Source organism: Mesorhizobium sp. M0045, assembly GCF_040323385.1.
In the GTDB taxonomy this organism is placed as follows: domain Bacteria; phylum Pseudomonadota; class Alphaproteobacteria; order Rhizobiales; family Rhizobiaceae; genus Mesorhizobium.
Genome location: NZ_JAMYUY010000015.1, coordinates 54,765 through 110,919, shown reverse-complemented (window position 1 = coordinate 110,919; position 56,155 = coordinate 54,765). Strand labels below are relative to the sequence as shown.

Sequence of the window (56,155 nt, the reverse complement as noted above, 5' to 3'; positions counted from 1 at the left end):
AATCCAGGCGGTGCACCAGCGCATCGCCGCGGTTGGAACCGTGCGCGGCCTGTATTCAGGCTGCATTTTCAAACTGGACGGCTTTCCGCGCGAGGACCAGAACCAAGAGTATCTGGTGGTGAGCGCCGAATACAGACTGTTCGACCCCGGCTACAGAGCCCATGCGGATGTCGAGAGCGAGAACTTCAAGGTGATCCTTGGCGTGGCACCCACGGCATTGCCCTATCGTCCGCCACGGGTCACGACACGGCCGATCATGCGCGGCCCTCAGACGGCGACTGTGGTCGGTCCGTCCGGCGAGGAGATATTCACCGACAAATATGCGCGCGTGAAGGTCCAGTTCCATTGGGACCGGCTGGGCAAGAAGGACCAGAACAGTTCGTGCTTCGTGCGGGTTTCGCAGACCTGGGCCGGCAGCGGCTGGGGTTTTATCCAGATTCCGCGTATCGGCCAGGAGGTCATCGTCGACTTCATCGAAGGCGATCCTGACCTGCCGATCATAACCGGCAGGGTCTACAACGCCGCGCAGATGCCGCCTTATGGACTGCCCGGCAACGCCACGCAATCAGGCTGGAAATCCGATTCGTCGAAAGGTGGTGGCGGCTACAACGAACTGATGTTCGAGGACAAGGCAGGCTCCGAACTGGTCAACTTCCAGGCGCAGAAGGACCATCACCTTCTGATTAAGCACGACCGCAACAAGTTGGTGCAGCACGATCAGTCCGACCGCATCGACCACGACGCCAAGCACTCTGTCGGGCACAATCTCGACGAGGACGTAGGTAACAACAAAACAGTCAAGGTCGGCGTCGACCAGGCAACTAATATCGGGTCGAACGACACCGAGACGGTTGGGGTGAATCGGTCCCTGACAGTCGGATCGAACGAGACGATCCACATCGGCGCGAACTCTACGGAAAACATCGACGCCAACCATTCGCAGACCGTAGCGATTGTCCAGACGATCACGGTTGGGGCGGCGCGCGTCGATACGGTCGGTGCCTCCGAGACACGAAGCGTCGGCGGACCGCAAACGAATACGATCGGTGCGACACGATCGGTTACTGTAGGCGCGGCGCAGAGCCACACGATTGGCTCGGCAGACAAATGGCAGATCGGCGCCGCGCAGACGGTTGACGTCGCCGCCGACCAGAGCTTTACTGTTGGCGGCGCCCATTCCTCGCAGGTCGGCAAGGCGCGGCTGGCCAAGATTGGAGCGGACGAGGGGATCGAGGTCGGCGGGGCCTACTCGCTAAAAGTCGCCAAGGCGAGCAGTGTCATTGTCGGCGAAGACGGCGTGATGAAGTTCGGCAAGAAGCTTTACGTCGAGGCGGCTGACGAGATCACGCTGAAATGCGGCGATGCCAGCATCATCCTCAAAAAGGACGGCACTATTAGCGTCAAGGGCAAGGACATTAGGCTCGACGGCAGCGGCGACATCGACGTGAAGGCCGACGGCAAGACCAAAATCAAAGGCAGCAGTGTTCACAACAATTGAGGGCCGAGCGATGGACGTTGTGGAGCGTGTTGATGGGGTGATAATTGGGTTGCTGATCGGCTTCGATGATGGCTCGCCGCTCGTCGTTTTCGTCGGCAATCCCAGCGACACGGCGCTCAAGGCCCGCAGCCTCGCCGCTCTCGACGCTTCCGCTGTCGGCTCGGAAGTGGCGCTGCTGTTCGAAGCGGGTGACCCCGCCCGGCCGCTTGTGGTCGGACGGATAGTTGATCCGCGTCCCAATCCGCATCCCGTCGAAGTGTTGCGCGACGGTGAGACGGTGATATTGAATGCTCGCGATCGCATTGAGTTCAGATGTGGCTTGGCGTCCATCATTTTGGAGAAGAACGGGCGCGTCTCCATTCGCGGCACACAGCTCAACAGCCACGCGACCGGTACGAACCGTATACGAGGGGCGGCCGTTCACCTGAATTAGGTCAAGCCGATGCAGCGCCTTGCGACGATCCCCGCCATCGTTGACCAGCACGCGGAGGACGCCGCTTTCCTCTGGTCACGGCGGCGCCGCGAGATCGATGGACCGCTACTGGGCGAAATCGACATCGGCCGCATCGACCAGCGGCTGGACGCCAATCTTGAAGGCCTCTTCGCGTCGGGCGAGGCTGCGTGGGCGGCGGCGAAGGCGCGTTTTTCCGATTATTCTGAAGCCCCAGAGCTCTTTGTCATGGCGTGCCTGGCGCTCCATTGGGGACTGGAAAAGCCGCTTGCCGCAGTGATCGAGGCCGCCGCCGCACTCGGCGAAACCGGCATCAAGGGTATATCAGGCGCCATCGCCCGGACACCGCGCGAGAAACTCCGTCCTTTTGTCGCCAAGTGGGTCGATTCCAGGGAAACGATGCTAAAATGCATCGGGCTTTCGGCGCTCTGGCACCATCGCGCCGATGCCGGCCCGAGCCTCGGCGATTTAGTCGCAAATAGCCAGGCTGAGATCCGTATACGAGCATTGCGGTTGGCTGGCGCGTTGCGCCGCCGCGATCTGCTCCCGGCGGTAGCTGAGCGTCTCGCCGCCGATCAGCTGCCGGAACGGTTGGCGGCCTCGATCGCCGCTTGTCTCCTCGGCGCGGACCGTATGGCCCTGCCTGTTCTTGATGAATTGCTTGCCTCGCGTAGTGTTCCCCAAGGTGAGGTGATCGAAATCCGGCTACTCGCCTCGGCGGGAACTCCCGCAAAGGCCTGGCTTCAGAAATGTCTAAACGAACCTTCGTTGCGACTACCGGCTCTAGCCACCATAGGAATGCTTGGCGACAGATCAATCGTCCCCTGGCTGATCGAACGCATGCGCGAGCCCCAATCCGCTTATGCCGCGGGCCTCGCTTGGCGCGATCTGTTCGAGGTCGATTTCAATGATACCGACGTCTTCACAGTCGATACCTCGCCGCTTGGAAAGCCATTCGCCAAGATCGAGGACTCGCCGCTTCCAATGGCCGAACGCGCGAGTGCATGGTGGGACGATGGGCGGGGACCGGGCAAACACGTCGCATTCCGCTCCATGCGTCGGCTGCGGCTCGCGGCCATCCGAGCCTCTTTGGACAACCGTGACCTCCCATTGGCCGACTGGCGGCGCACGCAGCGCTTCCCCGCCTGGATGTAATTCAGCTGGACTTTACCTGGCTGACCAGCGCCGTGGCGCGCAATCCGGCTTCGGACGCAACTTCGCACATAGCTACCGGACCGGGCGCGTAGCCGGCGGTGAAACTGTCGGACGCCACGAGTAGCGCCAGCGCCCCACCGGCCGCTCCCACCTCGCCGACGGTCATCGCCGGATAGGCAATCGGCAAGATCTCACGCCGTGTACGATAGAAGCGAGATCTTGCTATGTTTGCTTCCCACCCGCTATAGCGCTCCCCATTGCCATTGCTGACGACAAAGACGATGTCAGGTTCTTGCGGACCACTGTCGGTCCCATTCAAGGCACCCTGAAGCGCACCAAGCAGCGCCTTGCCCTGGCTGTATCGCTCCGTCAGAACACTATCGGCTTCCTGAGCAAAGCCGGCGCCGTGGATGGCGGCGAGACACGATGACTTCGAATCTGGTCTCGATTGCAAGCAAACAAAGGCTGCCGCCTCTCCGGGAACAAGCCCTTGAGAATTGTCAGAGCCCTTCAGCCGTCCCGCCTCGGCGAGCCGAGCGATATCCTTGTCGTTGACCAGACTGTCGACGCCGCCGAGCAAGACGCGCTCGACGCCCGGATGGGCAAGTATCTCCGGCATTTTCTGAAGCACGCCAATGCTTGCGGCGGCGCCGCCATCGAGCGCCCGCGATGCCTCATGGAATGGTCCGCCGCATGAGCGCACGACGGCATTCAGGAAGCCAGAAGGGTATTCTTCTTCGAAGGCCGCATGGTTCCTGAACTGCTCCGGTAGCACCAGGATCAGCACGGTCGTTCGCGGATCCGCCGCCGTCGATGCGAGCGCGTCCATGATGGCGCGCGCCGCCATGTTGACCAGCCAGTCCCAATCGGTGGTTTTCAGTGACCAGTGAGTGGGAATGCGCGAGACGATCTGCGATGCACCCATAGGCTCGGCCAGCAGGTACTCTTCATAGGCGGAGAGCCCGGCGCGGATCGCGGCGAGCGTTTGCCGCCGGTTCAGGCCGGCGGGCGTCACCGCGCCACCGCCGACGATATACAATTGCCGATTCATGGGAGCCACGCCGGGCGTTCGCTAATGGTTCCGTCAGTCCCGCGCAGCGCAAAATAGTCCTTACCCTTTCGTTTCGCCGCAATCAGCGCCGGCGTGACGTGCCCGAAGACAAGTTCGCGCAGCGCAGGCCGGTTGCGCCGCGTCGTCATAGCCACCCGCGCCTTCAGCGTGACCCTAAATATGTCGGGCTCGATGATGATCGTATCCACTTTGAAAACTTGGTCTTCGACGCGGTCATCGAAGATCAGGCGGATGGGCGCGACCACGCTTGGGAGCTTGAATTTCCACCGGCCGCCGGGAGTGAGTCCTATCAGAGTGACCTGATCGCCGCCGTTGAGATCGGGAAGTTGCTGGTCCGCCGGCGCCGCGAGATTGTAGCGCGGATCGCAATCCTTCGGTGGCAAGGGCCACTGGGAGTCGATCCAGGCCTGATCATAGGTCCCTGCCAACGGCAGGCGCGGCTGCCACCCGCGCCCGAGCGCCCCGAAACCGGCCGGCCGCGGCTTGTCCGAGGGACTCATGAATGGCTCGGCCGGGTAGGTTATGTTTGGCGCCTGCGTCTTGACTGCTGGATCAGCCGAGCGGGCAAGGGCGAAACCCACTCCCAGCGGATTGTGAGGATGGGTCTTCAGATCGGCGGTGGTGCCGCCGTAGGCGCGTTCATAGACGATAGGCATCCGTGTGAATGGATGTGGCGCGCTATAGCTGCCGGCATCGTACATGCGGTCGCCGACGATACTGAGTACCTTTTGCAATGGCCCGAACTTCAGTCCGGCTTGCATTTCTCGAACCGGCTTCCCGTTCGGCGCGTATGCGGTGCCGTTGACGATAACGTCCACGCCGGGCTTGCGCATAGCGATGTCAGCCTCGTAGCGCGTCGATGAAAGAGCAGGATCGCCGAAAAAGACGTCGCTGAGCGTCACCGGCAATTGTTCCTGGGCCGGTTCCAGGGCTGTCGTTTCCTCCGCGCCTTGGAAGCTCGCCGAAAAAATGCCCAGGAAAACCTCCTGACCTTCCGCATCAGGCAGTGTGTAAGACCCTACAGCGAAAGGGGTACGATTCTCCAACCAGACCGCAAAGCTCATCGGTCAGCACCAGGTTCTGTTCTCATCCATGCCGATCGGCCAGTACGGCATACAGGCGATCAGGCGCACCAATTCCTTCTTCCTAGCGTCGATCAACCATTGCAGAAGCAGGGTTTCGGGATAGATGACCTCTCCAGAGCTCTTGTTGGCGTCGCAGCAATCGAGCCAGTAATTGCGTACAATCCACACCACGTGGCCATGCGCGGCAGCGCCGGCGGCGCGCTTGTTGAACGCCTTGCGGATAGCCTCGTCGCGGTTCAATCCTTGCTGTTGTTGTGCTTTGACCGTGTCTGCCCACCAGGGCGCCGCGATCTCGTAGGCCATTTGGATGTCTTCCAAGTACCCGTCGAAAAGATCCTGATGCCGCCCCGAACTCTGGGCGAGCTTGCGCGCCGCGATTTTCGCATCCCGGGGCTCGATGTAGCCGGGCTGGCGCAGCAGGCGGCGAATGCCGCGGTCGGTTTCAAAATAGGTGATAAGCGCCATCAGGTGATCTCTTCGTCCTGGTCAAGCCCGATCGGCACAAAAACGAAGCCGTTGACCACTTCGGTCAGATCGGGGGCCTTGCTGGGGATGTCGTCGATCAGCAAGTCTATATGGCCGACATAGCGGGGGCTGTCGCCGAGGTCGTCGACACCCCACTTTTCCTCAGGCGACTTCTCGGCTTCCTCCACGAATTCGTGCTCGTTCTTTCGGTTCAGATTCTCCACCTCGAAATAGTGCGTGCGAAAGATATGCAGAAAGCGCGGGTGCCCGGAAATTCCAGTCGGCCAGATTAGTGAGATGGCATCAAAGCTTTCGACTGCAACGATGCCGCTCCACCAAGCATTGATTTCGGGCAGGAGCGCGCGCAGTTCGGCGATGTAGCGCTGCTGGATATCGTCGTAGCTCTTGGCGATCGCGATCATGGCGCACCTAGCTTTGTCGCATAGGCTTCCGCCTGGCTTCCCTGACTGCGAAAATGCGCTTCGCAGTGCGGCTTGACCCTGCTTGCCCGTTCGAAATACTTCTTGAAATCCGCAAGTTTCATATTGCATCCGCCAAGCGCCCAGGCCACGCACAGCGGCGGCTGATGGTCATGGGTCATATGGCCTTTACCGCGCGCCATATCCTTCCCATGGACAGGATCCTCGTATCGTACAATCGCCCCACCGCTCGGTCGCGTCGTGCGCCAGTGAGCGCGCTTTACCCGCGCGTCGTCCCGCTTGCATTCCCAGCATGGTTTGTTGCGGACCGCCTTCTTCTGGGCCGGGGAAGGATCCTTATCTGGTCTGTGGACCTTCGCGTCGTAAGGCTTGCTCGGACAGGGGCCGGGTGTGATACCCTTGCGTCTCAGCAGCGCCTTGAAGGTATTGATCGCTGTCTGGTCGATGCAATTGGGTATATCGCTTGCCGTATTCTGAGCCATCATGTCGCCGTGCCGATCGACCCCCTTGCCCTCCGCCTTGACCGTGAACGACCACAATTTGAAAACGCCCTTGCCTTTGATCTTGTGGGTGATGACGCCTGCACCGAGACCTTGGGTCGCCGGCTCGTTGCCGGTGCTGGTCGAAATCTCCGAAGAATTCTCGATCGCCGTCGGCTCGCCGTCGATTTTGACGCTTTTGGTACCCTTCGACAGGTCGGAAGAGGACAGCATATTGACATAGGGCACCGGAACCGGGCCCGCCGGCGGCGACGGCGGCGACAGACAGACATCGCCCGGCGCGATCCCCTTGCCATTGCTGCCCTTGTGGAAGAAGCCCATGTTCTCGGCGAAGACGGTAATGGCCATAATCAGCTTTCCTCGGCCGGCAGAGGCACGGTACGCATAACCGGCAGGGCGTTGTCGGCCAGATCATGAATGTCTTTGAAATGGCATTCGTGCACGTTCCAGCCGTCGCACCAGAAGACGATCTTGGGCTCCGCGTGGTTGGCCGGCGTCGGCTGAACCGCGTTGATCCGCTCGGTAACCATGGCACTCGTCCAGTAGTGCGCCACCGCGTCACCTGCGATCTCGGACACAGCATCGAACCATTCGTCTTCCATGCGGGGCGGGCGTCCGACGGCGGCGACTACGAATGGATATCTGCGCCCGACGCGATCCTCGCTCATCCGCCACGCGCCTGCGCAAGGCTGATCGCAGAAGATGCCAGCCGGCACCGTGAAGCGCCAGACATGCGGGTCAAGTTCGCCCTCGTCTGGTCGCGCTAGCAACTCCATCGACATCCAGCGGTCCCAGCGGTCGATGAAGGTCCGCGGCAAGTTCCACGCGACAAAGTCGCCCGTCGTCGGGATCTTGCCGAAAAATCCAGTGCTCATATCTGCGGCGGACATGAAAATTTCTTGAACATCTGCAGGTTATAGGGATTTTCGACGCTGGCGGCCTTGAGTTGGAAATCGGCGTACATGCCGTTCGTCCCCAGGCGCAGGCTGTAGACATCCGACAGCGCGGTGCCGGTGAAGCGACCGCTGCGCAACATTCTCAGCCACGCCCAGCTACCGGTCTCGTTGAGCAAGATTTCGGGCGAGCCATCGATCGGCTGGAAGGCAAGCGAGATGACCCCTGTGCCGTCCTTGCCGGGCCATGTCATCGGCTGCGGCCTCGTTGCATTGTTATAGTAGACGAGGTTCTGGCCATCGAGGTTGAGTGTCACGCGCGCGACATTGGGCGACAGGTCCTTCGGTTCGAGCGTGAAACTCATCAGCGGGCCTGTACCGCCCGGAAAGAGGTCATCGCGGATCCTCCTTGCCTGTTCGAACGCGGCCAGTGCCGACGGATCGAGGCCGAAATCGGCGCGCCATTTCCATGGCTGCGCCGACGTGTCAACATAGCTGATCAGATGGTCGTTGATGAAGGTATCGATCAGCCCGGCCGGTCCGAACAGACGGGCGAAGTCGCGGACATTGACGTCCACGGCGCTGTCAGGGCTGAAAGGATAGCGATTGTTGAGTGCTGCCTGGCAGAAGGGCAGGATGTCGGCTCGCCAGATCGCGTTGAGCTCCGAGGTGACCGCCTTCTGCGTCAGCCCGCTGGTATCGCCGGCAATGCCGCCCAACCAATCGTCGATCGGGTCGGGCAGGATCTGCGCCTGCCTGGCAACCGCTCCAGTCAGTTCTGCTAGGCCGCCCTGCTTCTTGATGGCGTCCTGGGGATCGGGATTGGCCGTTACCGTCTGCAGCACGTTGGACAATGCGGTCAACGCGACAATGGCGGCGTCGAGCGCCGGCGGCTGGCCCTCGACCTCGGCGATGGCACCCTTGAGCGGCTTGAAATGCTCGGCCACCAGACTGCCGGTAAGATCCACTTCGTCGGCGGAGCCCGCACGCGGCAAAAGCTTTGCTCCGGTTTTTACAATCTTGCCAAGCTTGCCGAGCTTGCCCAGAAGTTTTGAGCCGCCTGCCGCCGCAGCCTTGTCGTTCGCCGGCGCTTCATCGGAACGCGTAAGCTCAGTCTCTTGGACCACCGCCGTAACTAGGCGTTTGAGCGCGGAATCGGCGCTCGATAGATCCTTGAGATTCTCGCTGGCGACGTTGAGGTCGGTCAATGGCGCCAGCCTCATATCGCGCAGGAAGCTGTCCCATTGCGCGATGTAGTCATCGTAATAGAGCTTCAGAATATCCTCGGACAGCGCCGAGACCGAGGTTTCGGAATTTTCCGAGCAGCCGCCAGCAAACACCGCCCGGTCGAGTGCTGCCTGTGCGGCGACATCCTCGACCCGGTCGAGAATGGCGTCATGGAAGCCGGCATAGGTGAACGCTCCCGAAATGCCGATCCGAAGCGTCTTGTCGGAACGCCGCGCAAACACCTTGGCGCCGTTTGGGCCGGCGAAGTTTGCAGGGATCCATTCCTTGAGCGCAGTCACCGCCGGGTCGGCCAGCAATTGCTTATAGGCACGCGCCGGCAACGAAATCGTACAGACGGTTTTCAGTGCCTCGGCAACCAGGGCCTGGTCCGGGGCGATATAGCTGGCGTCGACCGCCATGCGACGGATCGCGGCAAGCTGGTGCTCTTCCGCATCAGCTGTCGGAAAGGGGGCCGCGGCCGCGAATTCGGGCAGACTGTTTACCCACCAGTTCTGGGCGAAATCCGGATTCATCTGGGAGAGGCCGGTCATCATGCGATAGGTCTTCAGCGCGCCAAGCATGAAGTCCGGATCGCGGATCTGCCGCCACATCGTTGCCTCGAGCAGCGCCACCATGTGCGGCTCAAGAATATTGCGCAAAGCGTGATCGTATGTGTCGGTCTGTGCTCGCACCAGCTCCGCCGAGGCCGATGGTCCGAGCAGATCCTGCGCGGCGCTAGGCGGCGTTGTCCGGGCATTGGCGACCTCATCCATGGCGCCGAGAGCGCCGTCGAGGGCAGGCTGTTCTACCGATGCCGGGTTTGCCGCGGCCGAGGTCAGTGGCGTTTGCAGCGCCTCGAACTGGCTTGCCTGGGCCGTGATCGCCTTGCGGTTGTCGTAATAGGACCAGGTGAACAGCCCGCTGACCAGCAGGGCGGCTGCGGCACATGCTGCAGCCGCGCCACGCCAGATCCAGGCGCGGCGGCGTTGCGCCAGCGGATCGAACGTGCCGAGGCCGGCTTCCTTGAAGATGACTTCTGTAAGCAGGTTCTTCAGGAAGAAGCTGCGTTTTTCGATACGCGGCGCGGCCAACGCCCGGCGCGGCGGAAGGCCGAAGGAGGCAGACAGCGCCGCGGTCAGCCGATCGATGGGCGCCCCTTCCTGGGTCGCCGATGTCAGATAAAGGCCACGCAGCCAGGCGGCCTCCTCATACCGGCTTTCCCCGAACATCGCCTCGACCAGTACCTGGATCGGCTCGGACAGGCTGGCGAGTTGGGCGGGAAACCTGAAGATTTCGGCGCGGCCAGCAAGCTTGTCCTCATCCTCCAGCCGGGGCACCAGCCGCCGCTCGAGCTCGCTTGCTAACGTCGCGATTTCCCGCGAGATCGTCTTTGCATCGACATGCGCATCGAGGGCGAACGTCGTCCCCCAGACCTGCTCGCGCGCAGCCGTCGACAAACCGCCGAAGAAAGCCTCGAACCCCTTGATCAGGTCGGCTTTGGTCAGCATCAGATAGACCGGAAGGCGGATTTCGAGGCGATCGTTGAGCTCGGCCAGCCGACGCCGGATCTTGCGGCCATGCGCCTTGATGGCGTCGTCGCCCTCCGAGAGCACATCGATCGAAAGCGCTACGATCACACCGTTGAGCGCGCGACGGCCCCTGTGCTTCTTCAAAAGGTCGAGGAAGCCCAGCCACTCTACCGCGTCGACGTCGGGTTGGCTCTCCTGTTGGACATAGCGGCCCGCAGTGTCGATCAGAACGGCGCTCTCCGAAAAGAACCAGTCGCAATTGCGCGTGCCGCCGACCCCTTGCAGGTCGTCCGTCAGGTCGATCGGAAAATTCAGCCCCGACTGCCGCAAGGCTGTGGTCTTGCCGGTGGCCGCCGGGCCGACGATCACGTACCAGGGCATCTCGCGCAGGAACTTGCGACCGCCCAGTTTGCGACGCTTCAACTCGGCCATGACCTCGGCGAACTTGGCTCCGACGGCAGCGACATTCTCCTCGCCGGGGCTGAGTGGCTTCTCCACTGCCGGCGCGGCGATTTCGGCGACGAACATCCGGTTGGCACGGATCGCCCGACGCTGGGCAACGATCAGCCAGATCAGCCAGAAGATGACCAGCAGCGCGATGATGACGATGCGCACATTGTCCGAGGCGAAAGGGTCGTAGGGTCCGACCCTGACGATCGGCCCGAATACCCAGATCATCAACGAAAGCAGCGTGATGCCAATCAGTGTCCACAGCCAGCGCGATGTCAGGACCGCCCAGAAGAAGCGCAGGATGAACATCTCACAGCCTCTTTTCGACCAGCACCTCAACGCGCCGGTTCAGGGCCCGGCCCTCGCGCGTGCCGTCGTCGGCCACTGGATCCGTGGCTGCCCGGCCCTCGGAATGGACGCGTTCCGGTGGCACTCCGTTTTGTACCAGCATGTCGGCAATGGTCTGGGCGCGAGCCTCTGACAGCCTTTGGTTGGTCGACAGCGGATTGGTTCTTTGCAGAGGAACGCCGTCCGTATGTCCGACCACAGTGATGTTGCCGATCAGATCACGATTGGCGAGGATCACCTTGGCGATCGAGCCGATCAGCGGCTCGAATCCTTCCGTCAGTGTTGGCCGCGACGACTGGAACAGTTCGGGGTTGGATGCCTGGATGACCAGCTTGGCCAGCGAAACGCTCTCCGTGCCGCTGAGAGCCGATCTGAGATTGCCCGGCGCCCCGGCCTCAAATTCGGGCAGCAGTGCGAAATCCACAGTCTCCGGCGGGGGGGCATCGACTGTTGGCGATATGCGGCTGATGTCGCCACGGGTCGGCGGCGGCAGGGCGCGGACCAGTGCTGAAAGCTCCACCGCCTGGCTGCTTAGCCCCATCGAGAGCCCCACATAGGTCGCGGTAGCGATGACCGCCGCGGCCAGGGCCATTACCCAGATCGGAACGATGAAGCGCTGCGGCTCGTCGGATGCGATGACGCCTTTCCAGTTTGGCGACAGCGGCGCATTCTCGGCATCGGCATCGCGCAGGAAACGGGCCGCAGCCACGCGAACGGCATTGAGCGAGCGATCGCCCGACCGGCCGGGCACGCGATACTTGCCGCGAAAACCAAGTGCCAGGCAGTCATACTGGAGTTCCAGCAATTCGCGATCTCGGTTTGGATGGCGCTCCAGTTCGTCGAGCCTTGTAAAGAACTGCGTGCCGGCGTCGACATCGCCGCGCAACATGACCACAAGCGGCTGACGCGGCCACGCGCTGGCCCCGCCCCAGGGCGTGTTCAGAGCCAGATCGTCGAGCAAGGCGGCCACCACCCACGCTGCCTGATCGGCCCGTTCCATCGACGACCCCGCCGCCATGGCAGTGTCGCGTGCCCGAACCAGTTCTTCGAGCAGCCGAGTGCGTAACAGTTCCGGATTTTCCGGTGCCAGCGCGCTTTCAAGCTCAGGCGCAAACTCGAGCAGGGCCGCGAAGGCGTTGACAAGGCCGTTCGGGTGCGTGCGCGAGCGTTTTACCGGCCCACCCGGCAGGGACGCCGCCATCGGCCGCGGCATCGGCGTACCGGTCAGCCTGATGCGAGTGCGTTCGCGATCCTCCGACAGTCCGAAAGGATCATCCCGGCTCATGGTTTCACCTGTTCACCGAATAGCAGTCCACCTGCGGTTCACTCGGCAGTACACCCGAAACGCCAATGACGAAGCCTGGGGCACCGAGCAGCGATGCCCAGTGCTCGCTTTTCTGGTCGAGCTCAAGGCACAGCCGATCGCCGTCATAAGGAATTTCGCGGGGTTGCGAATGAAGCGGTTTCAGCGGGATGCCGGGCAGGCGGGACTTCCACAGGCCCTCGAACTCATCAGCCGAGCCCACAGTCGCCTGGTTGACGAATATCTTGCGTAGCGCGTCCTCCGATAGTTCCGAACCGACCCGGATGACGATCCGGCTGGCCACCAGCAGTTTCGGATTGTCGATGCGGATTTTCCAAACATTGGTCGAATGGCGCATGACAGGCAGCGCGCGCGATTTCGGCTCGATGTAGCGCAGGCTTAGGATCAGTGAGCGCAATGCATCCGCCAGCGCCGAAAACGGCGGGCCGGGCGCCATGTGATCGTAAGCCGGCAGCTCGCCCAGTCGCCGCGCGCTCGAGCCGTAGGTCGCCATCGAACCGGCTAGCCCGGCCAGTTCCAGGTAGAGTTCGGCCGGATGGAAAACATCCTGCGCCAGCATATGGGCCAGCCGCGGACGCGCCGCGTTGGCGAGGTTGAGCATCAACAGGTCTTCGACGCTGCGCCCTGGCCCGCCCATGACCATCTTGCCATGCGCCTCGGCGATCTGGTCAAGGCCTGTGACGACTTCCAGAAGCAATTGCCGGTACCAGGCCACTGCACCAGTAACCAGGGCCGGTGGCAGGAATGTCTCGTCCAGCGAAACGCCGCCATCAGCGCGAACCCCCTTGATGTCGGCTATCGGCAGGGCGGTATAGCCGCCGACCGATTTGCCAGGTGCAAGCAACAGCGATTGCGGTCGGGCGATTTCGATTTCTTCGGGGTCTGAACCGCCCTGGACGGAATCGCGCACTGAAACGATCCGTCCATGATAGCGCGCACCGCTGGGTGGCGCATGCGCGGGATCGAAGCCAACGCCGCCGGCCGGCTCAAGCGGCAGAGCGATCAGCACTGGTCCGGCGCCTGTATCCGGGGTGACCGGCAGCGGACGCGGCCCGTCCATCAGATCCGGAATGGAGAAGGGGGTTCCGTCAGGGAAAATGCCTCGTGCAGACAGGATCGAGATCTGGCCGGCATCGAGCAATGCCTTATCCAGGGTCAGTTGCTGAAAGCCGAACGTGTGCAGCTGGCCGGCCTGCAACGCGCCGCGCACAGTCGCCTCGAAGAAACGGTCCTGCTGCTGGAAATGCTGGGTCCGCAGAAAAAGGCCTTCGGACCACAGCACCCTGTTTGCATCGCTCATCCGGCTACTCTCTGCATCGAGCTCCCCTTGCCTTGGCCGTCAGGCTGAAATGCCGCCGCTGCCGAGTGTGACATTGATCGCAAAGTTTGATCCGGGCGAAACCGATTTGGTCGTCCGCCAGTTTCGCCCGCCAGGCTCACGGATAAGTGCAACGAAGCCCAGGGCCGTCGCATCCGGTTCAACCGTAATGGTCTTGGTCGCGGTTTTTCCAGGCGCGACGGCAATCTGGTCGGATCCGATGAGATCACCTGCCAGTGCCGAGCCGGCATCCCCCTGCAAGGCAAAGTAGTCGGCGGAATTGAACTTACCGGTGCTGCGCAGCCGCATGGCCAGCACCGTCACTGGCCTGTCGCCGCCGCCCGGTCCAGGGTTCATGCCGGCCGCCCCTGACAGCTTGACCGTGATGACCGACGGTTTTGGCGGCCCGGCGCTTTGACAGGCCGTAAGCAGCCCGGTCGCACCCAAGGCAACGATAAATTCGCGTCGATCGATCATGTGTTACTCCTCCTCATATGCATCCCGAAAATCGGCGCCGATTTCGCCGAGAAAGCTTTTTTCCGCGCTCTCGGCGATTTCACGGTGGCGTTTCTGGTAAAGCTCCCACAGCTTGGCGCCGCGCCCGCCCGACAACAGAGTGCCGATCGCGGAACTCGATTTCAGCTCTTCTTCGATGGCTGCCGGCTCAAAACGGTCGACCATCCGCCGCAGAGCGGCCTGCACGCCGCGCCAGGCGCGCACATGATGTTGTGCGAGGTCGCGAACCGCATCCGCGATAGCCGCTTCGCCGGCCAGAAATCCGGGGCTGCGTTCGGCGATAAGCGTCACTATCGCGTCGTCGACCGTCGGCAGAAACTTGAGTGGATTGACCTCGGAGGCTCCGACCATTGTCTGCGCAACGCGAGCATTTCCCTTTTCTTCGGCACGCTTGCGCAGCAGCTGCATCAGTCCTTCCATCATAAGCCGGTATTCGCGGCCGAACTTTTCCATCTCGGCGACGGCGTCGCGCCCGGGAAAATCGGCTTCCGCGACGCCCATGCCGCGCAGGAATGCGGTGCGAAGCGCCATGTCGGCGAGCTGCCTCGCAGGCGGCGGGCGGGCGGGGCTGGGGCCTGCCGGCATTGGGGGAGGGGCATCTGCCGCCCGCATGGGCACGTCCCAGGGATTGGCCGCTTGCTTTGGTTGGGCGTCACGCTCGCGCTGACCGTTTGAGCCCGCATCGCTTCCCCGGCTGGGCGCCGCGGCTGGCCCAAAACCGAAGTCGTCGTTGAATTCCGGCAGCTTTGCCGTAGCCGGCTCCGTCGCGCCGTTGGGGAACGATCCCGAGTCGAGGCCGGATGGGTCTGTCTGGTTGGGCGTGCCGGCCGCTTCTGCGGTGCCTTTGGAAACAGGCGTTGAGATTGGATCGAGGCTGAACGGGTCATCGAAAGCAGGCGAGCTGCGCTGTCCGGAATTGGCGCGCTCGAACGCACCCGTGATCGGCTGCTCGAACGGGTTCGGCAGCCCGGCTGGACGTTGCCGGTGGGGCTCTTCTTCCACGGTGGCTGAAAAGAAATCGTCCCGGCCGATGCTGACCGGCGCCCGAGACGCCGGCCGCGAGCGCTCCGGAACTGGCGCTGCTGCTGCTGCTTGAGTGCTCGACGTCTGCAGATCGACATACACGACGTAATCGCCCAGTCTCAGCCGCATGCCATTGCGAAGACGCGTCGACTTGCCGGCGCCGAGCGGGCTGTCGGAGTCGTCTATGAACAAACCGCTGCTCGACGTATCGGTGACGAAATATCCGTCGCGCCCACCGGTGATCCTGCAATGGGCGCGTGAAACGAACATGTCGGGATCGTCGATCTTCCAGCCGGCGTCCGCGCTGCGGCCGATCACCAGTTCCCCCTCGTCAAGCCGGGCCTGCCGTACCGCCTGGGTGCGTGGCCCTTGCTCCAGCGTCAGCAGCAGACTCATGCCGCGACCTCCGCCCCTTCCTGCCGCCAGCCGACTAATGTCCGCAGCCGCAAGTCTTCAGCATCGCCCCTTTCAGCGGGCCGCGCAAGCCACGCGGTCCGGGCGAGTTGCACGGTTCCAATACGCGGCGGCGGAACGGCATCGCGCGCCAGCACGATGCGCACATCGACGTCGAGCGATTCGCCGACCATGTCGCTAACGGCCTGCTTGAACAATCTGAGGCGCTGACCGCCCGGCAGGAACGCCTTGAAGTCCTCATAGCCCAGCGGGCCGACACGGAGCTCGATCCTGCTTTGACGATTGAAGACGCGCGGACCGATCGTTGCTCCGCGACCGAGCGCTGCGTAGGCTTTGCCAAGGCGGGTCTGGAGCGCCGCTGGTATGGTCATCCAGGCAGCGATGAACTCCCTGATGTGGACCGGCACCTTGAACGCCTCCGACAGGAACAGCGTCAGCCGCTCGGGGCCGTCGACCTGATAGGCAAGCGAAGCGGCCTGACGCAGCTTCACGGCGTCCAGTTCGGGGCTGTGGGTGCCGGGAAGCCCTATCCCCGCCATGGCTTCGAGCATGGCGCGAACGCGCCCACCAACTGGGCGCTCGGCCTGAACCGCCGGATGCGCATCCGCCCACGCCCTGTAATACAGCGCGATCATGCGGTTCTGAAGAATGTTGACGAAGTCCATGAAGGTCGTGTCGCTGGTCTGCTGCGCATCGGCACCGGTGAACCAGCGTTGCGACAGGCGATCGAGCACCCAGCGCGTCAAATGCAGGGGCATCGGACCTTCAGGTCCCATCAGACCAATGTTTGCGACCGTGACCCTAGCGGGCGCTTTGTCAGTCGCTTCGCGAAATTCTGCCAAGTCCTTGGCCGAAAAGCTGAGCCGGACGTGCTGCCCGAGCCGCGAGGGTTCGCGCTCCGGCGGGCCGGAATAGCCGAACAGCCCGCCTCTTCGTTCGAGTCGGCGCAACAGCTCGAAGAAGTCGAACGCATCTGACAGCTCTTCGGACCGGTGCACGCCAGGCTTGTCTAGATCAGGTAGCGATTGCCGGGCGTCATCGGCCATGGCACATCCTCCTGCTTCTGCAGCAGCCATGTGCGGGTTCGCACAAAGCCGTTTATTCCGGCATGACGGGCAAACAGCCGTGCCAGCAGGGCCGAAAGCAGCAAGGTGCTTTGCCCCGCCAGGACCGATTGATCGACATGCAATGTCACCTCCGTGCCTCGTCCGAAGCACATCGGCCCATCGATCTGCAGCCGCTCGATGACCGACCGGGAGTCGATGCGCACGATCGAGTGCACATTGCGGGCGAGGCTCGGGTCTCCCCTGTCGGCGTAAAGCTCAAGCAGCGCATGCAGCGGCTCCACGCCGCGACCTTCCTTTGCCAGGCTTAGAAAGTTGAGCGCGAGCTGCGCTACAAGCCGCCAGGCGAGATTGTCGGCTCGCGATTCACCCGCCGCGCCCGCCGGCAGCGCTGCGGGGATGGCTGGGCGAGGCGGGCGCAATGCGCCGAGAAGCCGGATCGTTTCGACCGGATCGCCGGCTTCCAGCGTCAAAGTAGGGTTGTCGTCAAGGATCGGCAGATCGCGGTTGGTGCAGAGCGCCACGATGTCGACGCGCTTCAGCGGCCGGTTCGGTGGACTTTCCGCTGGGCGTGAAATCGCCAGGAAAACGTCGTCCCCCGTGTATGAAGTGCGGGTGAGGCCGTCGCGCCGTTCCTCCTCCGTCGGGCGGCGTGGGCGCCGTTCGGTGGAATAAACCCAGCCGCTGCCGCGGTTCTGTCCCAGGCTGAAGAGCTCCGGGATTGTGGCGTCGCTGCCCTCGCTGTCGGCGTCCTCGACGCGGATAACCCGATAGATTTCGAAGTCCCGCGCTCGCGTGCGGTCGGCATGCAGCACCTGCCGCGTTTTGCGCGGATCGAGCTCGACGACGTTGCACTCGCGTTCGAACAGATTGATGATCGGCGTTGCGAAAAGTTCAAAATCGGCCGCCATCAGATCGGCAAGTTCAGGCGCCGGACGCCTGAAGATGAAGATGATCTCGAGCTCGGCTGTGCATCTGCGCACGATGGGCTGCAACTCCGAAACCCGAGCATAGTGAAAGCGCTCCGGCATCATGAAATGTTCGCGCAGAAGACGATATCCTTCGAAGGTCGGACGTGTACGAGGCATCAACGCCTCGTCGTCGCTGATGCCGACCATTTCGGGTGCCGGCAACACCGATATTGGGTTGGTCTTGCCTCCCGGTCGTGCACCAACGGCTGAGCAGGCGCCGAAAATCGCATCGAAAAGCAGTGGTGCCTTGGTGCGCGCGGCAAAGTAGAGATCAAGGCGGTCGAGCGACAGTTCGTCGAGCTTGCCTTTTCCAGTGCGAGCGAGCGTGATGCGAAGCGCCGCCTGGCCATCCACACCGCCGATCCGCGTGATGCCGGCTGCCGCCAAGGCGCTGCGATCCTGAAAGTACCCGACCGAGGTGATGGCTATCGGCCACAGCGTGATGTCCTGGGCGGTGGTGAACGTGCAACGCGTCGACAGGCCAGGCTGGAGGCTGGAAACCAGCCGCGTATTGCGCTTGACGACATGACCCCCAATCATTGTCTGGACCTGCTGTCCAGGTTTGAGCACCACCATGGCCGTTGCCGGGGCCGGCGTGACAAGATCGGGATAGAGAACATCAAGAACGGCTCGCGAGAAGCGCGAGCGTTCCGCATCAACTTTGAGCCGGGTCCGTGCGGCCAAGAAAGCAACACCGTCAAGCAGCCGCTCGACATAGGGGTCCGGACAGGGGACCGTATCGAGTGAAAGGTTGCGCGCCACCGCCGGATGCATGTCGGCAAATTCTGCCGCCAGCGCACGGATATGGGTCAGTTCCTCCTCGTAATATTCTACGAAGACCCGATCCATCTCAGGCTTCCCTAAATTCGGTCCGAGCCAAGCCGTTATCGAGATTGATGGTGGTGCGCAGGCGCATGCGTTCGGGTGTCGGCGTCATGATCAACACCGCATCTATCTCGATCTTCAGGCCCACGGTTTTGTCGCCAAGGGTTACCGTAACCTTTGTTGCGCTGTCCTTGAGCCGCGGCTCGAAGGTGGCAAGCACCGAGCGGATCTCGCGCGCCAGGGCCTCGCGATCGAAGTCGCGGGAGGAACGGCCCGAGAAGGAAGGCACGCCGTAATTGACGACGCTGCGACGCACCTCCGGAAAATCTGCGAGCGACGGCGGGTTGTCCGCTGCCTGGTCGCTTTCAAGATCGGAAAGCAGCGGTACGGCCTCGAACCGTTCGGTGTTGAACAAAGCCTCGACATCGCGCCGCACAGCCTCCTTGAGCACACGAACCGACACCACCACGCTGCGGCTTTCGAGTTCGGCGCGGTGCTGGCTCTGAAAGGCCAGGCGATGCAGACGCCGCTTCTGGTCGGCGGTCAACTCCGCGTCGGCGTCGATGAGCCGCGCACTGGCCGCAACCAGGTTGTCCAGCCGCTCCGCGCCAAGCTCGTCCTGCAGCGCCTGGCGCAGCCCGTCTATCTCGGAGGTCACGCCCGGCAGATCGTTTACGAGGCGGTCCCATAGAGAGGGCTGGACCGCTTCGCGCTTTGCTCGCGAGCTGCCGCTACCCAGCGACTTGTCCGCGCCGGGCCGCCGGGCCTCACTTGCCGACATAGACATCCATTTCGATTTCGTCGTTGTCGTCGTAGACGAACTTTATCTTCTTGTAGGCAAAGCTGACCTCTTCCTCGATCAGGTCCTCCTCATCCTCGGCCTGCGACATGTCGTATTCCATGATCGAGGCGTCGGTGAGTGTGACGACCAGGTAATCCTTGGTCTCGCCATCAATGGTCCGCCGTGCCGAAAACACGACTTCGTCCAGCGCCTTGTTCTCGAACAGCGCCTTTTTCAGGTAGGGCGAGGACTTGTCATAGTGCTTGGTGAACTTGATCATCCCCAAGGAAACACGACCGCGACGAGACAACGAATTGGGATCGTAGGGTGCGACCATCTTGTAATCGACCCCATGGATTTCGATTTCGTCCTCGTGGCCGTCTCGAACGCTTGGGCCCTTGATATCTGGAACCTTCAGAAAGCCATCAATCTTCGTATTTGTGGGCATTTTCCTTCTCCACCGCTTTCAAAAACCAAGATGTTGTTTGTACAAATCAAGTCTTCACCGACGGAAGTTCCGACACCAGTCGGAGCGAGGCATTGATGCCCTCCAGCTGATAGTGCGGGCGCAGATAGAAGCGAGCATTGTAGTAGCCGGGCCGCCCCTCCACGCTGTCCACCTGGACCTCGGCGGCGGCAAGCGGGCGCTTGGCGCGCGCCTTGTCGTCGGCAAAGGCCGGGTTGGCCAGCACGTAGCGGTTGATCCATTCGGTCAGCCAGATCTGCATATCGGAGCGTTCCTTGAACGAACCGACCTTGTCGCGCGCGATCGCCTTAAGGTAATGGGCAAAACGCGACACCGGAAACAGATAGGGCAGGTTGGCGCTTAGCCGCTCGTTGGCCTGTGCATCGGGGTCGACCAGCCGTCCTGCCCTTGTCTCGTCGTCCTGCAGCGAATGCGCGCCAATAAAGGCCGCGAGATCGGTATTCTTTCGATGCAGGATGGGCATCAGGCCGAGCTTGGCCAGCTCAGCCTCGCGCCGGTCGTCGATGGCGACCTCTGTCGGACATTTCATCGCTATCGAGCCGTCATCGGTCGGGAAGCTGTGCACCGGCAGGTTGAGGACCGTGCCGCCATTTTCGACACCGCGGATCTGCGTGCCCCAGCCATAGAGCTTGTGGCTGCGGTTTATATTGACGCCCATCGGGAAGGCGGCATTCATCCAGACATATTTGTTGTGATCGCCGTGCACCTCCTCCTCGAAGGTGAAGCCCTTCACCGGAACGGTGTCCGTGCCATACGGCAGTCGCGCCAGAACGCGAGGCATGGTCAGGCCGATGTAGCGCGCGTCCTCGCTCTCGCGCAGCGACTGCCAGGAGGCATAGGCCGGGTTGGAGACGATCTGCTGCAGGTCTTGCGGGTTCGGCAATTCCTGCCAGCTGTCCATACGGAACAGGCGCGGCGAGGCAGCTGCGATGAACGGCGTGTGCGCAGAGGCGCAGATCCCGGAGATGTTGCGCAAAAGACCGACGTCGCGCGGGTGGTTCGAGAATTCGTAGGCGCCGATCACACAGCCGATCGGCTCGCCGCCAAGCATCGAATACTCGTCCGTATAAAGTTTCTTGAAGATCGGGCTCTGATCCCACATCTGGCCCTCATAATCCTCGAGGGTGTCGGCCAGCTGCTCCTTGGAAATGTTCATCACCCGGATCTTCAGCTTCTGATCGGTCTCGGTATTGTTGACGAGATACCACAGCCCACGCCATGTGCCCTCCATTTCGCGCACTTCCGGCGCGTGCAGGATTTCGTTGACCTGTTCCGACAGCATCTTGTCGATCCCGGCGATCAGCGACTTGATCGACTTGATCGCATTGGACGAGATGGTGGTGGTATCGGACCGTGTTTGCGCTGCAAGCGCGAGATTGCGCACGAGCTGCTGCAGCTTCTCGCTGTCGTCCTTCTTGACCTTGAAATCCTTCTCGAGGAGCCCGCTGAATTCTCCAAGATCGATGGTTTCCGCCTCGGCGACGGCGGCGGTTTTTTGCTGTTCGGCCATGGTCATTCCCCTGCCTTGTCGTCCGCCAGCGCCTGGCTGGCGATCTTGCCAAGAAGCGGTTCATTGTTCAGCAGTTGCGCAATGCGCTTTTCGGCATCCACACGCCCGTCCATGAAGCCGAGAAGTTCCTCGAGCTGGCGGCGCATCTTGAGGATTTCGGCCAACTGTGGGACCTGCTCGGCAATCTTGTCCGGCGCGAAGTCGCCCATCTTGGTGAAGGTAAGGTCGAGCGCCAGCTCCTCGTCCCGCTCGGCGCCTTCGGCCTGGGGCAGCGTATTCTTCACGCGGGCTTTCACGCGTGGTCCAAGTGCCTCCATGAAACGCGGGAAACGGTTCGCATCGGTCTCGACAAAGGAGCGGTCCAGTACCGACTTCGACGCTTCCTTGGTCTGCGAAGCGCCTGAAAGGTCCGCCATGACGGCCATGACGAACGGCAGCTCGATTGTCGTTGGACTGCCATAGGTTTCCACGTCGTAGGCGATCTGCACCCGCGGCGCGCGATTTCGTTCGATGACCTTGGCTTTGCTTTCGGCTGGCATTGCTTGCTACCTTTCATCCTTCTGAGCCGTCTTCTTGGCATCGGGAACGCCGGCAAGCAGCCGGAACTCCTTCAGTCCCGACGGGGCGAGATCTTCCATCAGTTCAACAAAATCCATATGCACCATCCGGCGCACACGGCGGGCGAGGTGGGGAATCGGGCTCGACGGTTCGGTCCGGTCATAAAAGGCGACGACGAGGTCCAGGCATTTCACCACGTCGTCGCGCGAAGTAATCCGGTCGGGAAGTCCGGTGCTCGAGTCAGCGTAGCTAGCCACACTTGCCATAGTATCGGCTCCATGACCGTTTCGGGCAGGCATTACCTGTTCTGCCGGCGAAGCGGACGGCTTTACTGCGCCATTCGCCATCGCGCCGGCAGCCGAGTTGCGCTCGAGGGTTGTCAGCAAACGCTGCAGGAACCGTTTTAATTCCGGAATGGTGGTCCCGCCGCTGCCTTCAAGGCGAGCGTTGAGGGCTGTCTCGACGGCTTCCAGTGCCGCGACCGCCGCGCGCGCATCGGTAATGAGCGACTGCATTTCCTCGTTGGCTTGATCCGCCTGTGCCGCGCACCCGGCACGGACACGGTTCAACAATTGTCCATGCGCACTGACAAGCGCTGCTTTTTCGGCCGCGTTCAATCCTGACGCTGCTTCTTGTAGCATGAGGCGGTCGTCGAGCGCAGCTTGTTCCAAATCGCGTCCGCTGATCGGTCCGATCGAGCGTGGCGCAAACAAAGTCATTTGCCGCAGGTTGGCCAACAGCCCGTCCTGACCATTTTGAAGGTCGAGCAGCGCATTGATGCGGCGCAAGGCGGCTTCGCGAGGCGACGTGTTGGGCCGCAGCGCCGGGTGCATGGTTTCCCAATGCTGGTCGAATGTCCGCCCAATAAGCGTCAGACCCTGCGCCAACCCGGCCAGTCCCTGCTCGTTGGCCAGTGCGCGTGTGACAATTACAATCAGGCGCAGGTCGCGGCCACGCGCGCGCAATTCCTCGGCCTTGGTGATTACTGCTGGCCAGTCGACAGGAATGGTGCTTTGCGAGACCGGCTTGTTGTTGCCGTCATGGACAACCTTGACCTGAGGCTCTGTCAGGCGCTCCAGTTCGTGAAACGCCGGATCGTTACGCAAATCCTCTCCCGACGGATTTTCACCGTCGAGCGGAGCAAGCCAGAGTGCGACGTCGATCACACCGATCCCCCAGTCACCGGCCCTGAGGCCGAACCTGCCGCTACGTTATCACACGGTTGCGCTTTTCCACAATTCAGCGAGTACGGAAAAAATTAACAAAAGCTAATGCAGCCTTGTCTTGATTGTTGAATCCGCCGGCGTGTTTGCCGGGCCGTGGATCGGGAATGCGTCTCACCTGGGCTGTCAGGCTCGTGGTTGTTTGCGGCCGCGATGCGGCATCTTCGACGAATGATGGGAGCCCGCATAACGGTGCATCGAAACCTTTGTTCATCCCGCACTTTGTCAAGCGGCTGCTTATGTGGCAGGTTATCGACTTGCAGAGTGCAGGAGCACGTTCGATGGAACAGCGCCGGTCATCGCAGAGCTTCAAGCGCAAGGAACTGGTCGGCAAGCTCAACCCTCTAGGGTTGCGCGCCTTCAAGGCAGCGGCTGACAGTGCCAAGCTGCGCGGCAATCCTTACGTCGAACTCGTCCACTTCATCGAGCAGCTGGTGCTCTCCGACCGCTCGGATGTGCAAATGATGATTGCCGATGCAGGACTGGATGCGAGCCGACTTACGGCCGATATGACGCGCGCGGTGGACAAGCTGCCCTATGGCGCAACCTCGATCGAAGAGTTTTCCGACCATATCTTCCACGCCATCCAGGAGGCCTGGAATCTGGCAACACTGGAATTCGGCGTGGAGGAGGTCCGCAGCGCACATGTTCTGCTTGCTTGCCTGAAGACACCGGTGCTGGAAGGCCTGCTGTCGAAGATCAGCGGCGAGTTCGACAAGATCGACGCCGACGCCGTCGTGACGCGCTTCGCCGATGTCACGGAGGGCTCACTCGAAGCCGGCGCTGCGCCAACGGTCACCGCGACAGAGGCCCCGCGGCGGACTCCGGGCGGGGATTCGGCATTGGCCAAATACGCCACCGACCTGACCCAGCGCGCCCGCGATGGAAAGATCGACCCGGTCGTCGGTCGCGATCCTGAGATCAGGCAGATTGTCGACATATTGATGCGACGCCGGCAGAACAATCCGATCCTGACCGGCGAGGCGGGCGTCGGCAAGACTGCAGTCGTGGAGGGTTTTGCTCTGCGCATCGCCAAAGGCGATGTACCGCCCCCACTGCAGGGAGTGAGCGTGCGCATGCTCGACGTCGGATTGATGCAGGCAGGCGCTAGCGTAAAGGGTGAATTCGAAAAACGGCTGAAGGCCGTAATCGACGAAGTTCAATCCTCTGAATCGCCGGTCATCCTCTTCATTGATGAAGCCCACACCCTGATCGGCGCCGGTGGTGCTGCCGGAACCGGCGACGCTGCCAATCTGCTCAAGCCGGCGCTGGCACGCGGCGAGCTTCGCACGATAGCGGCCACGACCTGGGCGGAATACAAGCAGCACATCGAGAAAGACCCGGCACTGACCCGCCGCTTCCAGGTGGTAAAGATTGACGAGCCTTCGGAATCGGTGGCCATCCTCATGTTGCGCGGCGTGGCCGGCGTCCTCGAACAGCACCACAAGGTTCAGATATTGGATGAGGCGATCGACGCGGCGGTCGGCCTGTCACATCGCTACATCCCGGCGCGGCAGCTGCCGGACAAGGCGGTCAGCCTTCTCGACACCGCCTGCGCCCGTGTTGCGGTATCGCAGCACGCCACGCCAGCCGAGGTCGAGGACATCATGCGCCGCCGCCAGGCGCTGGAGGTCGAGCGCGGCATTATTGGCCGCGAGGCTGCAATCGGCATCGAAGTGGCCGAGCGGCAGGCACGGGTCGAGGCTGGGCTTGCCGAGACCGAACGCACGCTCGCAGCCGCGCAGCAGCGCTGGGAGCGCGAAAAGGCGCTGGTGGCCGACATACTCGAATTGCGTGCAAGGCTGCGCGGCGACGGCGTGCCGCTCGATGCCGTGGAAGGGCACGAGGCCGCCACGGAGACCAAGAGCGGGGAGGTGCCTGAGACCGAACTGTCCAATGCCGAGGCGAAGGTTCCGGCGGCAGGTGGTCCTGCGCCTCCCGATCCGGCTGCCGATCTCGCTCGGCTGCGCGAACTGATGAGCGAACTGGCCGAGGCGCAAGGCGAAACACCGCTGATCCTGCCATCGGTCGACCGCAACGCCGTGGCGGCCGTGGTTCAGGACTGGACGGGCATCCCGACGGGCCGGATGCTGTCGAGTCAGACGGAGAAGGCGCTGCGGCTCGCGGTCACTCTGTCCGAGCGCGTTGTCGGACAGGATCATGCGATGGAGATGATCGCCAAGCGCGTGCAGACCAGCCGCGCCGGTCTCGGCGCTCCGGAAAAGCCAGTGGGTGTATTCCTGCTTTGCGGCCCCTCGGGCGTCGGCAAGACCGAAACCGCTTTGGCACTGGCCGAAACGCTCTACGGCGGAGAGCAGAACCTGATCTCGATCAACATGTCCGAATTCCAGGAGGCGCATACGGTCTCTACCTTGAAGGGCGCGCCCCCCGGCTATGTCGGCTACGGCAAGGGCGGAATTCTCACCGAGGCGGTGCGGCGCAAGCCCTATTCGGTGATCCTTCTCGACGAAGTCGAGAAGGCGCATCCGGACGTGCACGAAATCTTCTTCCAGGTGTTTGATAAAGGGATGATGGACGACAGTGAAGGCAGACGGATCGATTTCAAGAACACGCTGATCCTTCTCACGTCGAATGTCGGCTCCGAAGTCATCATGGACCGCACAAGGAATGGCGCGGTACGGGCAGGGCTCGATGAACTGGACACCGCATTACGCAGCCCGTTGCTGAAGGTCTTCCCAGCGGCCTTTCTCGGCCGGGTGGTGACCATCCCTTACTTTCCGCTTTCCGATTCGATGATCGAAGCGATCACACGTCATCAATTTGCTAAGATTGCTCGCCGGCTGCGTGCAACCAACGACGCGGAATTGGTAATCGGCGACGGTGTCATGGATCTGGTCAAGACCCGCTGCACGGAAATTGAATCGGGCGGCAGGATGATCGACGCAATTCTGACCAACACGCTCCTCCCGGAGTTGAGCCGCGGTGTGCTGAACCGGTCGCTCGCTGGTGAAAAGATGACAAAGGTCACTGTTGGCGCCTCAGGCCAAGGGTTTACCTATTCCTTCGAATAGGAGCGCGAATATTATGGCGGCTCCTTTCCTCGGCTGTGGCGAGCGTTGCGGCAACCAATGTTACCATCAATGCGGCTGCCTGAAATGTCATTTCCCGACCCATGCCCCCGACTGAATGTCCTCATTCCGCTCATGATCAGGAGTGCAGGTCAATCACGTCCGACAAAACGCAAAAAACCGCTGTCAATACCAACTTCTTGCGATGGATTTGCGCGGCGGGGATAGGCAGGCTTCGGGGCGAAGGAGTGCCCGCCATGACCGTCCTCGCTTACAGCCTCGCCGCCGACGCACAGGGAACGTGGAGAATCGTCTTTGTGCCTGACGATCTGCATCTCTATGTGGAATTCAGCCGGCCGAACGCTGGGTCAAATCCGGTGCACTGGCAGAGCGTGGATGATTTCCTTGCGTGGCGCCCTACAGGTGCGCTCCACAAGGATGCGCTCGATCGCTTGGTTTCGCTAATTTGCCAGTCGATGAGCGGCCCCTAAACGAAAAAGCGACGGAGTGATGCATTCGACAGTGTCAGGCCTAGCCGTTCCAATGTTGCAGCTCCACGCACGCACCAGCTCAAAGCTTGGTTTCTTTCTGAGGAGGCGCGCTGGGATCAGGACAATCAGGATGTGGCAAGTTTTCACACGGAGAGGGCTGGTCGCGAACGCCGCCATAGTGTTTCACGAGTTTTGCGAAACCTTAGGCGAAGGCGAAAAGAAGCGCGAGGACAACCGCTATTCGGACGGCCATGGGGTATTGTATCAGGATCCCGCTCCGGAAGGGCGCGGATCACTTCCCTCGCGCAATTTCCTTCGCGAGATCCCCCGTTTCACGAAGCCCTGTCGCTGATCTCGTCAACCACCGGTTCGTCGCCGAGCGTGCATTTCATAGCTCAAAATCAGACCGAGAGAGCGTACCGCTAGGAGCGAACAAAAGCCCGCCGCACCTTTCGGCACGGCGGGCTCTGTTGGGACGATTCCAAGGCTATGCGGCTACCGCGTGCGAACTGCGTTGAGGGCGATTCCATGGGTGTCTTGTTTCAGGGCAAGATTTTTGGCAAGTTCTTCGCGTTTTGGGAGAGGGCAACAACCATGAAATCATTTTGCGTGGGCAGCGTGTCCGTTGCAGCAATGGCGATTTGTATCACCTCATTCGTTTCAACCACCGTCCACGCCGGTTCGATCGCTTACGAAACTGGGTATCAGAAAGCCGCGTATTTGAATTGTTCTCAAACAGTTTACAACGAAGACGCTTTCGGAAAATTTATGGCCCAAGACGATAAATATATAAATACCCGCGATTATAAGCGTGGCTTTGCCGCGTTGGAAGCCGGCCTGAAAAGTGATCACCGCAGCAAAGTGTGCTTCGATGCCGCTCGCGCCAGCAGTTCGTGGACGGACCGCTGACTGGCGTCGCCCCGTCCGGACCGACAAGCCTCACCCGCAGTTTCTGCTCATCTTCTTCCATCACAAGGTGTCCACCTATTTTGGTGGACACCTCATGCATCAGAGCACTCAACAGGTGCAGGGAAATTCGCGCTTACGTGCAACGAACTGAGACGCCTCGCTCTACTGACCCCATCATGCGGCGGGCTAACGTCGACCGCGAAGAGAAGCGCGTGACCCGCGGGGCGACATGGTCCGGTCGATTATCAGGTCGAGCTTGACCTCGACGACCCCAATCAGAGAAGCTTGGTAGACGAGATCAGGTGGGAGCGGCGGGACAGCTCCGTGACAAACAGAGTCGGGGCTCCTCATTGAAGAGCCGCAGCTTCGGTCTGTTCTTGTCATGCGCCTTTTTTGCCCTGAGCATTTGAGACGTCGCGTCGGAGCCTTTCCGGGCCACTGGGCCGTATACGCGCTAGCGCGCTCAGCTTTAGCTCCGACTCCAGCCCTGGAAAGCCAGCCAGCGTATAGGCCGCGGCCATCGAGCCAAACCGCTTTTTGAACACACGGTATATGGGCAGAGCGGAGTCCGCATTAATCAGCGACAATGTGAGGTGCCCGTGAGCGGCGCGCAGCCGCCGAAATCCGTCTAGAAGCTCTTCGTTCGAGTACTTTCGCAGAGCTCCCCGCCGATCCGGTACGTAGCCGACCGCCGCATAGACCGCCTTCAAGCTGCCGAAAAGCCGGACATAGCACTGTCCTGACGCAGTATACGGACAAGCATTGATCACGGTGAGGCTGAGTCGTTTCTTCTCTTTCAATAGCCGCTTCAGATTCTTGAGCATTTCGGGCTTTGTATAGGTGTATCCGCGCTTTCCCCTTGCGAGTTGCGCCCTCCGGAATATTTGAACCGTTACAATGGGCTCCATGACCCGGATTCGGACCCATTTATCGGGAGTGTTGGGCTTTGATTGGCTGCTCATACTATGCGACGTTCGGTTGTAGACATAGTAGCCTATCATCAACTCGCTTTTGAGAAGAGATGCGACGCGCCCGGTCGTCCACACATAGCCGTATGTGGAGGGCACTCCTTCCTTGTTCAGACGAACCGATATGCCGGCCATGCTCTGCCCTTCAACAACAAACATGTTGAAGATGCGCCTCACAAGCTCGATTTCGTTTGGCGGGCCGGGCACAAGGAGAACGCGGTCGCCAGCGAGCCCCTTCTGTTCTCCAGGGCCGAGAAGGCCTCTGGGCTCGCCATCTTTATCCAGCAACAGTCGCCTGACGCCGTAGGGCACAGGTCCGCCCTGGCTGAATCCGAGACGAGCCTGCTGCAGGTGCGCTCTGGACACCTTTGCGGATAGCTCGCGGCTGTACTCGCTTGCCATCACCCGTTTCATATTCTTGAGGATCGCAGAGACCATGCTGCCGTCGTTCTCGAATTGTTCGCCGCAATATTCCACCGCGACGCCTGCATCACGACAGAGAAACTGGTAATGAGCGGATTGGTCCGTATCCGGAAAGCGGCCCCAGCGGCTGACGTCAAGGACGAGGATTGCCGAGAAAGTCTTTTGGCCAGTCACGACATCGGCCAGTAACTGCTTCAGTCCGTCGCGACCTCTTATGCTCAGGCCGCTTTTCCCAGCGTCTTCGTAGGTTTGGACGATAGTGTATCCGCGCCGCGCCGCGTACTCCGTAATGGCCATCGCCTGGTTCTCCAGCGAATAGCGTTGATGTTCAGTGGACATGCGAAGGTACTGTGCCGCACGAATAGGGCGCGCTGTCTGCAACTCGAAAGCCATGGGTTCTCCTTGGGCTTGAACAAGCCCAGAGACACCAAATGTCTTTCAGAACTCTGTCGCATTCGGTAAAACCCTATTCGGCGGCCACGAAATTGGGCGCCCAGATCTCCTAGCAAATGGATGAGTGGACAGCGCAAGTTAGCGACCTAGTGTCTTGCGGTCGCAATCCGGATTGCCGGCCGGTCCCCAGCCTTGAATGCAGGTAGGCAAGTAGCTTTGCCAGCGCCAGCGGCCTGACAAAACTTTCGTCGATTCCTGACTTCAGGAGCGCGTAATGCTGGGTCTCGGCACCGGGCGCGATCAAAGCGACCACGGGGGGTGCGGGCATCCTGCGTGAGCCGGCTACAGCTCTGCACCATGTCGTTGTCCGGCCGGCAGTCCAGCACCAGTGCGTGGACCGGCGTTTCAGTAGTCATGTGGAGGATTCATCGACGTTGCTCGCCAGCGCACTGGTAAAGCCGTCCACCGCAAGGATATGGCTGAGGATCAGATAGAATTCTGCGTCATGTGAGCATATCACGATCAATGGCTTCATGGCAGGCAGAGAAGCCGATGGTTTGCGGTCACTAGAAAAGGCGGAGCGAGGAAAATTGAAGTACGAATGGGCGGACAATCCTCACCTGTTTATACCAGTAACAGCCTGCGTCGTTGTATTGGCGCTGAGCTTCGCAGCTATGTTCATCTCACTCGCAAGCATAATTCTGCGAACAGGTTTCTATGGTTCAATTGATGAACACAACCTTCCTTGAAGCGAGTGAACGGGAAACCGGGATCCCAGGCTTCATGCTCAATTTTGGTCACCCCGCTTCCAGATGGCGCGTCGTACAATAGCATATGGCGCTATCGTCTTTATCGGCACCTTCGGTGTGATGGCGCTTATTTTGATTGTTTTCGGTCACCCATCCTAACCGGAATTTCAAACTGACCCACTACCCGCCGCCGTGGTGCTTGTCGGCACCTCCACCGGCTTTTTCGAGTTCCAGACCTTCTCGCATCCTATTGCCGGAATTGCCTAGCGTCGCTCCCTGCTTGGAGACCCCTCCGGTCGCTCTTGACGTGAGCTGATCCTGAGCGGCATTGCGTCGTCGTTGCGGGTGAGCATCGCTGCCGAAACCGGACATCCGGCCTTTCATTAGGCGCAATAACTTTGAAACAAATCCTGCTGGCAGGCGTTCCAGCATAGCGGGCGGGTTTCCGGAGGACCCAATGCCCGACGAATACAATGACATCGTCATCCCTCAAGACCACGACGCATTGCCACTTCGGGAGGAGGAGTATTTCGTCGTCTGCCCGGCGTGCGGCCAGGCGTTCGACATCAGGTGTATGGCAGAGGCGCTTCATCACAACGAGCTGGGCCATCAGCCCTACGACCTCGACTCGTAGTCGGCGGTTTTCGAGGACCGAACGTCGAGCCTGATCGAGACCAATATCAAGCGTAAGTTCTCGCTCATCTGCCGGCGTTGCCGACTGGTCAGCTTAAACGAATCCCTGTCGCGAGGGCGTAGCTTTGCCGGCACGCTGTGTCGTGACAGACACCTTGCAGGCTTTCAGCGACGACTTTATTGCCGTTGCAGTTGTTGTCGATGTGGCCGTGGCGCCGTCACCGACCGGTTGTTAACCCAGGGGAGGGCGCTTACTCCACCGCAACCATGTCGTCCAGTTCCGTCGCGACGCACCGAAGCAGACTTTTTGCGGGCATCGGTGGCGGGACGAACATGTGATCTCCATAATGGCTACGAGCCGGCGCGCCCATCGCGTCTGACCGGCGACCAACCGCTCGCTGCAGAGAAAGTTCCCGTCGAGCGGGATGCCCCGCGCCGACACCGGCTGTTGTCTCGCCAGAGCGTTAACCCGTTGAAGTCCGGCGATGCTTTCTCAGCCGAGTGATCGCCGACTTGTCGACAGTAATCACCCCGCCGCAGTCAACGCGCACAGTGAGTTTGTTCCCTCCGCAATCGATGCGGGTGACGTCCCCAACAAGAACCACTCGGTCGCCGGCGCGGACTTTGGGTGGCGGATCAATCGTATAAGGATGGTCATACGAAGGAATGCTCACCCTGGCGCGCCCGCTGGGGAGAATCGCGATGACGATACCTGCTAGCGCAACCTCATCGCCGACCTCAAATTCACGGGGCATGTTAACGTGCAGCATGGTGTTCCTCCCGATGCTTTCCTAATTCACGCTTTGCTAAATTAATGCCCGGCCAACCAGGTTGGTTGCTTGCAATCGACTTCGTACGGTTCCGCACAATTCCAGCTGGGGTATGCACTCCCAGTTGGCCTCGGATCGGCCTTGTGTGCGTCAATTCTACAGAAATGGTTTTAACATTTCAGCGATGACCTTGGCGCGCCCGCCCAACCACGTGTTAGCGAAGCGACGGACTTCCTCTCGGTCCGGCGATGGCCATAAAATGGCTGGTTCGCGTTCAGGCACGTGGCTCCGGCAAGTTCGAGGAACGCCGACGCCAGAAACAGGTATCGCCTGCTGTTCCCAAAGTGACGGCTCCCTCGGAGCGGAAGTTGAACACCGGCCCACCGTTAGGTCCGGCTTCCAACGTCATAAAAGCCGCTCGAGGGCGCTTTACCTGCAACGCTGGTTATTGGAGCCGGCTCGTCAATGCGGGTGTCGTGCGCCTAAGCGCAAGTCAAATTCGTTTTCAGGCTCGGGATATCAAGGCCAGCGGCGCTATCATCCGGTAATATTCAGCCAGGCCATATGTTGTTTGCTATCGTTGCACATGGGAGGCTCCGATCGGGGGACATTTCAATCACAATGGCAACCGGACAGACGCTGGAAGCGCCGAGCCTGAAAGGCTAGAACGATGACACAAGCTTTGCCCTTCTTCGCGCCAGGCTTCGAGCTTTTTGGCGAGCGATCCTGAGCTCGGGCAGCGTTGGCTGCCACCAGCCTCGTTGCCGTTCCGCTAACCCGGCAGCACGCCGAGCGGGCCATGTTCTAATCAATTCAGCCAACGTGGCCGGACGCCATCTGCCCCAGACATGGTCGACCTTCGCCTCGATTAAATGCGGATAGAACGCTGCTAACTCCGAGGCGTCGACGAGTTCACCCGAAATCTCGGTGAAGACGACGATGCCGTATTGCTCCGTCGCCACGGTAAGGCCAAGCCGGGGTAAATCGTCAGCAGGCAATGGATAGCGACGTCGCCTGCGTTCGGCATACTGCAATCTAGCGGCTTTATATTCCTCGGAGTCTTTGGACGCGTCCCGTCGCCGTTTCCTCTCCTCCGGTTCTGCGCGGCCTGCCGCCCTTTCGATGCTTGGCCAATGGCGCCTCAACTCCTCGTAAGAACGGAAAGGCACCCTCCAGGCCCGCAGTTCGTCGTCCCAGCTCGCCCATGGAACGGCTCGCAGTTCCTCGAGGACCGTCCGCGAATATGGCGTGCGGATGCGCAGGTCGTCCGCGATTTCCAGATACCGGCTCGACAGGGGATCGAAGGCGAAGGCATCCCGTCCCTTGCTGTCATCATGTGCTGCTCGTAGGTCCGCCTCTTGCGCAAGCCAGCGCTGGATCCGCCGCGCTGCAGTCTTTCCCGGCACGAACCAGCTTTTGCGCTCGTCACTCCACCTGGCGCGCGGGAATGTCTGTCGAAACCGCTCAACCGCCGCGCGATCGTACGGAAAGCGCGCTTCGGCACCAGTAGCTGTCTGCGGTGCAGCAGAGACGTCGGATTTTTCCATCAGATTGCGAAGCACAACACTGCTCCCAAAGAACGCGGTGCAGGTCATTTGGGTCCGAAAACACCAGGACGTTCGGTCAGAGCCGCAAGGGGAAGCCAATGAGGCGATCGGTGAAACTGCTCAACGCCCTGGCGTGGCGAAACCTTCGCCGCGCCGGACCGTTTACTCTGCTCCAGGAGAGGTCCACTCATGCCCAGACGAGATGCAAAAAACCCAACGGCCAGACGGCCAACGAGCCCTCGTTCGCGTCCCCTGAAAGGCGAGGAGACGGAAGTTAACCACATCGTCGAAACGCAAAGTTTGTCGCCAGCCCAGGCGCGAGAGCTTGTACGGCGCCACGGAAACGATTGGCGTAAGATCGATGAAGCCGCCAAGTCCTATAAGGACGACAGCTAAGCACTTCCAAGCCGGGGGAAAGGGAGCTTTGTCACGGCAACCGGCGGAGTTGCAAAATCGAGCGGATCGGCTTGGGCGACGAATGACCACCATCGCAACCTTCAACGCAAAACGGCGTGGCAGCGATCTGGTCCGGGTTCATGTTGCTCTTCTTGAGCAGACGCGCGGCCCTCTACACGTAGGACCTGAAAGTAGGCAGATGGTTCCGCCGGAGCAAACCTCATAAGCAGGCCAAGCGCAAGTTCGGGCCGGTGGCACAACTTCGCGCTTCCACCAGTGAAGGATCGCCGTCGCTCACTTGCCAACGGGTCTCGGCGCCCTCGCACCAGAAATGGAGTTCGAGGCGATCTTTGCCCAGGCGCAAGTCGTTCAGGGTGAGTTCGTCTATCCAGTCGGGCAGCCTGGGATCGATGTACAGCTTGCCATTTGGAGCGTCGGGCTGAAAGCCGATGATCGCCTGCAGAAGCGAAAAACAGGATCCGGCCGCCCATGCCTGCGGAACGTTCGCTCCCTTATATTGCACGGGGAAGGTCGTAGGTGTTCGCGGCAACCCGGCGAACAGCTCTGGCATTCGATGTTGCATGAAGTAGATTGCGGCGCTGCTCACGTCGCGAGAAAGGCGACATGCTTCCGCAAAAAAGCCATAGCGCCGGAAGCCGAGCGCGATCAGCCCGTTGTCATGCGGCCAGACGGAGCCGCGTTGATAGGAATGTGGATTGTAGGCCGGGTGATCGGCCGAAAGTGTCCGTATTCCCCAACCGCTCCACATATCCGGCCTCATCAGCCGATGCACCACCCTGGCGGCTCGGTCGGGTGGGACAATTCCCGACCAAAGACAGTGACCGGGGTTGGAAGCGACGCTCAGCACCGGCTTCTTGTCGCCATCCAACGCGAATGCATAGAAGCCGGATGCCTCGTCCCAGAAGACCTGGTTGAATCGATCGAACAAGCTCTTGGCTTTGAGGCGAAGCTGCCCGGCACGATCGCCATCGCCTCTGGCATCGAAGATTTCAGCCATGCGCTGCCAAGCATCATAGACATAGCCTTGCAATTCGCACAGCGCCTTGGGTCCCTTCACCAGGGTGCCATCGGGATAAACCAAAGCGTCACCGGCGTCTTTCCAGCTCTGGTTCTCGTACCCCGCAGCCGAGCGGGTTTCGTATTCCTGGAAACCGTCGCCGTCACGGTCCCCATACTGGTCAATCCAATCCAGGCACTTCTCGGCCGTTGCGATGTGTCGTTCGAGCAGGCTCGGGTCGCCGGTGCAACGCCAAGTGTTGTGGAGCACGATAAGATACAGAGGCGTGGCATCGGCCGTGCCGTAATACGGCGTATGGGGGATCAAATTGAAATGGGCGAGTTCGCCGGTGCGAAGCTCATGCATTATCTTTCCCGGTTCCGCATCGCGGTAGTCGTCGCGTTCGGTGGCCTGAAATCGCCCCAAAACGTCCAAGGCGCCGCGCGAAAAATCTGGGTAGATCAAGCCATTCTGCAGAGAGACTATCAGGCTGTCGCGACCGAACAGGCTTATGAACCAGGGCAGTCCGGCGGCTGGCACGTATTCCAGTTCGTCCGTTCCTTCGATCGGCAGCCGCAGCGCGGCCATGTCTTCGACCGCCTGATGGTAGAAGCGGTGAAATTCGCCATTGGAACAGTTGACATTCAAGGCGCTGCGTTGCCATCCGGCGAGGCGTTTTGCAGTTTTCGACTCGAGGCATTTGTCAATGCAGACTCGCGGCGCGCGATAGATTGTCTCGCCATTGCCAAAGTCATAGAGAAGGCAAGCATGCCATTTCGCGCCCGGCTCGAGCTTGATATCGAAGCTGATCCGGCCATTGGCATAGACGGGCTTTGAGGCCATCCGGCGGACCTTGACAATGACGTCTCGCTTGAAGTCTCGATTCACGTAGGAGGTACGAAGGCTCGCCGCTCTGGACAGCCATTCCGTGGTAATACGTCCGCGGCGGACGATCGCGTCGGCCTTGACTTCGAAAAGATCGGCAAAGTCGCTGCGCATGGCAACTTCCAAATTGAAGCGCACTGACATTTGCCCGTGGTTTACGAGTTCAAAATCCTCATGCAGCCCCCCATCCAAGGCGCGGCCGATTACCAGCCCCAGGCTGCCTGCTGGCACATGGTTCGTTTCCGTCGCGAACCCCTGATTGACCAGATAGATCTTGGCGGCGAAGTAGGCGATGTTTCCGGAATTGAGGAGGTCCCATGCTTGCCCATTGGCAAAGATCTGCCAGCTGGATATCAGGCGTGTGTCAGACGCATATAAGCCATTATAAGTGGGCCAGGCGATCTGGCCATCCGGTTCGGTGACAAGGAAGCTGCGTCCCTGGTTAATCGCCAGGCGCGGCGGTCCGACTGTGATCTCCAGCGTCATTGGTTCAACCGTCACCCGACCGATTTGCATCCATCGGAACAGATTGAACAGCCAATGTCGGCCGCCGCCGCCATCTTCGGCCACGAGAACTCACGTCTGCCTTGAACGCCTGCCCCCAGATTGTCCCGAAATCATGTACCAGGCAGGCGAACAACGACCCGGTCATCGACGAGCTCGAACAATCTGACCTTCGAGCACATACCCGCGAACAGAGGCGGACAAACCCGCCCCCTCCAGCAGAACTGTCAAGCCTGCTCTGGCGAGCACATCCTCCAGCCGACCCACAACGAGGCGCGGCGGGCCTCACCTCATTCATCACCAGCAGCTGGGTGAAACTGTGAACCCCCGGCCATTGCGCACGTCTGCTGCTCGCCACCAGGATAGAGCCGGCGATCTGGCATCCTCTAACGCGCGAGCCGGAGAAAGATGGACACGTTCTGGCGAGGTCCGGCGACACTGCAATTTGGTCGCTGCGACGGCACGCGTCCATCCGGAGTTGTCCTCGACCGTCTTTCATCAAAATAGTCGCCGGCTTCAGGTGCTTGCGGGCGCCAACCTGCGACGTGCCTTCAGATCAAACTGGTGTATTCTCGGCGACTGTCAACGAGGAGAACGGCATTTGGACGCATTGAGCATCTGAAGCAGTGCAGGCCGTGCCCAGGCCAAAATGGCTTTGACAGTCATGGTGTTGCCACACTGGCGATCTGGGCTATGACGCTGTTCATCCAGCTCGCCGAGCACCGCGATACTCAGGCTGTGCACGCCAAGATGGACGAATTGCTTCGCGCAGTCGTCGATGCCGACAATGAGACGGCGAAGATTGACAAGAAAAAACCAAAAGAAATTGAGGCGCAACGACAGCAAAACAGCAATGAAAATGAGCCCAGCCAAGGGACTCACTATATTCCCGGCCGGATCCCCCATGTCCAGAACTCTCATTGTCGTTGGTTCGATCGTAGTTGCCATAGGCCTGTTGTGGCCCTGGTTGTCGCGGGTCGGTCTGGGCAGATTGCCCGGTGACGTCGTGATCCAACGTGAGAACTTCACGTTTCATGCTCCGATCGGCACCGGGATTCTTATCAGCATCGTGCTTTCGTTTGTTCTGTGGCTGCTCAACCGGTAGCGAGGACGGCGAGCCCGCGTCGCCGGAGGAAAAGAACGACGCGGGCCGATCGAAGCTATCCGATCCGGCAGCAAAAAATATAAGGGAAAGAGTTTGCTGCCAGGGCAGACCTTTCCCTGCGCGCCGGTGTTCCATCGCATGAGTAAAAAAGCCCGCCGCACAGTTTGATGCGGCGGGGCCGATCAAGCGCTATTGCACCGGGCGGGGGCTCGGGGTCGGGCACGCCCTGTGCGCGCGGATCACAGGGATTTTAAATTAATCGGCTGCAATACGTCCACCAACCGACGGTTGGACAATACGACGCTTGATTCCGAGAACTTTCCTCAGGGGCAAGATAGTTGCCGGAACTCAGCCTTGGCGCGGCACGTTGCTAAGTCGTTGACCTTCGCAAAGGACGCAAGCAATGGCGAAAGACATATCTCGCGAGGAAGAGCAACGCGGCACCGAAAAAGTTCTCTTCTGGGGCGCTGCAATCGCCCTTGTCCTTTTTGTGTCTCTGGTGACCATCGCCCTCATCGGGACGTCCTGATCTGTTTCGACAGCAGGATTGGACCGGTGGGCGCGAGGTCTTGCCGGGCTGCTAGGCTAGAAGCCGCTCCCATCCGCCGTTTGTCGTCTCGATCCCGAGTCCAGCAGCAACGCGCGGAATTCAGAAAAATTAATTGCGCGGGTCACAAGCGCAGCAAAACTGTCCCAATCCGAGCCGGTCGGCTGTCCTTCTCTGGAGAGGAAAAGCCACGAGAGGACGCTTACAGGCCTAACTTCTCCCGCAGCGCATCAATGCGTTTAGAAGCTTCCGCCTTGCTAAGGCCGTCAGCATAGGCGTCAGGCTCGTCGGCCTGTTCGGCCAGAGTTTTCAAATAGGACGCTTGTGCGGGGGTCATTGGATCGTCTCCGCTGACCCAATCTTCCGGGTCCTTTTCGACATTTGCCGACGCCTCGATTTTTGGGTTGTGCCGGTCGACCATGCTCAATCTCCCTTGATGATCACCACAATGAGAATGATCATGATTTGTTCCGCCACCGTGCGGCGTGGGCCAATCGCACAGCTAGGCCGCTCGGCGCCTCACTCAAGATATCGCTAAGTATGGATGAGCCCGCTTCCTCCAATCGATGGATGAAGCCGATCGTGGGCCGGTGCTACTTTGATGCATCGCGCGACTTACCCGACAAGTGCTGGCTCCAGGGGCAAAATATGAGCAAGAGGACTCTCATTGCCATCGCAATCCTCGCGAACAGTGTCGGCTGTGCCGAAGCCAAGGACCGTAAGGTCGAAACCGCGACCCTGGGCACGTACGCCAATTCGAAGAACCTGCCGGTTTGCACCGCGTCGAGCTCAGTCTTCGAAGTCCTCGGTGATAAATGTTTTCTCGTCCCAGGTTCGATGATCTATGGCGACATCGCCGAACTCTCGCAGACAATCACCTTGAGTTGGTAGCCGAAGCAACAGCCTCCCAGCGCAACCTCCATTCTCCGGTATGACGTTGCCCTTGCAGGTGCTGCCGGCGCCCCTGATACTGACCAGCGCAATCTCCAGTCACCACGGGCCTCTCGAAAATTCTTGTGCCGTCCGCACCTGCCGTCGAGCGTGTCGCGCCAACATAGCAGCGCCTCTGCATCGTGTGGGCAACCCAACGCATGCCTTCCGATCCGGAAACTCGCTTGCGCGTTTCATCGTCCATTCGGCAGTGGAAAATTAGGCGGATATGGCAGTGCTCAGGTTGGCGGCGCCGTTCTGCGATCCGCTCGGAGAGGGTGGCGGGTATCCGGGCTGGAAACAGACCAACGCCGGCGCAACCTCACCCTGAAACCAAAAGACAATATCCATGACATCCAACAGCTATGCCTCCCAAGGGTCCAAGCGCCTGCAGACATTCACCATGCCAATTTCCCTATCGCCGCTCCGATAATGAGGGCGGCATCAATTTCATGGAGCAAGCTTTGTCGCCAAGGGGTTCCGATGGCCGCGACCAGGCTCGTGCATACCTCGATCACCATCGCCAAGAATGCGAGACGCGGGAGAGGCAAGCCGCTTCATGAACCGGCTGGAAGATCCAAGCCCAAAGTGGCTGATGGGTGGGAGCCACAGTAACGAAGTGTAACCGGGTTGCCACTACAAAAGCTCAAACCGTGCAAGACCGCTGATCGATACGACCTCGATCTTCAACGGTCTTGCCCAAAGGAAGCCGCCGCAATGGAAATCGCCTCGAACGACGACACGAACAGTCATTTGATGAGGTCACGGCGCTTTGCGCCTCTCTTCTGGACGCAGTTCCTGTCCGCCTTCAACGACAATTTCCTCAAAAACACGCTGGTGTTCCTTATTCTGTTCACCCTGGCGGCCGACAAGGCGGCATCACTGGTCACGCTGGCGGGAGCGGTATTCATGGCTCCCTTCCTGCTCTTGTCCGCCCTTGGTGGCGAGATCGCCGACCGGTTCGACAAGGCCCTAATCGCCCGTCGGCTGAAATTCGCCGAGATCGCCGCTGCGGCTGTCGCTGTCGTTGGAATCGCGCTGGCGTCGATCCCGGTGCTGATGATCGCGTTGCTCATGTTCGGCGTCATCTCGGCACTGTTCGGACCGATCAAGTACGGCATCCTGCCGGATCATCTCGAGCGCAAGGAATTGCCTCGCGCCAATGCCTGGATCGAATCGGCAACCTTCGCCGCCATCCTCGGCGGCACTATCGCCGGAGGCGTCGTCTCGGCCGATGGCATAGGCGTCTCGGTGTTCGGGCCGATCATGATGATCCTTGCCGTCGCCTGTTGGCTTGTCAGCCGCTACATCCCGTCGACCGGTCTTGCGGCTCCCGGCCTAGTCATCGACAAAAACATCTTTCGCTCGACGTGGCGACAGCTGAACGGCCTGCGTGCCGACAAGCGGATCTGGCGCGCCGGACTGATGACGTCGTGGTTCTGGCTGATCGGGGCCATCGTCCTTTCGATCCTGCCTACGTTGGTGAAGGATTCGCTCGGTGGCGGAGAGATCGCTGTCACCGCCTATCTCGCGGTGTTCGCCGTCTCGATCGCCATTGGCTCTGCTATAGCCGCATGGATGTCGCAGGGCCGCATCGTGCTCTTGCCGGCCCCTGTTGGCACGGCGTTGATGGCGCTGTTCGGCTTGGACCTGGCCTGGACCATCTGGAGCACGCAGCCCTCGCTCAGGGCCGAAACGCTCGCAACATTCTTCGCCCGGCCAAACACGGTCCATGTTGCGATCGACCTTGCGGGAATGGCTATTGCCAGCGCCTTTCTTGTGGTGCCGACCTTCGCCGCAGTGCAAGCCTGGGCGCCCGAAACGCGCCGCGCTCGCGTCGTCGCCGCCGTGAGCATCGTCAATGCAGGCTTCATGACGTTAGGTGGCATAGTCGTCGCCGCGATTCAGGCAGCCGGCGTCTCCACTGGAGGGATCCTGTTCGGCCTCGCCGCACTCAACGTAGTCGCCGCTTGGCTGATGCTGAGATACCTGCCGACAAATGCCTTCCGCGACTTCGTTTCCATCCTGTTCCGAGCCTTCCATCGTCTGGAGGTGGAGGGGCTGGAGAACCTCAAGGCGGCGGGCCCGGCACCAATCCTGGCGCTCAATCATGTCCGGGTGATCTCCAGGAACGCGCGCATTTCGGCGAACTCGTCGCGTGGCATTGATGAGCCTCATTCACAACCACATCAAAATTATACCCGCTAGTCGCATTTGGCCAGCCCGACTACTTAGTTCGGGAACGGACAGGAGACTGCCTTATGACCATTGAACTCGCGCTGGGCGAGGCCGCCGCTGCTGACAACACGACCCCATGGTCTGCGTTGGTCTGCCTGTCGCTGCTGACCTTCCTTCTGGTTGGACTGGAGTTCCTGCCGGTGAGCCTGCTCACCCCGATCGCTCAGGATCTGGCCGTCTCCGAGGGTCAGGCCGGCCAGGCAATCGCGGTATCCGGATTCTTCGCCGTGGTTACCAGCCTCTTCGGCAATTCGCTGTTGCGAAACGTCGATCGACGGACGGTAGTTCTGCTCCATACGGCAGTGCTGGCCGCATCGAGCCTGGCGGTGGCGGTTGCTCCCAACTTCCTGGTCTTCCTGGCCGGGCGGGCGCTGGTCGGCATCGCGATCGGCGGTTTCTGGTCACTGTCGACGGCCATTCTGGCCCGCCTGGCCGCGGGACCCGACCTGCCCAAGGCCATTGCCTTGCTCCAGGGTGGCACTGCGTTCGCATTGGTGATCGCGGCGCCCGTCGGCAGCCTCCTCGGATCGCTGATCGGATGGCGGGGAACCTTCTTCGTCACTGTCCCCATCGGCCTCGCGGCGCTCGTGTGGCAGTTGGCCGTTCTCCCGAAGTTGCCACCGATGGAGACCGCCTCGGTGTCGAGCATGTTCGGCCTGCTGCGGAATCGCAGATTCGCCATCGGCATGGGCGCGACCGGGCTCGCTTTCATCGGGCAGAACGCGCTCTCGATCTATCTGCGGCCGTTTCTGGAAAACGTGACGGACCTCGAGGTGAGCACCCTCTCAATAGCTTTGTTGGGCGTCGGCCTCGGTGGCCTGGCGGGACTGTCGATCATCGGCCTCATCCTCCGGCGGCACCTCACAGCCGTGCTGATCGGGCTGCCGAGTGCACTCGCGGTCTTCGCTCTACTGCTGATTGCCTTTGGACCGTTTGCAGGCGCCACGGCCGGCCTGCTGGTTCTTTGGGGATTTTTCGCGACTCCGATCCCGGTGGCATGGAACACCTGGATGACCACGCTCATCCCTGAAGACCTGGAGGCCGGGGGCGGACTGCAGGTTGCCCTGATCCAGCTCGCGATCGCGGGCGGCGCTATCGCGGGAGGCCTGCTGTTCGACGCGGCCGGCTGGTGGAGCGCCTTCCTTCTCGCGGCCGCCCTGCTCACCGGCTCGGCCTTGCTCGCCGCCTCGGCCGGGCTCCGAACCTGAACTCTTTCAATTCTTGTCTAGGAGAATCTCATGTCCGAAGGAATCGAGAACAAGGTCGTCGTCATCACCGGTGCCAGCAGTGGCCTCGGTGAAGCGACGGCACGCCATCTTGCCGCACGAGGCGCTTCCGTGGTCCTGGGTGCACGCCGGTCACACCGCATCGACGCCCTTGTCCAGGAACTGACCGCCGCTGGGCTCAAAGCCAAGGCCGTCACTACGGACGTCACCGACGCCGGCCAGGTCCAGAACCTGGTGAACACGGCGGTCCGGGAATTCGGCCGCATCGACGTGATGCTCAACAATGCGGGCCTCATGCCGTTGGCCCCGCTCGAACGGCTCAAGATCGACGAATGGGACCGGATGATCGACGTCAACATCAAGGGCGTTCTTTACGGCATCGCGGCCGCACTTGCGTACATGAAGGAACAGCGATCGGGGCACATTATCAATGTCTCGTCCATATACGGCTATGTGGTCGACCCGGGTGCGGCGGTCTATTGCGCCACCAAGTTCGCCGTGCGTGCACTGTCCGAGGGTCTGCGGAAAGAGGTGAAACCCTACAACATCCGCACCACGGTGATCTCGCCGGGCGCTGTCACCACAGAGTTGCTTGAGCACATCAGCGAGAAGGATATCCAGCAGGACACCAGGGACTTCGTGAGCAAGATCGCCGTGGGGCCAGATACGTTTGCCCGCACGGTCGCCTTCGCGATCAACGAGCCCGATGACGTCGATATCAACGAGATCTTGTTCCGGCCGACCGCCCAGCCGGTTTGACTTGGAAGGGGCTATGCTTTCGGTATCCCAAGGCCGGCTCCACCATTTCTGGATCGGCTAGACCTTCTTCAGCCCAGCCCTGAATCGCCTGCCGTTGGCCACATAATGCGCGGCCGAAGCGCGCAGCCTGGCGATTGCGGCTTCGTCGAGCGTCCTGACGACGCGCGCGGGCGAGCCGACGATCAGCGAATTGTCGGGGAATTGCTTACCTTCGGTGACCAGCGCACCGGCCCCGACCAGCGAGTTGTTACCGATCTTCGCGCCGTTCAGCACGATGGCGCCCATGCCGATCAGGGTGTTGTCGCCGATCGTGCAGCCATGCAGCAAGGCACGGTGGCCGATCGTGCAGCCCTGGCCGACGGTCAGCGGAAAGCCGGCGTCGGTGTGCATGATTGTGTGCTCCTGCACGTTTGTGTCGGCGCCGATGGCGATCGGCTCGTCGTCGCCGCGGATAACGACGCCGAACCAGAAACCGGCATTGCGGCCAATCCTGATATTGCCGATCAGCGTGGCATCGGGCGCAATCCAGTTGCTGTCGGCGTCCTCGAAGGCGGGCGCTTTTCCGTCAATCGCGTAGATCGGCATTGCTGGCTCCAGATCGTCTCACATCGACAAGCTGCCAGACCCTAGAAGCGAAGCCGCCCAGGATGCAATGGCGATCACCACCATGCCCAGCGCCAGCGCCCAGATGGTCGCCGTACAGCCGCAGGAGATCAGCCCCAGCACCGAGATGCGACGCTCGCGCCAGGCGTCCAGCGCCTCGTTGGCGAACATCAGCGGCCCGGCGCAGGCCGTCGCGGCGAGCGAGCGCAGCATGTGCTTCGACGATACATAGGGCTGGACGAAGGCAAGCCTACGGCCGGCGATCAGCTCCATCGCCGATCCGGCCAGGCCGCAAGCCGTCAGCCCGGCCATAAAACTGAATATGATTTGTTCGACCGGACCCATCTTTACCCTCCGTTTACCATGAAATCGCACAGTCGCCTGCAAAAGCTGCGAAGCAAGAGCTGTGCCGCGCGGAAATGTGCCGCTCAGGCACACCCGACGGGACGGTAGACGAGGGTCGCGATGAAGCAGGGAGCCGCCACGGAGGGCCAGCAACTCAGTGTTGTCGATTCGACGCTGATGAAGCGGGTGTTTTATGCATTCGCGACGCTGGCGCTGCTTTCGATGGCGATCAGCCTTGGCGGCAGATGGTTCGGCCGCTCGATCGCCATGGCCGGGTACACCGACGACACCACGGTCCACAAGGTCGTCATCGGCAACAACGTCATCGCCGTGCCGGCCAATGTCATCCGCTTTGCCCAGGCCCGGCGCGACGGCATCGCCTCACGGCTCGACCTCTATCTGCGCTATCCCGAGATGGACGGCTACAGCGAGGCTGCCCGCGACGACTTCAACCACACCGGACCCAGCAAGGACATCGTCTTCCTGTCGTTCGAGCCGCAGATGATGTCGCGCGACATGAGCGGCCGCTTCGCGCCGATCTACAGTGCGCTGATTGCCAAGCCGGGTACGCCTGGCCCTGGCGGCACGACGCTTTACGCCTTCAGCGAAAAGTCAGGCTATCTCAACGAAGTGCTGGCGGTCGCCGACCGCCCCGGCAAGGATCCGTTTGTCGCACGCTGCCTGAGCGGCCCGAGCGCGGACGAATCGCTAGCGCCCTGCGAGCGCGACATCCTGGTCGGCGACAATCTCGGCCTCACCTACCGCTTCCCCCGGGAATTCCTTGGCGACTGGCAGACGCTCGACGCGGCGATTTTGGGCGAGGCAGCGCGTGTGCTGAAGACCGGGCGGTAAGCAACGAAACGAGCCGTTCCGTAGCGATCCTTCGCGCCCCTCTCTGTCCTGCCGGACATCTCTCCCACGAGGGGGAAGATCGGCTATCACACCGGCTTTCGCCAATCACCAATGTTGCAGGAAGAGCGCAGCGCCGAGGCTGCCAATCTCCCCCCAAGTGGGCCCCAAGTGGGGGAGATGGCCGGCAGGGCCAGAGGGAGGCGCTGTCCCGCCGGCGTCTTGCAAGGTTCCGTACCGCCGCTGCGCTTGAGGCGTAGCGGCCAGCTAAATCTCCGGCTCAGGCCAGATCGATGTCGAGGATCGCCATCGAGAAATTATAGTCCCCGTCGTCCTCGTCCTTGAAGACGATGCCGAGGAACTCGTCGCCGACATAGACCTCGGCCGAATCTTCCTTGCGCGGCCGCGCCTTCACTTCGAGTTTTGGGTTCTGGAAGGTGCGCTTGAAATAGGCGTCCAGCTTTCTGATTTCGTCCGGCTTCAACAGTCTTCTCCGATCGTCGCTTGCTAAAGTGCGTCGCGTCTGAAGAGATCGATGCGACGCGCTTTGAATCTTGCTTCATCCATGTCGCTATCCCAAAACCGCTGGGCACTTTTGGGCGACATGCATTGGTGAGCGCGCTTCTGGCACGTCGACAATGGCCATGTAAAGGCAAGCCGGCATAGGGGGCAGGAATTCAGCCCTGCCCGAGCACTCAGATGTCGAAGCTGACGACGTGGTCCATCGTCTGCGATGGCAACAGCTGGTCCATCTGCCGCGACGGCTGATCGCAGCCGGTCTCGCCGACGACGCGGGCCGGCACGCCGGCAACCGTCTTGTTGTGCGGCACCGGCGACAGCACCACAGAGCCGGCCGCGATCTTCGAGCAATGGCCGATCTCGATGTTGCCGAGGATCTTGGCGCCGGCGCCGATCAGCACGCCGTAGCGGATCTTGGGGTGGCGGTCGCCGCCGGCCTTGCCGGTGCCGCCCAGCGTGACGCCGTGCAGGATCGACACGTCGTCCTCGATCACCGCCGTCTGGCCGACGACGAGGCCGGTGGCGTGGTCGAGGAAGATGCCCTTGCCGATGCGGGCGGCCGGATTGATGTCGGTCTGGAACACCGAGGACGACCGGCTCTGCAAATACAGCGCAAAATCCTGGCGGCCCTGGTTCCACAGCCAATGCGCCAGCCGGTGCGTCTGGATGGCATGAAAACCCTTGAAGTAGAGCACCGGCATGATGAAGCGGTCGCAGGCCGGATCGCGGTCGTAATAGGCCTGGATGTCGACGCGCACCGTCGTCGACCAATCCTTGTCGTCGGCCGCCATTGCCTTGAATGTCTGGCGAATGAGGTCGGAGCCGATGTCCTGGTGGGCGAGGCGCTCGGCCAGCCGGTGAATGACCGCTTCTTCCAGGTTTTCCTGGTTGAGGATGGTCGAATAGAGGAACGCCGCCAGCAGCGGATCGCGGTTGACCGCTTCCATCGCTTCGTCGCGGATCGAACGCCAGATCGGATCTACCGGCTGCACCATGGTGGGACGGGAAATCGTAACGCTGTTCATCTGATGTCTCCGGCCATCCAATGTCATCCACTGTCTCGGTTGGCGGCTTGCCTATTCTCCGGCCGCACCTATAAGCCAGATCATAGCACGGGTGAACTCAATTTTCCTTAGTGCTTCGTCAAATGGATTTGGTTGGCGGAATTTCAAGCAGCCATGGAAAACGCAACCTTGATGGACGAGACCCTGAAGCGCGAGCTTTCCGCGCTCTATGCGGCCGAAGATCGCCACTACCACGACCTTGGCCATATCGAGGCGATGCTGGCGCTAGCCAACGATTACAAGGCATTGCTGCATGATCCTGAAGCAGTCGAAGCGGCGATCTGGTTCCACGACGCGATCTACGACAGCCGCGCCAAGGACAATGAGGCGAGGAGTGCCGCACTTGCCGAGGAGAAGCTCGCCGGCCGCGCCGACGCACGACGCCTCGGCCACATCGCGGCGATGATCACTGCCACTGCCAGCCACGAATTGCCGCCCCTTGGCGATCAACATTCGGTTCGTGACGCGGCGCTCTTCCTCGACATGGACCTGGCGATCCTGGGTGCTGCGCCTGACGTGTTTGACGCCTACGAACAGGCGGTTCGCCTCGAATACCAGTGGGTCGACGAGCCTATGTGGCGGGCCGGCCGTGCCGCTGTCCTAAAGGGCTTCCTCGCGCGCCCGCATATCTTTCACAGCGAGGAATTCCGCCGGCACTTCGAAACCCAAGCCCGGCAAAACATGGCGCGCTCGCTCCAGGCGCTTGGGCACGGCCCGGGCGGATAGTAGTTTGCGTCGCTCGCGTGCGTCCGCGATATTTGCCCGAAATCAGGTGAATGCGCCAAAAGTCGATGCCATTCCCCACAACATGAACACCCCAGCCGCCAGCGACGCACCATTGACCACGATGCCAGCCAGGCCGAGCACACGATTGTCGTTTGGGCGACCAACGGCTATCAACCCGAAGACCACTCCCGTAAGATGTGCCAAAGGCCCGGCCAGAAAAAATACCGCAGCGAAGAAGCCCGTCGCACTGTTCTGGAGCAGTGGAGACGCGTCGCTCGGCATTGCTATCAACGCGGTGATCGCCATCGCCCCTGCCGCTAAGGCAGCCAGCGCTGTCAGCTTCCTCGACGGTCCGCTGGCTCTGACGCTGACGGATGAGGAGCCGGTGTTTGCCATCGACTACACCATCGCCCAAGCCTGGTGGATGAAGCCGTTTATGAAACTTGCCCGCGCCCTGCCGCTCAATCCGGCCAAGCCGATGTCGACCCGCACGCTTATCAAGATCGTGCAAGGCGGCGATCCACTCGTCATCTTCCCGGAAGGCCGCATCACAGTGACGGGCGGCCTCATGAAGGTCTATGACGGTGCCGCCATGGTGGCCGACAAGACCGGCTCGATGGTCGTGCCGGTACGCATCGAGGGGCTGGAGAAGAGCTATTTTTCGCGGCTGACCTCGCTGCATGTGCATCGCCAGCTGTTCCCGAAGGTCAAGGTGACCATTCTGGAGCCGGTCAAGCTTGAAGTACCGCTGGATCTGAAGGGCCGCAAGCGGCGCGCCGCGGCGGGCGCTGCCCTTTACCAGGTCATGTCGGATCTCGTCTTCCGCACCCAGGACATTGACAAGACCGTGCTGGAGAAGATCATTCAGACGGCGAACGAACGCGGCATGAAGCAGCTCGCCGTGCAGGACCCGGTCACCGGTTCGCTGAGTTACGGCAAGCTGCTGACAGCCGCCGCCGTGCTTGGCGAGAAATTCAAGCACCTCTATGCCGGCCAGCAGACGCTCGGCATTATGCTGCCCAACGCCAACGGCGCCTGTGCGACGCTGCTCGGCGTCATGTCGGCGGGCAAGGTTCCGGCGATGATGAACTTCACTGCCGGTGCGGCCAACATCCTCTCCGCTTGCAAGGCCGCCGAGGTGCGCACCGTGCTGACCTCCCGCACCTTTGTGGAACAAGCAAAACTCGGCGCCGTGGTCGAGGAGCTCGGCCGCTCGGTCGACATCGTCTGGCTCGATGATCTGCGGGCCACAATTGGCCTCAAGGACAAGCTGCTCGGCCTTTTGCGCAAGAATACACCCCGGGTGGCCCGCAAGCCCGAAGACCCAGCGGTGATCCTCTTCACCTCGGGGTCCGAAGGCACGCCCAAGGGCGTGGTGCTCACCCACCGCAACATCCTGGCCAATGCCGCGCAAGCTGCTTCGCGGATCGACTTCCATTCGGGCGAGAAGGTCTTCAATGTGCTGCCGATCTTCCATTCTTTCGGCATGACGGCGGGCACGGTGCTGCCGCTCATCTCGGGCGTGCCGATCTATTTCTATCCCTCGCCGTTGCACTACCGGATCGTGCCGGAGCTTGTTTACGCCTCAAACGCAACGATCATCTTCGGCACCGATACGTTCCTTGCCGGCTATGCCCGCACCGCGCACCCTTACGACTTCCGCTCAGTGCGCTACTGCTTTGCCGGCGCGGAACCGGTCAAGGCTTCGACGCGCGCGACGTATATGGAAAAGTTTGGCCTGCGCATCCTCGAAGGCTACGGCGTGACCGAGACCGCGCCGGTGATCTCCATCAACACCCCGATGTACAACCGCTCCGGCAGCGTCGGCAAAATCATGCCGGGTATGGAATATCGCCTGGATCCGGTCCCCGGCGTCGAGGATGGCGGACGGCTTTTCGTGCGCGGGCCTAACGTCATGGCAGGCTATCTGCGCGCCGAGAACCCGGGCGTGATCGAGCCGCTCGAAGACGGCTGGCATGATACGGGCGACGTCGTCGGCATCGACGACGTCGGCTTCATCACCATTCTTGGCCGCGCCAAGCGCTTCGCAAAGATCGGCGGCGAAATGATCTCGCTGGCCGCAGTCGAGGCGCTTGCGGGCGAATTGTGGAAAGGCTCGCTTTCGGCGGTCGCCACCATGCCGGATGCACGCAAGGGCGAAAAGCTGATCCTCATCACCGAGGCCGCTAATGCCACACGCACCGATTTCCTAATGTTCGCCAAGGCTAATGGCGGCATGGACCTGATGGTGCCCGCCGAAGTGCGCGTCGTTGCGAAAGTGCCGGTCCTGGGCTCAGGGAAGCTCGACTTCGCCGCCGTAACAAAAATGGTCCGCGGCGCAGAGATGAAGATTAACGCCGCTTGAGCCCGTCAGTGGCCGACGAACCAAGCCGGCCCGCTCTCCCGCGCAGTCCCATGCGATTGCCGCCCCGGCAAGTAACGCCGGTACTTCACCAGGTCGCCGAAATCACAGGTTGCGCGGCCGCCGGTCTGTCGGACCTTTTGGAATTTACATATATGACTATCACGGATCGCCAAACTCCGCAGGAGCAGTTCTGGATCGATCAGTACTTTATCGCGGACCTGGAGACCGATCTCAAAAGCCAGACCCAGTGCCAGAATGATCAGCGATTTCGACGATCTCTGCTCCGCTCTCGCGCCAGGGCAGCGGAGGCAGCTTGACGGAGAAGGCAATCGAGGAGCGGCAATGGGCGGAGTGATCTCGGAAACTTTGCTTATTGACGCCTCCCGAGAACCGTATTGTGAGAAAGGCCGGATGGCTCAGGGGACGAGCAGAAGCTTTCCCGTCGTGCCACGGCTTTCCATATCGGCATGTGCGCATGCTGCTTCGGCGAGCGGGTAGACGCCGCCGATCCGGATCTTCAGGTTGCCGCTGGCGATCCAGTCGAATAGTTGTCCGGTGCGGGCGCGAAGCAGTGCCGGCGTGTGGATATGATCGAAGAACCTTGCGTAGCCGATCTTGATGCTTTTCGGCAGGGTCACGATGTTGAGCGGTCCGGGACCGCCCAGCACCGGGCCGTACCAGCAGAAGGTGCCGGAGCGGCGCAGGGAGTCGAGCGAAGCCTGAAAGGTCTTCGGGCCGGAACCGTCGTAGACGACGTGGACGCCTTCACCGGACAGGCGAACGACTTCCTCGGCGAATCGCCCCTCGGTGTCTACGATCACATGGTCTGCTCCGGCCTCTCTTGCCACGGCGATCTTGTCAATGGACGAGACGCGGCCGATCACGTGCCCGCCTCTCAGCTTGATGATCTGGGTGAGCAGCAATCCGACGCCTCCCGCCGCCGCATGGACCAGCGCGACGTCGCCGGGCTGGACGGGATAGAATTCGGTGGCGAAGTGGCTGGCAGTGAGCCCCTTCATCATCACGGAAGCGGCCGTACGATCATCGATCCCGTCCGGAATCGGCACGAGCGCGTCCGCCGGTACCATCGCCCGATCTGTGTAGCTTCCAGGCGCGTACACCCAGGCAACCCGTTGTCCGGGCCGGAAATGCTCGACTCCATCGCCCACGGCGAGCACCCGCCCGGCACCCTCTACGCCCAGAACCTTGGGATTGGGCGTTTCCGTCTAGGCCATGCCCTGGCGGACGCCGATGTCCATGAAGTTCACGCCCGCCGCGGCGACCTCGACCAGAACTTGTCCGCTCGCGGGAGCAGTTTCGGGGCGCTCGACGATTTCGAGCGCATCCGGTCCCCCGGTGCGGTTCATGACGACGGCTTTCATCGCGATATCTCCCTGGCGGCATTCTCGATCAGCCGCGCTACGGGCCCAGGATTCGACACCATCACCACATGCGAAGCACCCTTAATCGCGATCGTTTCGCGGGCGTGAGCCCGTTCAGCCATGTAGGCAGATGCTCGCGGCGGGATGTTCTTGTCCGCGTCGCCGTAGATGAACCAGCTTGGAATGCTCTTCCAAGCAGCCTTGGCCTGGGCTTCGTTGAGGGCGGCTTCCGCGATCGGCCGCTGCGTTGCGGCCATCAGTCTGGCTTGCGCTTCGGGAGCGTCGGCGGCAAACTGATCGTGGAACTTGTCCTGCTGAATGTAGAGATCCTTTCCACCGCCCGACAGCGCGACAGGAGGAGCGAGTGTCGGACCCAACGTGCTGCCTGGAAACTTGCCTGCAAGTTGCGCAGCGGTTTCACCCGCCTCCGGCGCAAATGCGGCGACATAGACCAGCGCCTTCACATTGGCATGACCATCGGCAGCGTCGCTGATCACCGACCCGCCATAGGAATGGCCGACGAGAACGACCAGGCTTTCTATCGAGGAAAGCACGCCGGCGACATAGTCTCCGTCGCTTCTGACGCCTCGCAGCGGATTGGCTGCCGCTACGACGGAAAAGCCGTCCTTTTCAAGAATCTCAACGACACCGTTCCAACTCGAAGAGTCAGCGAAGGCGCCGTGAACCAGAACGATGGTGGGTTTGTCGGGCTGCGCTTGTGCGTTACCGAACGTGGCCGCGATAATTGCGAGGCCTGCGAGCAAGTTTTTCATTGGAACATCCTTTCGTTGTGGGGTGCGGTCTTCACCGCGTCGAGCGCAGGTGAGGGGCGGGGATGCCGCAAACTCGCCCTCGTGTTCGCCCTGCGTTTCTCTGCGCGGGAACCGAGTTACGGCGCGTAGCGGGTAAAGACGTAGTCGTGTCCCTGGACACGCGTCTCGTGGCAGGCGAAGCATGTCTCGTGCTGCGCGACAGCCACGGAACCACAGGACTGAGCTTGCATTGCCCAAACAGGGCAGCAGCGCGCAATCGGGCGAAGAGCTGATTCTTGCGGCCGGGAGGCAACCGGGCGAACACTCCACGGGCGGTGTCGAGGTCGAAGCGGCCGCCGTCGAGCAAGCGGGTGCGAGCCGGCTAGCGGGTGATCGTGTTTGGGGCCCAGCGGCGCCCGCGAGCGCCGATACATAGGCATCCGCACGTCTCAGCGGTGCTTAACGCAGGCATGCAGTAATCCACTTGGCCAAAAAATGGGGTATGCAACGGGTATCTGCAGGGCGCAGGTATCACGGATACACGCCTAGACGGCACGCTTCCGTTCCGGCAAAGCTGCGAATCGCGGGGCCACTGGCAATCCGCAGGTCGGCGGGTTCAGGCAATGCTCATTGAAAAGATGGGCCGCCGACTTCCCTTTTTCTGTAAAGCTCGGCCGGTTGTCGCTCTCAATTGCCGTCGATTGATTGGCGGGACGTAGCGACCCGGAGGGCAAGGAGACAAATCGGAGGGGGTCACCCGCTCGAGGCGAAGCCGAAAGGGCGACGCATGATATGCTAGCGGATCTGCGGCGATCCTGCACGAAGCGCGGGCCAGGCCGGCGCGAAGGAAGGACGCGGAGACCGATTTTCTCCTTGCAGGGGAGAGGGGATAGCGCCCCCTTTTTCCGTCAGGCAAAACAACTTCGCCCCGCTGGGGGAAGGGGACGCCGCGCCACTCCATTTGAATCTCCACCCGCTTCCGTGCTTGCCTGTCTCCCGCAAATCGCAGAGCGACGGTGAGCATGGCAAAGTCAGTCACCAGCATCGCACCCGACCCCATGGTCGAGCGTCTGCGCGCCGCCCTTGGCCCGCGCCAAGTCACCGAACAAAAGATGTTCGGCGGCACCTGCTTTATGCTCAACGGCAACATGCTGATCGGCACCTCGAAGCGCGGGCTCCTGGTGCGCGTCGGCAAGGAAGGGCACGCGGCGGCTGCCGCCCGCCCGCACGCGCGGCCGATGGAAATGGGCAGACGTTCGATGGAAGGTTATGTCCATGTTGCGCCGGAGGGCACGGCCACCGAGGCGGATCTCCGTGGCTGGCTCGACCTTGCGCTGGCATTCGTCGAAACTTTGCCGCCGAAGATCAAATCTGCCAAGATCGCGACGAAGCGGGCTTAGGCCGCTGGCCCGCCACCTTCCGCACGCGCCGGAACACATGGCCCGGAAGGGAGCGATTGGACATTGCATGTGCGGCGCGGCGACTTGGGTCTACTCGGGCGTCTACTCTCCGGCCACCGTTTCCAGCTCCGCGGCGAAAACTTTCTGATCCCGGTCGACGCCTCCCTGAAGCAGGGCGGCGGACATTGAAGTCCAGGCCATCAAGCTCAACGATGCTGGAACAGTAGGCTTCGCCATTTTAAGGTACGACACCGCAAGGACCTCCTTTTTCGTGCAGCACGCTACGCTTTGACGAGTGCCTTGCGCGCCTTCTTTACCGGCGACTTAACAGCCGTCGCGGGGCGAGCAGCTCGTTTTGGTTTTTCCGCCGCAGTTGTTGCCGGTGCTGCCGTCTTGCGCCCCAGCCCTATTGATTTTGCCAGGGCCGAGCGGGTGGCCGCGTAGTTTGGCGCCACCATCGGATAATCTGAGGGAAGGTTCCATTTTTGGCGGTATTGGTCAGGGCTCAGATTGTAATGCGTCCCGATATGACGCTTCAGGGATTTGAATTTCTTCCCGTCTTCCAGGCAGATGATGAAATCCGGTGTCACTGATTTCTTGATGGACACCGCGGGCTCCAGCTTGACTGCGGCTGGAGCCACAGGTGTGCCGATCCCTTGCAAAGCAACATAGGTATCCCCGATCAGCTTCGACAACTCGCCGACCGGCAGGGGATTGTTCGACACGTAGGCGGAAACGATGTCGGCGGTAATTGATACGAGATCAGCCTGGTCGCTTTGGTCTGGAGAAACGGTCATCGAGTTTTCCTCTTGTCTAATGTCGCGCGTTGAAACGGATGGGCTGTTTATTGCCAAATCACGCAAACAATTCGTTATTCCGCCAACAAACCTCATTCGTTGCAAATATCAAGCCGGCAAGCTTCGCTTCCATCGACTCAGCCTGGGACGCGCTCGATCTCGATAGCGAGCGGCTGACAAGCTGGCACGCCCAGCATGGCTGGGGCGCTGGCCCGCGAGCGACGGATCATCAGCGCGACCGGCATGCTGAATGGTCAGTGAGGGGACGTCCACCTTGACTTCGGCACTTCGGCCGGCGCGTCGACGTGCAAATCCCTGGGCAGATCACGAGAGCCCTTCTAAGCCACACCGCGGCGGGACGCTCTAAGACGAGCATGCGCAATATTCTTGCGCGAAATATTCCGGACTGAGGACAAAGCAACGATTACCAACCGTACGTTTCTTACATCCAATTGAAGCCAACCAAGAATAGATTATTATTCCGCTGGGGCGTATCGTTGGGGGGGTGGATGAGCAGTGTTCAAAGGGTAAGTCCAGTTCTAGAACAAGCAATCGCTGCACTTCTAAACAGGGCCGAGTATGACGGCACCGTTTCGATCAAAGCGGCAGTGAAGGAAATTAGGCGGGCTGCGCCTTATTTGGCCGCATCCGATGAAGAGCTAACCGAGGCGATTTTCGAAGTATCTGCTGCCCTGGGCCTGTCTCAATGAGTGGCATTGCGTATCCTGGTGATCTGGCTTTGTTAAAGCAGGTCTTTGATCGTGTCTGCGCCGAGGCAGGTATCTCCGTTGGTAGCATGGAGGCGGAGCGCCTGAGCGTGAGCGCAATGGAACTCTTCTCGGACGGCGAGTTCGACGAGGCCGTTCTTTATGAACGCCTTCGGCTTGTTGCCCGCTCCCTGCCGAGATGAGCCTGAACATGACCGCCGATCTCCAGGAAATTCTAGCGAGCATTTCGCTCGATACGAAATCCTCCTGTTGATACAGGAGGGGCAGTTCGCCCGCGTTGCACTGCTACGCGAGATCGGGCCAATTTTCTGGCTGATATGTGCCCACTATTTTGCGTGGGCGCGAACGGACTTTTTGCCCTCTAAATGGCTGCTGCCTAGGAAGGAGGGATGCTACGCCGCGCCTGTTAAAGCTCAGAGCGTGCCCGCTTGTTCGTCCTCAACCTCCGCCTCATGGCGCCTGCGCCCCCACATGAACAACATCGCCCAGGGCGAATGACCCTCCGCTGCCGCAGACCTTCCGGCTGAGCAATCAACCTTATCGCCACCACGACGAAACCGACCACCAGCCAGACGGCCAGGGCGACACTTACCTTCAGATCTTGCATATTGATTGCTGCTGAGACTGCCGACACCCTCGATGGACATTCCGAGAACTCCCGTCAGTTCCCGCCAACGCGGTAGCCGCGCTATATTCCGACTTATGGCACTTCATTGGTTCAACCCTCCAGTATTTGTGAAGACCGACCGACCCGGGGTCACCTACGGCGTCAATCACGTCGAGAGTGCTGCCGAGGAACTCATGAAATGGCCTAAGAGGGGACCTAAATGGAAGCTGGCGCTGCAGTCCTGCATAGATGGGTTTGAGGGCAGGGTGTCGCCTCAGGAGGTCCGCATGGCCTTCGAGGCCGCTGCCAGAGAGGAGGGGATGCTCCGCTCCTCTGGATAGGCTTGATTTGCTCGCTGATCTCAGCTTCCACAACGTCGCGTGTCCCAAATGGGAGCGCTATCGCCCGGGAAAAATGAACATAGCAGGCCGTCCAAAGGTTCAGGTAGCGGCTCGCTCCTGCGCTGAAAGAACAATCGAGAATTCCCCGATCCGTTTCGGTCGCCATGTCGCGAACGCCGATTGTCGTTGATTTGAGCATACTTGCACGAGGCCTTTTGTCGCCCTGGTTGTCGAGGGTCGGTCTGGGCAGATTGCCTGGTGATGGTGATCGAACGTAAGAACTTCACGTTCTACGATCCGATCGGCACCGGATTCTGCTTAGCGTCGTGTCTCGTTTGTTCTGTGGCTGCTTAGCCAATAGCCAGGACGCCGAGCCCGCGTCGCCGGCGGAAAAGAACGACGCAGGCCGATCGAAGCTATCCGATCTGGCAGCAAAACTATGAGGGGACGGGTTTGTGGCGTGCGCCGAACTTTACCAGCCTCCGCCGCGCGAATTGGCGGGGGGGCCGGTCAGGCGCTGTTGCACAGGGGGACTCGGGTGGCCGGCTGCCAGGTGCTCGCGGGCCGCAGGCGAGCCCATGCGCATGAGCCGCAACGTCATTTTGGCCCCAGGAACCTGCCTGGCCGCCCCATCGTTCTCATGCTCTTGGGAAGGAAAATATGATAAATTGCATGCTGCGACGGAATCTCATCACCATGTGGAATGAAGTACCGTTGTTGCCGCGTCTGGCGTAGACAACGCAATCGCGACATCCTGTTCGCAACACCAACGTTGGCCCAATGAATATAGCCGAACATCGCATCAAGCGTTCCCTCGTCTTCTTCCTTGTGCCGGATTTCACCATGGTCGCCTTTGCGACGGCGCTGGAGCCTATCCGCATCGCCAACCGGATGCTCGGTTACGAAGCCTACAAATGGCGGCTCGCCAGTATCGACGGGCAGCCTGTACCCGCTTCGAACAACGTGTTGTGCTCGGTGAACACGTCGTTGGAGGACGAGCGGCGTAAGATGGCTGGCCCAGATAGGGCAT

At 61.0% G+C, this 56,155-nt stretch carries 53 protein-coding genes and 4 pseudogenes (2 of these 57 only partly in view); 23 read left to right on the top strand and 34 right to left on the bottom strand.

Annotated elements, in window-relative coordinates:
* Window positions 1-1,498, top strand: partial view of a type VI secretion system Vgr family protein gene (locus tag NKJ72_RS22360; protein WP_352479430.1) — the 3' portion only. The gene continues 830 nt to the left of window position 1, outside the view; 1,498 of the gene's 2,328 nt are visible here — the last part of the coding sequence; its start codon lies off the left edge, out of view; the stop codon is at window positions 1,496-1,498.
* Between the two features lie 10 nt (window positions 1,499-1,508).
* A complete protein-coding gene (locus NKJ72_RS22355) occupies window positions 1,509-1,931 on the top strand; it encodes a DUF6484 domain-containing protein (RefSeq protein ID WP_352479429.1) in 423 nt (140 codons plus the stop codon).
* Window positions 1,932-2,036: 105 nt separating this feature from the next.
* Here the strand turns inward: NKJ72_RS22355 and NKJ72_RS22350 are convergent, their stop codons facing one another.
* Entirely contained in the window at window positions 2,037-2,198 is a 162-nt protein-coding gene (locus NKJ72_RS22350) for a hypothetical protein (RefSeq protein WP_352479428.1), read from the bottom strand.
* A 27-nt stretch (window positions 2,199-2,225) separates the two neighbouring features.
* On the opposite strand from NKJ72_RS22350, the gene NKJ72_RS22345 reads away from it, so the two are divergent.
* Entirely contained in the window at window positions 2,226-3,104 is an 879-nt protein-coding gene (locus NKJ72_RS22345; protein ID WP_352479427.1) for a hypothetical protein, read from the top strand.
* A gap of 1 nt (window position 3,105) precedes the next feature.
* On the opposite strand, the gene NKJ72_RS22340 is transcribed toward NKJ72_RS22345, so the two are convergent.
* From NKJ72_RS22340 to tssA, 18 genes are read right to left on the bottom strand one after another with little or no spacing between them, the layout of a single operon-like run.
* Window positions 3,106-4,155, bottom strand: a complete 1,050-nt coding sequence (locus NKJ72_RS22340) for a hypothetical protein (RefSeq protein ID WP_352479426.1) — start codon at window positions 4,153-4,155, stop codon at window positions 3,106-3,108.
* Complete coding sequence (locus NKJ72_RS22335) at window positions 4,152-5,240, bottom strand: DUF2169 family type VI secretion system accessory protein (protein ID WP_352479425.1); 1,089 nt, start codon at window positions 5,238-5,240, stop codon at window positions 4,152-4,154. The genes NKJ72_RS22340 and NKJ72_RS22335 overlap by 4 nt, the downstream gene beginning before the upstream one ends.
* Before the next feature lie 3 nt (window positions 5,241-5,243).
* Window positions 5,244-5,726, bottom strand: a complete 483-nt coding sequence (locus tag NKJ72_RS22330; protein ID WP_352479424.1) for a hypothetical protein — start codon at window positions 5,724-5,726, stop codon at window positions 5,244-5,246.
* Window positions 5,726-6,148 (bottom strand): hypothetical protein, encoded by a 423-nt coding sequence (locus NKJ72_RS22325; protein WP_352479423.1) that lies wholly within the window; start codon window positions 6,146-6,148, stop codon window positions 5,726-5,728. Before NKJ72_RS22325 ends, NKJ72_RS22330 begins: the two co-directional genes overlap by 1 nt.
* Window positions 6,145-7,014 (bottom strand): DUF4150 domain-containing protein, encoded by an 870-nt coding sequence (locus tag NKJ72_RS22320; protein WP_352479422.1) that lies wholly within the window; start codon window positions 7,012-7,014, stop codon window positions 6,145-6,147. Before NKJ72_RS22320 ends, NKJ72_RS22325 begins: the two co-directional genes overlap by 4 nt.
* A gap of 2 nt (window positions 7,015-7,016) precedes the next feature.
* Window positions 7,017-7,556, bottom strand: coding sequence for a type VI secretion system-associated protein TagF (gene tagF, locus NKJ72_RS22315; protein ID WP_352479421.1), 540 nt, complete (start codon window positions 7,554-7,556; stop codon window positions 7,017-7,019).
* Window positions 7,538-11,074, bottom strand: a complete 3,537-nt coding sequence (gene tssM / locus NKJ72_RS22310; protein WP_352479420.1) for a type VI secretion system membrane subunit TssM — start codon at window positions 11,072-11,074, stop codon at window positions 7,538-7,540. Before tssM ends, tagF begins: the two co-directional genes overlap by 19 nt.
* 1 nt (window position 11,075) lies before the next feature.
* Window positions 11,076-12,398, bottom strand: a complete 1,323-nt coding sequence (gene icmH, locus NKJ72_RS22305; RefSeq protein ID WP_352479419.1) for a type IVB secretion system protein IcmH/DotU — start codon at window positions 12,396-12,398, stop codon at window positions 11,076-11,078.
* Window positions 12,399-12,402: 4 nt separating this feature from the next.
* A complete protein-coding gene (gene tssK, locus NKJ72_RS22300) occupies window positions 12,403-13,737 on the bottom strand; it encodes a type VI secretion system baseplate subunit TssK (protein WP_352479418.1) in 1,335 nt (444 codons plus the stop codon).
* A 39-nt stretch (window positions 13,738-13,776) separates the two neighbouring features.
* Window positions 13,777-14,232, bottom strand: a complete 456-nt coding sequence (tssJ, locus tag NKJ72_RS22295; protein WP_352479417.1) for a type VI secretion system lipoprotein TssJ — start codon at window positions 14,230-14,232, stop codon at window positions 13,777-13,779.
* Window positions 14,233-14,235: 3 nt separating this feature from the next.
* The gene (gene tagH, locus NKJ72_RS22290) at window positions 14,236-15,690 is read right to left on the bottom strand and encodes a type VI secretion system-associated FHA domain protein TagH (protein ID WP_352479416.1); all 1,455 of its coding nucleotides are present in this window, start codon (window positions 15,688-15,690) and stop codon (window positions 14,236-14,238) included.
* Window positions 15,687-16,754, bottom strand: coding sequence for a type VI secretion system baseplate subunit TssG (gene tssG / locus NKJ72_RS22285; RefSeq protein WP_352479415.1), 1,068 nt, complete (start codon window positions 16,752-16,754; stop codon window positions 15,687-15,689). Before tssG ends, tagH begins: the two co-directional genes overlap by 4 nt.
* Complete coding sequence (gene tssF, locus NKJ72_RS22280) at window positions 16,718-18,592, bottom strand: type VI secretion system baseplate subunit TssF (protein WP_352479414.1); 1,875 nt, start codon at window positions 18,590-18,592, stop codon at window positions 16,718-16,720. The genes tssG and tssF overlap by 37 nt, the downstream gene beginning before the upstream one ends.
* 1 nt (window position 18,593) lies before the next feature.
* A complete protein-coding gene (tssE, locus tag NKJ72_RS22275) occupies window positions 18,594-19,349 on the bottom strand; it encodes a type VI secretion system baseplate subunit TssE (protein WP_352479413.1) in 756 nt (251 codons plus the stop codon).
* A complete protein-coding gene (locus NKJ72_RS22270) occupies window positions 19,336-19,797 on the bottom strand; it encodes an Hcp family type VI secretion system effector (protein ID WP_352479412.1) in 462 nt (153 codons plus the stop codon). Before NKJ72_RS22270 ends, tssE begins: the two co-directional genes overlap by 14 nt.
* Window positions 19,798-19,843: 46 nt before the next feature.
* Window positions 19,844-21,346: a type VI secretion system contractile sheath large subunit gene (tssC, locus tag NKJ72_RS22265; RefSeq protein WP_352479411.1), complete on the bottom strand. Its 1,503-nt coding sequence runs from the start codon at window positions 21,344-21,346 to the stop codon at window positions 19,844-19,846.
* A 2-nt stretch (window positions 21,347-21,348) separates the two neighbouring features.
* Entirely contained in the window at window positions 21,349-21,885 is a 537-nt protein-coding gene (gene tssB, locus NKJ72_RS22260) for a type VI secretion system contractile sheath small subunit (RefSeq protein ID WP_352479410.1), read from the bottom strand.
* A gap of 6 nt (window positions 21,886-21,891) precedes the next feature.
* A complete protein-coding gene (tssA, locus tag NKJ72_RS22255) occupies window positions 21,892-23,070 on the bottom strand; it encodes a type VI secretion system protein TssA (protein ID WP_352479409.1) in 1,179 nt (392 codons plus the stop codon).
* A gap of 338 nt (window positions 23,071-23,408) precedes the next feature.
* Here tssA and tssH point away from each other — a divergent pair, with 338 nt between their 5' ends.
* The 3 genes from tssH to NKJ72_RS22240 all read left to right on the top strand — a co-directional run bounded on the left by tssH (window position 23,409) and on the right by NKJ72_RS22240 (window position 27,556).
* Window positions 23,409-26,159, top strand: a complete 2,751-nt coding sequence (gene tssH, locus NKJ72_RS22250) for a type VI secretion system ATPase TssH (protein WP_352479408.1) — start codon at window positions 23,409-23,411, stop codon at window positions 26,157-26,159.
* Between the two features lie 254 nt (window positions 26,160-26,413).
* Entirely contained in the window at window positions 26,414-26,647 is a 234-nt protein-coding gene (locus NKJ72_RS22245) for a hypothetical protein (RefSeq protein WP_352479407.1), read from the top strand.
* Window positions 26,648-27,175: 528 nt separating this feature from the next.
* Window positions 27,176-27,556, top strand: coding sequence for a hypothetical protein (locus tag NKJ72_RS22240; RefSeq protein ID WP_352479406.1), 381 nt, complete (start codon window positions 27,176-27,178; stop codon window positions 27,554-27,556).
* Window positions 27,557-27,936: 380 nt separating this feature from the next.
* On the opposite strand, the gene NKJ72_RS22235 is transcribed toward NKJ72_RS22240, so the two are convergent.
* Together NKJ72_RS22235 and NKJ72_RS22230 are read right to left on the bottom strand one after the other, a co-directional pair.
* Window positions 27,937-29,340, bottom strand: coding sequence for a recombinase family protein (locus NKJ72_RS22235; protein ID WP_352479405.1), 1,404 nt, complete (start codon window positions 29,338-29,340; stop codon window positions 27,937-27,939).
* Between the two features lie 929 nt (window positions 29,341-30,269).
* Complete coding sequence (locus tag NKJ72_RS22230) at window positions 30,270-30,521, bottom strand: hypothetical protein (protein ID WP_352479404.1); 252 nt, start codon at window positions 30,519-30,521, stop codon at window positions 30,270-30,272.
* Window positions 30,522-30,546: 25 nt separating this feature from the next.
* Between NKJ72_RS22230 and NKJ72_RS22225 the strand changes: the two genes are divergently transcribed.
* A complete protein-coding gene (locus tag NKJ72_RS22225) occupies window positions 30,547-30,723 on the top strand; it encodes a hypothetical protein (RefSeq protein ID WP_352479403.1) in 177 nt (58 codons plus the stop codon).
* Between the two features lie 463 nt (window positions 30,724-31,186).
* Here NKJ72_RS22225 and NKJ72_RS22220 read toward each other — a convergent pair whose 3' ends face one another.
* The 3 genes from NKJ72_RS22220 to NKJ72_RS22210 form a co-directional block, all read right to left on the bottom strand.
* Entirely contained in the window at window positions 31,187-31,492 is a 306-nt protein-coding gene (locus tag NKJ72_RS22220) for a hypothetical protein (protein WP_352479402.1), read from the bottom strand.
* A gap of 662 nt (window positions 31,493-32,154) precedes the next feature.
* Window positions 32,155-33,039, bottom strand: a complete 885-nt coding sequence (locus NKJ72_RS22215) for a hypothetical protein (protein ID WP_352479444.1) — start codon at window positions 33,037-33,039, stop codon at window positions 32,155-32,157.
* A gap of 616 nt (window positions 33,040-33,655) precedes the next feature.
* Window positions 33,656-35,908, bottom strand: a complete 2,253-nt coding sequence (locus NKJ72_RS22210) for an amylo-alpha-1,6-glucosidase (protein WP_352479401.1) — start codon at window positions 35,906-35,908, stop codon at window positions 33,656-33,658.
* 627 nt (window positions 35,909-36,535) lie between these two features.
* On the opposite strand from NKJ72_RS22210, the gene NKJ72_RS22205 reads away from it, so the two are divergent.
* The 3 genes from NKJ72_RS22205 to NKJ72_RS22195 all read left to right on the top strand — a co-directional run bounded on the left by NKJ72_RS22205 (window position 36,536) and on the right by NKJ72_RS22195 (window position 37,476).
* Complete coding sequence (locus NKJ72_RS22205; RefSeq protein ID WP_502901883.1) at window positions 36,536-36,844, top strand: low affinity iron permease family protein; 309 nt, start codon at window positions 36,536-36,538, stop codon at window positions 36,842-36,844.
* Window positions 36,747-36,947, top strand: coding sequence for a DUF2905 domain-containing protein (locus NKJ72_RS22200; protein WP_352479399.1), 201 nt, complete (start codon window positions 36,747-36,749; stop codon window positions 36,945-36,947). The genes NKJ72_RS22205 and NKJ72_RS22200 overlap by 98 nt, the downstream gene beginning before the upstream one ends.
* 403 nt (window positions 36,948-37,350) lie before the next feature.
* On the top strand, window positions 37,351-37,476 hold the full coding sequence (locus NKJ72_RS22195) for a hypothetical protein (protein ID WP_302895698.1): 126 nt from the start codon (window positions 37,351-37,353) through the stop codon (window positions 37,474-37,476).
* Window positions 37,477-37,696: 220 nt separating this feature from the next.
* On the opposite strand, the gene NKJ72_RS22190 is transcribed toward NKJ72_RS22195, so the two are convergent.
* Window positions 37,697-37,915: a DUF3072 domain-containing protein gene (locus NKJ72_RS22190; protein WP_352479398.1), complete on the bottom strand. Its 219-nt coding sequence runs from the start codon at window positions 37,913-37,915 to the stop codon at window positions 37,697-37,699.
* A 227-nt stretch (window positions 37,916-38,142) separates the two neighbouring features.
* On the opposite strand from NKJ72_RS22190, the gene NKJ72_RS22185 reads away from it, so the two are divergent.
* From NKJ72_RS22185 to NKJ72_RS22170, 4 genes and pseudogenes are all read left to right on the top strand, one after another.
* A complete protein-coding gene (locus NKJ72_RS22185; RefSeq protein ID WP_352479397.1) occupies window positions 38,143-38,385 on the top strand; it encodes a hypothetical protein in 243 nt (80 codons plus the stop codon).
* Window positions 38,386-39,141: 756 nt separating this feature from the next.
* Window positions 39,142-40,548, top strand: a pseudogene (locus NKJ72_RS22180) (MFS transporter); the annotation flags it as partial.
* A 137-nt stretch (window positions 40,549-40,685) separates the two neighbouring features.
* Window positions 40,686-41,870, top strand: a complete 1,185-nt coding sequence (locus NKJ72_RS22175) for an MFS transporter (RefSeq protein ID WP_352479396.1) — start codon at window positions 40,686-40,688, stop codon at window positions 41,868-41,870.
* 30 nt (window positions 41,871-41,900) lie between these two features.
* A complete protein-coding gene (locus NKJ72_RS22170; protein WP_352479395.1) occupies window positions 41,901-42,647 on the top strand; it encodes an SDR family oxidoreductase in 747 nt (248 codons plus the stop codon).
* A 57-nt stretch (window positions 42,648-42,704) separates the two neighbouring features.
* On the opposite strand, the gene NKJ72_RS22165 is transcribed toward NKJ72_RS22170, so the two are convergent.
* Together NKJ72_RS22165 and NKJ72_RS22160 are read right to left on the bottom strand one after the other, a co-directional pair.
* Entirely contained in the window at window positions 42,705-43,232 is a 528-nt protein-coding gene (locus tag NKJ72_RS22165; RefSeq protein ID WP_352479394.1) for a gamma carbonic anhydrase family protein, read from the bottom strand.
* Window positions 43,233-43,250: 18 nt separating this feature from the next.
* The gene (locus NKJ72_RS22160; protein ID WP_352479393.1) at window positions 43,251-43,595 is read right to left on the bottom strand and encodes a DUF6949 family protein; all 345 of its coding nucleotides are present in this window, start codon (window positions 43,593-43,595) and stop codon (window positions 43,251-43,253) included.
* Window positions 43,596-43,715: 120 nt separating this feature from the next.
* On the opposite strand from NKJ72_RS22160, the gene NKJ72_RS22155 reads away from it, so the two are divergent.
* Complete coding sequence (locus NKJ72_RS22155; RefSeq protein ID WP_352479392.1) at window positions 43,716-44,447, top strand: hypothetical protein; 732 nt, start codon at window positions 43,716-43,718, stop codon at window positions 44,445-44,447.
* A gap of 277 nt (window positions 44,448-44,724) precedes the next feature.
* Here the strand turns inward: NKJ72_RS22155 and NKJ72_RS22150 are convergent, their stop codons facing one another.
* Window positions 44,725-44,928 (bottom strand): DUF3126 family protein, encoded by a 204-nt coding sequence (locus NKJ72_RS22150; RefSeq protein WP_023674799.1) that lies wholly within the window; start codon window positions 44,926-44,928, stop codon window positions 44,725-44,727.
* A gap of 211 nt (window positions 44,929-45,139) precedes the next feature.
* On the bottom strand, window positions 45,140-45,988 hold the full coding sequence (gene cysE, locus NKJ72_RS22145) for a serine O-acetyltransferase (RefSeq protein ID WP_254817710.1): 849 nt from the start codon (window positions 45,986-45,988) through the stop codon (window positions 45,140-45,142).
* A gap of 153 nt (window positions 45,989-46,141) precedes the next feature.
* On the opposite strand from cysE, the gene NKJ72_RS22140 reads away from it, so the two are divergent.
* Window positions 46,142-46,753, top strand: a complete 612-nt coding sequence (locus NKJ72_RS22140; RefSeq protein ID WP_352479391.1) for an HD domain-containing protein — start codon at window positions 46,142-46,144, stop codon at window positions 46,751-46,753.
* Between the two features lie 42 nt (window positions 46,754-46,795).
* Here NKJ72_RS22140 and NKJ72_RS22135 read toward each other — a convergent pair whose 3' ends face one another.
* A complete protein-coding gene (locus NKJ72_RS22135; protein WP_352479390.1) occupies window positions 46,796-47,059 on the bottom strand; it encodes a hypothetical protein in 264 nt (87 codons plus the stop codon).
* 16 nt (window positions 47,060-47,075) lie between these two features.
* Here NKJ72_RS22135 and NKJ72_RS22130 point away from each other — a divergent pair.
* Window positions 47,076-49,118 (top strand): annotated as a pseudogene (locus NKJ72_RS22130) (AMP-binding protein); the annotation flags it as partial.
* 416 nt (window positions 49,119-49,534) lie between these two features.
* Here the strand turns inward: NKJ72_RS22130 and NKJ72_RS22125 are convergent.
* The 3 genes and pseudogenes from NKJ72_RS22125 to NKJ72_RS22115 form a co-directional block, all read right to left on the bottom strand.
* A pseudogene (locus NKJ72_RS22125) lies at window positions 49,535-50,500 on the bottom strand (quinone oxidoreductase family protein).
* Window positions 50,497-51,273: an alpha/beta fold hydrolase gene (locus NKJ72_RS22120; RefSeq protein ID WP_352479389.1), complete on the bottom strand. Its 777-nt coding sequence runs from the start codon at window positions 51,271-51,273 to the stop codon at window positions 50,497-50,499. Before NKJ72_RS22120 ends, NKJ72_RS22125 begins: the two are co-directional and overlap by 4 nt.
* A gap of 116 nt (window positions 51,274-51,389) precedes the next feature.
* Window positions 51,390-51,470: pseudogene (locus tag NKJ72_RS22115) on the bottom strand (cytochrome P460 family protein); the annotation flags it as partial.
* Window positions 51,471-52,274: 804 nt separating this feature from the next.
* Here NKJ72_RS22115 and NKJ72_RS22110 point away from each other — a divergent pair.
* Window positions 52,275-52,652 (top strand): TfoX/Sxy family protein, encoded by a 378-nt coding sequence (locus NKJ72_RS22110; protein WP_352479388.1) that lies wholly within the window; start codon window positions 52,275-52,277, stop codon window positions 52,650-52,652.
* A gap of 281 nt (window positions 52,653-52,933) precedes the next feature.
* Here NKJ72_RS22110 and NKJ72_RS22105 read toward each other — a convergent pair whose 3' ends face one another.
* The gene (locus NKJ72_RS22105; RefSeq protein ID WP_352479387.1) at window positions 52,934-53,449 is read right to left on the bottom strand and encodes a Ros/MucR family transcriptional regulator; all 516 of its coding nucleotides are present in this window, start codon (window positions 53,447-53,449) and stop codon (window positions 52,934-52,936) included.
* A gap of 509 nt (window positions 53,450-53,958) precedes the next feature.
* Here NKJ72_RS22105 and NKJ72_RS22100 point away from each other — a divergent pair.
* The 5 genes from NKJ72_RS22100 to NKJ72_RS22080 form a co-directional block, all read left to right on the top strand.
* Window positions 53,959-54,159 carry a hypothetical protein gene (locus NKJ72_RS22100; RefSeq protein ID WP_352479386.1) on the top strand — a complete coding sequence of 67 codons (201 nt, stop codon included), beginning with the start codon at window positions 53,959-53,961 and terminating at the stop codon, window positions 54,157-54,159.
* On the top strand, window positions 54,156-54,359 hold the full coding sequence (locus NKJ72_RS22095) for a hypothetical protein (RefSeq protein ID WP_352479385.1): 204 nt from the start codon (window positions 54,156-54,158) through the stop codon (window positions 54,357-54,359). Before NKJ72_RS22100 ends, NKJ72_RS22095 begins: the two co-directional genes overlap by 4 nt.
* Before the next feature lie 457 nt (window positions 54,360-54,816).
* Entirely contained in the window at window positions 54,817-55,125 is a 309-nt protein-coding gene (locus NKJ72_RS22090; protein ID WP_352479384.1) for a DUF982 domain-containing protein, read from the top strand.
* 164 nt (window positions 55,126-55,289) lie between these two features.
* A complete protein-coding gene (locus NKJ72_RS22085) occupies window positions 55,290-55,403 on the top strand; it encodes a DUF2905 family protein (protein WP_352479383.1) in 114 nt (37 codons plus the stop codon).
* Window positions 55,404-55,905: 502 nt separating this feature from the next.
* Window positions 55,906-56,155, top strand: the 5' end (the start) of a protein-coding gene (locus tag NKJ72_RS22080; protein WP_352479382.1) for a GlxA family transcriptional regulator. It continues 752 nt past the right edge of the window; the window shows 250 of its 1,002 coding nt (coding positions 1-250); it begins with the start codon at window positions 55,906-55,908; its stop codon lies off the right edge, out of view.

Bases quoted from the DNA above. Each gene is read 5' to 3' on its own strand.
- NKJ72_RS22085 (WP_352479383.1), top strand. From the start codon at position 55,290: ATGTCGCGAACGCCGATTGTCGTTGATTTGAGCATACTTGCACGAGGC.
- NKJ72_RS22100 (WP_352479386.1), top strand. From the start codon at position 53,959: ATGAGCAGTGTTCAAAGGGTAAGTCCAGTTCTAGAACAAGCAATCGCT.
- NKJ72_RS22165 (WP_352479394.1), bottom strand. From the start codon at position 43,232: ATGCCGATCTACGCGATTGACGGAAAAGCGCCCGCCTTCGAGGACGCC.
- NKJ72_RS22340 (WP_352479426.1), bottom strand. From the start codon at position 4,155: ATGAATCGGCAATTGTATATCGTCGGCGGTGGCGCGGTGACGCCCGCC.
- NKJ72_RS22090 (WP_352479384.1), top strand. From the start codon at position 54,817: ATGGACATTCCGAGAACTCCCGTCAGTTCCCGCCAACGCGGTAGCCGC.
- tssE (WP_352479413.1), bottom strand. From the start codon at position 19,349: ATGTCGGCAAGTGAGGCCCGGCGGCCCGGCGCGGACAAGTCGCTGGGT.
- tssB (WP_352479410.1), bottom strand. From the start codon at position 21,885: ATGCCAGCCGAAAGCAAAGCCAAGGTCATCGAACGAAATCGCGCGCCG.
- NKJ72_RS22220 (WP_352479402.1), bottom strand. From the start codon at position 31,492: ATGCTGCACGTTAACATGCCCCGTGAATTTGAGGTCGGCGATGAGGTT.
- NKJ72_RS22215 (WP_352479444.1), bottom strand. From the start codon at position 33,039: ATGGAAAAATCCGACGTCTCTGCTGCACCGCAGACAGCTACTGGTGCC.
- tssG (WP_352479415.1), bottom strand. From the start codon at position 16,754: ATGGCCGATGACGCCCGGCAATCGCTACCTGATCTAGACAAGCCTGGC.
- NKJ72_RS22240 (WP_352479406.1), top strand. From the start codon at position 27,176: ATGGGTGTCTTGTTTCAGGGCAAGATTTTTGGCAAGTTCTTCGCGTTT.
- NKJ72_RS22160 (WP_352479393.1), bottom strand. From the start codon at position 43,595: ATGGGTCCGGTCGAACAAATCATATTCAGTTTTATGGCCGGGCTGACG.
- NKJ72_RS22200 (WP_352479399.1), top strand. From the start codon at position 36,747: ATGTCCAGAACTCTCATTGTCGTTGGTTCGATCGTAGTTGCCATAGGC.
- NKJ72_RS22110 (WP_352479388.1), top strand. From the start codon at position 52,275: ATGGCAAAGTCAGTCACCAGCATCGCACCCGACCCCATGGTCGAGCGT.
- NKJ72_RS22335 (WP_352479425.1), bottom strand. From the start codon at position 5,240: ATGAGCTTTGCGGTCTGGTTGGAGAATCGTACCCCTTTCGCTGTAGGG.
- tssJ (WP_352479417.1), bottom strand. From the start codon at position 14,232: ATGATCGATCGACGCGAATTTATCGTTGCCTTGGGTGCGACCGGGCTG.
- tagH (WP_352479416.1), bottom strand. From the start codon at position 15,690: ATGAGTCTGCTGCTGACGCTGGAGCAAGGGCCACGCACCCAGGCGGTA.
- NKJ72_RS22195 (WP_302895698.1), top strand. From the start codon at position 37,351: ATGGCGAAAGACATATCTCGCGAGGAAGAGCAACGCGGCACCGAAAAA.
- NKJ72_RS22230 (WP_352479404.1), bottom strand. From the start codon at position 30,521: ATGCTGGAACGCCTGCCAGCAGGATTTGTTTCAAAGTTATTGCGCCTA.
- NKJ72_RS22155 (WP_352479392.1), top strand. From the start codon at position 43,716: ATGAAGCAGGGAGCCGCCACGGAGGGCCAGCAACTCAGTGTTGTCGAT.
- tssF (WP_352479414.1), bottom strand. From the start codon at position 18,592: ATGGATCGGGTCTTCGTAGAATATTACGAGGAGGAACTGACCCATATC.
- NKJ72_RS22190 (WP_352479398.1), bottom strand. From the start codon at position 37,915: ATGGTCGACCGGCACAACCCAAAAATCGAGGCGTCGGCAAATGTCGAA.
- NKJ72_RS22320 (WP_352479422.1), bottom strand. From the start codon at position 7,014: ATGGCCATTACCGTCTTCGCCGAGAACATGGGCTTCTTCCACAAGGGC.
- NKJ72_RS22350 (WP_352479428.1), bottom strand. From the start codon at position 2,198: ATGGAGCGCCAGGCACGCCATGACAAAGAGCTCTGGGGCTTCAGAATA.
- NKJ72_RS22170 (WP_352479395.1), top strand. From the start codon at position 41,901: ATGTCCGAAGGAATCGAGAACAAGGTCGTCGTCATCACCGGTGCCAGC.
- NKJ72_RS22330 (WP_352479424.1), bottom strand. From the start codon at position 5,726: ATGGCGCTTATCACCTATTTTGAAACCGACCGCGGCATTCGCCGCCTG.
- NKJ72_RS22225 (WP_352479403.1), top strand. From the start codon at position 30,547: ATGCCCGACGAATACAATGACATCGTCATCCCTCAAGACCACGACGCA.
- tssM (WP_352479420.1), bottom strand. From the start codon at position 11,074: ATGTTCATCCTGCGCTTCTTCTGGGCGGTCCTGACATCGCGCTGGCTG.
- NKJ72_RS22185 (WP_352479397.1), top strand. From the start codon at position 38,143: ATGAGCAAGAGGACTCTCATTGCCATCGCAATCCTCGCGAACAGTGTC.
- NKJ72_RS22355 (WP_352479429.1), top strand. From the start codon at position 1,509: ATGGACGTTGTGGAGCGTGTTGATGGGGTGATAATTGGGTTGCTGATC.
- NKJ72_RS22205 (WP_502901883.1), top strand. From the start codon at position 36,536: ATGACGCTGTTCATCCAGCTCGCCGAGCACCGCGATACTCAGGCTGTG.
- NKJ72_RS22120 (WP_352479389.1), bottom strand. From the start codon at position 51,273: ATGAAAAACTTGCTCGCAGGCCTCGCAATTATCGCGGCCACGTTCGGT.
- NKJ72_RS22140 (WP_352479391.1), top strand. From the start codon at position 46,142: ATGGAAAACGCAACCTTGATGGACGAGACCCTGAAGCGCGAGCTTTCC.
- NKJ72_RS22105 (WP_352479387.1), bottom strand. From the start codon at position 53,449: ATGACCGTTTCTCCAGACCAAAGCGACCAGGCTGATCTCGTATCAATT.
- tssC (WP_352479411.1), bottom strand. From the start codon at position 21,346: ATGGCCGAACAGCAAAAAACCGCCGCCGTCGCCGAGGCGGAAACCATC.
- NKJ72_RS22325 (WP_352479423.1), bottom strand. From the start codon at position 6,148: ATGATCGCGATCGCCAAGAGCTACGACGATATCCAGCAGCGCTACATC.
- NKJ72_RS22270 (WP_352479412.1), bottom strand. From the start codon at position 19,797: ATGCCCACAAATACGAAGATTGATGGCTTTCTGAAGGTTCCAGATATC.
- NKJ72_RS22235 (WP_352479405.1), bottom strand. From the start codon at position 29,340: ATGGCTTTCGAGTTGCAGACAGCGCGCCCTATTCGTGCGGCACAGTAC.
- NKJ72_RS22095 (WP_352479385.1), top strand. From the start codon at position 54,156: ATGAGTGGCATTGCGTATCCTGGTGATCTGGCTTTGTTAAAGCAGGTC.
- cysE (WP_254817710.1), bottom strand. From the start codon at position 45,988: ATGAACAGCGTTACGATTTCCCGTCCCACCATGGTGCAGCCGGTAGAT.
- icmH (WP_352479419.1), bottom strand. From the start codon at position 12,398: ATGAGCCGGGATGATCCTTTCGGACTGTCGGAGGATCGCGAACGCACT.
- tagF (WP_352479421.1), bottom strand. From the start codon at position 7,556: ATGTCCGCCGCAGATATGAGCACTGGATTTTTCGGCAAGATCCCGACG.
- NKJ72_RS22135 (WP_352479390.1), bottom strand. From the start codon at position 47,059: ATGGCGATCACCGCGTTGATAGCAATGCCGAGCGACGCGTCTCCACTG.
- tssK (WP_352479418.1), bottom strand. From the start codon at position 13,737: ATGAGCGATGCAAACAGGGTGCTGTGGTCCGAAGGCCTTTTTCTGCGG.
- tssH (WP_352479408.1), top strand. From the start codon at position 23,409: ATGGAACAGCGCCGGTCATCGCAGAGCTTCAAGCGCAAGGAACTGGTC.
- NKJ72_RS22245 (WP_352479407.1), top strand. From the start codon at position 26,414: ATGACCGTCCTCGCTTACAGCCTCGCCGCCGACGCACAGGGAACGTGG.
- NKJ72_RS22175 (WP_352479396.1), top strand. From the start codon at position 40,686: ATGACCATTGAACTCGCGCTGGGCGAGGCCGCCGCTGCTGACAACACG.